The sequence below is a fragment of the Streptomyces sp. NPDC051561 genome (assembly GCF_044454195.1).
Lineage (GTDB): Bacteria > Actinomycetota > Actinomycetes > Streptomycetales > Streptomycetaceae > Streptomyces.
The window spans coordinates 303650-359813 of sequence record NZ_JBITDM010000001.1; the positions used below are offsets into that span (position 1 = coordinate 303650).

54 protein-coding genes (1 of these 54 only partly in view) are annotated in these 56164 nt (G+C 70.6%); 18 read left to right on the forward strand and 36 right to left on the reverse strand.

Annotated features, from left to right (window positions below; genetic code table 11):
* Nucleotides 1-132: 132 nt before the first annotated feature.
* A complete protein-coding gene (locus ACIA73_RS01315) occupies nucleotides 133-1410 on the reverse strand; it encodes a sensor histidine kinase (protein WP_399436149.1) in 1278 nt (425 codons plus the stop codon).
* Nucleotides 1411-1594: 184 nt separating this feature from the next.
* On the opposite strand from ACIA73_RS01315, the gene ACIA73_RS01320 reads away from it, so the two are divergent.
* Nucleotides 1595-1909, forward strand: coding sequence for a DUF6191 domain-containing protein (locus ACIA73_RS01320; RefSeq protein WP_399436150.1), 315 nt, complete (start codon nucleotides 1595-1597; stop codon nucleotides 1907-1909).
* A gap of 61 nt (nucleotides 1910-1970) precedes the next feature.
* Here ACIA73_RS01320 and ACIA73_RS01325 read toward each other — a convergent pair whose 3' ends face one another.
* Both ACIA73_RS01325 and ACIA73_RS01330 read right to left on the reverse strand, forming a co-directional pair.
* Nucleotides 1971-2834, reverse strand: coding sequence for a MerR family transcriptional regulator (locus ACIA73_RS01325; protein WP_399436151.1), 864 nt, complete (start codon nucleotides 2832-2834; stop codon nucleotides 1971-1973).
* 146 nt (nucleotides 2835-2980) lie between these two features.
* Nucleotides 2981-3883 (reverse strand): DUF2268 domain-containing protein, encoded by a 903-nt coding sequence (locus ACIA73_RS01330; RefSeq protein ID WP_399436152.1) that lies wholly within the window; start codon nucleotides 3881-3883, stop codon nucleotides 2981-2983.
* A 227-nt stretch (nucleotides 3884-4110) separates the two neighbouring features.
* On the opposite strand from ACIA73_RS01330, the gene ACIA73_RS01335 reads away from it, so the two are divergent.
* Nucleotides 4111-5439 (forward strand): phytase, encoded by a 1329-nt coding sequence (locus ACIA73_RS01335; protein ID WP_399436153.1) that lies wholly within the window; start codon nucleotides 4111-4113, stop codon nucleotides 5437-5439.
* 91 nt (nucleotides 5440-5530) lie between these two features.
* Entirely contained in the window at nucleotides 5531-6958 is a 1428-nt protein-coding gene (locus ACIA73_RS01340; protein ID WP_399436154.1) for a PP2C family protein-serine/threonine phosphatase, read from the forward strand.
* Nucleotides 6959-7076: 118 nt separating this feature from the next.
* Here ACIA73_RS01340 and ACIA73_RS01345 read toward each other — a convergent pair whose 3' ends face one another.
* Complete coding sequence (locus ACIA73_RS01345; RefSeq protein ID WP_399436155.1) at nucleotides 7077-8003, reverse strand: endonuclease/exonuclease/phosphatase family protein; 927 nt, start codon at nucleotides 8001-8003, stop codon at nucleotides 7077-7079.
* A 273-nt stretch (nucleotides 8004-8276) separates the two neighbouring features.
* A complete protein-coding gene (locus tag ACIA73_RS01350; protein WP_399436156.1) occupies nucleotides 8277-9155 on the reverse strand; it encodes a hypothetical protein in 879 nt (292 codons plus the stop codon).
* Nucleotides 9156-9319: 164 nt separating this feature from the next.
* Between ACIA73_RS01350 and ACIA73_RS01355 the strand changes: the two genes are divergently transcribed.
* The gene (locus tag ACIA73_RS01355) at nucleotides 9320-9922 is read left to right on the forward strand and encodes a TetR/AcrR family transcriptional regulator (RefSeq protein WP_399436157.1); all 603 of its coding nucleotides are present in this window, start codon (nucleotides 9320-9322) and stop codon (nucleotides 9920-9922) included.
* A gap of 38 nt (nucleotides 9923-9960) precedes the next feature.
* On the opposite strand, the gene ACIA73_RS01360 is transcribed toward ACIA73_RS01355, so the two are convergent.
* Nucleotides 9961-10530, reverse strand: coding sequence for a TetR/AcrR family transcriptional regulator (locus tag ACIA73_RS01360; RefSeq protein WP_399436158.1), 570 nt, complete (start codon nucleotides 10528-10530; stop codon nucleotides 9961-9963).
* Nucleotides 10531-10734: 204 nt separating this feature from the next.
* Here ACIA73_RS01360 and ACIA73_RS01365 point away from each other — a divergent pair, with 204 nt between their 5' ends.
* The 5 genes from ACIA73_RS01365 to ACIA73_RS01385 are packed head-to-tail and all read left to right on the forward strand — an operon-like array spanning nucleotide 10735 to nucleotide 16102.
* Nucleotides 10735-12501 (forward strand): CocE/NonD family hydrolase, encoded by a 1767-nt coding sequence (locus ACIA73_RS01365; RefSeq protein WP_399436159.1) that lies wholly within the window; start codon nucleotides 10735-10737, stop codon nucleotides 12499-12501.
* Nucleotides 12498-13454, forward strand: coding sequence for an ABC transporter permease (locus ACIA73_RS01370; protein WP_399436160.1), 957 nt, complete (start codon nucleotides 12498-12500; stop codon nucleotides 13452-13454). The genes ACIA73_RS01365 and ACIA73_RS01370 overlap by 4 nt, the downstream gene beginning before the upstream one ends.
* Nucleotides 13451-14311 carry an ABC transporter permease gene (locus tag ACIA73_RS01375; RefSeq protein ID WP_399436161.1) on the forward strand — a complete coding sequence of 287 codons (861 nt, stop codon included), beginning with the start codon at nucleotides 13451-13453 and terminating at the stop codon, nucleotides 14309-14311. The genes ACIA73_RS01370 and ACIA73_RS01375 overlap by 4 nt, the downstream gene beginning before the upstream one ends.
* Nucleotides 14308-15306, forward strand: a complete 999-nt coding sequence (locus ACIA73_RS01380; protein ID WP_399436162.1) for an ABC transporter ATP-binding protein — start codon at nucleotides 14308-14310, stop codon at nucleotides 15304-15306. The genes ACIA73_RS01375 and ACIA73_RS01380 overlap by 4 nt, the downstream gene beginning before the upstream one ends.
* The gene (locus ACIA73_RS01385; protein ID WP_399436163.1) at nucleotides 15299-16102 is read left to right on the forward strand and encodes an ABC transporter ATP-binding protein; all 804 of its coding nucleotides are present in this window, start codon (nucleotides 15299-15301) and stop codon (nucleotides 16100-16102) included. Before ACIA73_RS01380 ends, ACIA73_RS01385 begins: the two co-directional genes overlap by 8 nt.
* A gap of 43 nt (nucleotides 16103-16145) precedes the next feature.
* On the opposite strand, the gene ACIA73_RS01390 is transcribed toward ACIA73_RS01385, so the two are convergent.
* Both ACIA73_RS01390 and ACIA73_RS01395 read right to left on the reverse strand, forming a co-directional pair.
* Nucleotides 16146-16580, reverse strand: coding sequence for a glutaredoxin domain-containing protein (locus ACIA73_RS01390; RefSeq protein ID WP_399436164.1), 435 nt, complete (start codon nucleotides 16578-16580; stop codon nucleotides 16146-16148).
* An 11-nt stretch (nucleotides 16581-16591) separates the two neighbouring features.
* Entirely contained in the window at nucleotides 16592-17053 is a 462-nt protein-coding gene (locus tag ACIA73_RS01395) for a VOC family protein (protein WP_399436165.1), read from the reverse strand.
* A gap of 119 nt (nucleotides 17054-17172) precedes the next feature.
* On the opposite strand from ACIA73_RS01395, the gene ACIA73_RS01400 reads away from it, so the two are divergent.
* Nucleotides 17173-17766, forward strand: a complete 594-nt coding sequence (locus tag ACIA73_RS01400) for a TetR/AcrR family transcriptional regulator (RefSeq protein ID WP_399436166.1) — start codon at nucleotides 17173-17175, stop codon at nucleotides 17764-17766.
* Nucleotides 17767-17924: 158 nt separating this feature from the next.
* Here ACIA73_RS01400 and ACIA73_RS01405 read toward each other — a convergent pair whose 3' ends face one another.
* The 3 genes from ACIA73_RS01405 to ACIA73_RS01415 all read right to left on the reverse strand — a co-directional run bounded on the left by ACIA73_RS01405 (nucleotide 17925) and on the right by ACIA73_RS01415 (nucleotide 21536).
* A complete protein-coding gene (locus tag ACIA73_RS01405; RefSeq protein WP_399436167.1) occupies nucleotides 17925-18296 on the reverse strand; it encodes a VOC family protein in 372 nt (123 codons plus the stop codon).
* A 17-nt stretch (nucleotides 18297-18313) separates the two neighbouring features.
* Nucleotides 18314-19810, reverse strand: coding sequence for an amidase (locus tag ACIA73_RS01410; protein WP_399436168.1), 1497 nt, complete (start codon nucleotides 19808-19810; stop codon nucleotides 18314-18316).
* A gap of 70 nt (nucleotides 19811-19880) precedes the next feature.
* A complete protein-coding gene (locus tag ACIA73_RS01415) occupies nucleotides 19881-21536 on the reverse strand; it encodes an ABC transporter substrate-binding protein (protein WP_399436169.1) in 1656 nt (551 codons plus the stop codon).
* 509 nt (nucleotides 21537-22045) lie between these two features.
* Here ACIA73_RS01415 and ACIA73_RS01420 point away from each other — a divergent pair.
* The gene (locus ACIA73_RS01420; protein ID WP_399436170.1) at nucleotides 22046-22543 is read left to right on the forward strand and encodes a DUF3237 domain-containing protein; all 498 of its coding nucleotides are present in this window, start codon (nucleotides 22046-22048) and stop codon (nucleotides 22541-22543) included.
* 31 nt (nucleotides 22544-22574) lie between these two features.
* Here the strand turns inward: ACIA73_RS01420 and ACIA73_RS01425 are convergent, their stop codons facing one another.
* Nucleotides 22575-22979, reverse strand: coding sequence for a hypothetical protein (locus ACIA73_RS01425; protein ID WP_399436171.1), 405 nt, complete (start codon nucleotides 22977-22979; stop codon nucleotides 22575-22577).
* 111 nt (nucleotides 22980-23090) lie between these two features.
* Here ACIA73_RS01425 and ACIA73_RS01430 point away from each other — a divergent pair, with 111 nt between their 5' ends.
* Nucleotides 23091-23303, forward strand: coding sequence for a hypothetical protein (locus tag ACIA73_RS01430; protein ID WP_399436172.1), 213 nt, complete (start codon nucleotides 23091-23093; stop codon nucleotides 23301-23303).
* Between the two features lie 74 nt (nucleotides 23304-23377).
* Here ACIA73_RS01430 and ACIA73_RS01435 read toward each other — a convergent pair whose 3' ends face one another.
* From ACIA73_RS01435 to kdpF, 11 genes are all read right to left on the reverse strand, one after another.
* On the reverse strand, nucleotides 23378-23722 hold the full coding sequence (locus ACIA73_RS01435; RefSeq protein WP_399436173.1) for a hypothetical protein: 345 nt from the start codon (nucleotides 23720-23722) through the stop codon (nucleotides 23378-23380).
* A gap of 151 nt (nucleotides 23723-23873) precedes the next feature.
* On the reverse strand, nucleotides 23874-24470 hold the full coding sequence (locus tag ACIA73_RS01440) for a hypothetical protein (RefSeq protein ID WP_399436174.1): 597 nt from the start codon (nucleotides 24468-24470) through the stop codon (nucleotides 23874-23876).
* Nucleotides 24467-24934 (reverse strand): hypothetical protein, encoded by a 468-nt coding sequence (locus tag ACIA73_RS01445; protein WP_399436175.1) that lies wholly within the window; start codon nucleotides 24932-24934, stop codon nucleotides 24467-24469. The genes ACIA73_RS01440 and ACIA73_RS01445 overlap by 4 nt, the downstream gene beginning before the upstream one ends.
* 89 nt (nucleotides 24935-25023) lie before the next feature.
* Nucleotides 25024-25818 (reverse strand): hypothetical protein, encoded by a 795-nt coding sequence (locus tag ACIA73_RS01450; RefSeq protein WP_399436176.1) that lies wholly within the window; start codon nucleotides 25816-25818, stop codon nucleotides 25024-25026.
* A gap of 55 nt (nucleotides 25819-25873) precedes the next feature.
* Nucleotides 25874-26356, reverse strand: a complete 483-nt coding sequence (locus ACIA73_RS01455) for a hypothetical protein (RefSeq protein ID WP_399436177.1) — start codon at nucleotides 26354-26356, stop codon at nucleotides 25874-25876.
* A 113-nt stretch (nucleotides 26357-26469) separates the two neighbouring features.
* Nucleotides 26470-28035 carry a hypothetical protein gene (locus ACIA73_RS01460; protein ID WP_399436178.1) on the reverse strand — a complete coding sequence of 522 codons (1566 nt, stop codon included), beginning with the start codon at nucleotides 28033-28035 and terminating at the stop codon, nucleotides 26470-26472.
* 32 nt (nucleotides 28036-28067) lie between these two features.
* A complete protein-coding gene (locus ACIA73_RS01465) occupies nucleotides 28068-29645 on the reverse strand; it encodes a pyridoxal phosphate-dependent decarboxylase family protein (protein ID WP_399436179.1) in 1578 nt (525 codons plus the stop codon).
* A gap of 753 nt (nucleotides 29646-30398) precedes the next feature.
* Nucleotides 30399-31088, reverse strand: a complete 690-nt coding sequence (locus tag ACIA73_RS01470) for a potassium-transporting ATPase subunit C (protein WP_399436180.1) — start codon at nucleotides 31086-31088, stop codon at nucleotides 30399-30401.
* Nucleotides 31089-31093: 5 nt separating this feature from the next.
* A complete protein-coding gene (kdpB, locus tag ACIA73_RS01475) occupies nucleotides 31094-33274 on the reverse strand; it encodes a potassium-transporting ATPase subunit KdpB (protein ID WP_399436181.1) in 2181 nt (726 codons plus the stop codon).
* The gene (kdpA, locus tag ACIA73_RS01480; RefSeq protein ID WP_399436182.1) at nucleotides 33271-34935 is read right to left on the reverse strand and encodes a potassium-transporting ATPase subunit KdpA; all 1665 of its coding nucleotides are present in this window, start codon (nucleotides 34933-34935) and stop codon (nucleotides 33271-33273) included. Before kdpA ends, kdpB begins: the two co-directional genes overlap by 4 nt.
* Before the next feature lie 8 nt (nucleotides 34936-34943).
* Nucleotides 34944-35033, reverse strand: a complete 90-nt coding sequence (gene kdpF, locus ACIA73_RS01485) for a K(+)-transporting ATPase subunit F (protein WP_399436183.1) — start codon at nucleotides 35031-35033, stop codon at nucleotides 34944-34946.
* Between the two features lie 371 nt (nucleotides 35034-35404).
* Here kdpF and ACIA73_RS01490 point away from each other — a divergent pair, with 371 nt between their 5' ends.
* A complete protein-coding gene (locus ACIA73_RS01490; RefSeq protein ID WP_399436184.1) occupies nucleotides 35405-37351 on the forward strand; it encodes an amino acid transporter in 1947 nt (648 codons plus the stop codon).
* Between the two features lie 80 nt (nucleotides 37352-37431).
* Here the strand turns inward: ACIA73_RS01490 and ACIA73_RS01495 are convergent, their stop codons facing one another.
* On the reverse strand, nucleotides 37432-37521 hold the full coding sequence (locus ACIA73_RS01495) for a K(+)-transporting ATPase subunit F (RefSeq protein WP_399436185.1): 90 nt from the start codon (nucleotides 37519-37521) through the stop codon (nucleotides 37432-37434).
* A 220-nt stretch (nucleotides 37522-37741) separates the two neighbouring features.
* Between ACIA73_RS01495 and ACIA73_RS01500 the strand changes: the two genes are divergently transcribed.
* Complete coding sequence (locus ACIA73_RS01500; protein ID WP_399436186.1) at nucleotides 37742-39043, forward strand: ion channel protein; 1302 nt, start codon at nucleotides 37742-37744, stop codon at nucleotides 39041-39043.
* Nucleotides 39044-39109: 66 nt separating this feature from the next.
* On the opposite strand, the gene ACIA73_RS01505 is transcribed toward ACIA73_RS01500, so the two are convergent.
* From ACIA73_RS01505 to ACIA73_RS01530, 6 genes are all read right to left on the reverse strand, one after another.
* Nucleotides 39110-40186, reverse strand: coding sequence for an LCP family protein (locus ACIA73_RS01505; protein ID WP_399436187.1), 1077 nt, complete (start codon nucleotides 40184-40186; stop codon nucleotides 39110-39112).
* A gap of 404 nt (nucleotides 40187-40590) precedes the next feature.
* Entirely contained in the window at nucleotides 40591-41823 is a 1233-nt protein-coding gene (locus ACIA73_RS01510; RefSeq protein WP_399436188.1) for a VWA-like domain-containing protein, read from the reverse strand.
* On the reverse strand, nucleotides 41820-43148 hold the full coding sequence (locus ACIA73_RS01515; RefSeq protein WP_399436189.1) for an AAA family ATPase: 1329 nt from the start codon (nucleotides 43146-43148) through the stop codon (nucleotides 41820-41822). Before ACIA73_RS01515 ends, ACIA73_RS01510 begins: the two co-directional genes overlap by 4 nt.
* Before the next feature lie 206 nt (nucleotides 43149-43354).
* A complete protein-coding gene (locus ACIA73_RS01520) occupies nucleotides 43355-44833 on the reverse strand; it encodes a hypothetical protein (RefSeq protein ID WP_399436190.1) in 1479 nt (492 codons plus the stop codon).
* Between the two features lie 157 nt (nucleotides 44834-44990).
* Nucleotides 44991-45638 carry a LuxR C-terminal-related transcriptional regulator gene (locus tag ACIA73_RS01525; RefSeq protein ID WP_399436191.1) on the reverse strand — a complete coding sequence of 216 codons (648 nt, stop codon included), beginning with the start codon at nucleotides 45636-45638 and terminating at the stop codon, nucleotides 44991-44993.
* Nucleotides 45602-47083, reverse strand: a complete 1482-nt coding sequence (locus ACIA73_RS01530; RefSeq protein ID WP_399436192.1) for a histidine kinase — start codon at nucleotides 47081-47083, stop codon at nucleotides 45602-45604. The genes ACIA73_RS01525 and ACIA73_RS01530 overlap by 37 nt, the downstream gene beginning before the upstream one ends.
* Before the next feature lie 93 nt (nucleotides 47084-47176).
* Between ACIA73_RS01530 and ACIA73_RS01535 the strand changes: the two genes are divergently transcribed.
* The gene (locus ACIA73_RS01535; protein ID WP_399436194.1) at nucleotides 47177-48475 is read left to right on the forward strand and encodes a GDSL-type esterase/lipase family protein; all 1299 of its coding nucleotides are present in this window, start codon (nucleotides 47177-47179) and stop codon (nucleotides 48473-48475) included.
* Between the two features lie 13 nt (nucleotides 48476-48488).
* Here ACIA73_RS01535 and ACIA73_RS01540 read toward each other — a convergent pair whose 3' ends face one another.
* The 6 genes from ACIA73_RS01540 to ACIA73_RS01565 form a co-directional block, all read right to left on the reverse strand.
* Entirely contained in the window at nucleotides 48489-49067 is a 579-nt protein-coding gene (locus ACIA73_RS01540) for a Type-2Aa cytolytic delta-endotoxin (RefSeq protein WP_399436196.1), read from the reverse strand.
* Nucleotides 49068-49204: 137 nt separating this feature from the next.
* On the reverse strand, nucleotides 49205-50476 hold the full coding sequence (locus tag ACIA73_RS01545) for an APC family permease (protein WP_399436197.1): 1272 nt from the start codon (nucleotides 50474-50476) through the stop codon (nucleotides 49205-49207).
* A 104-nt stretch (nucleotides 50477-50580) separates the two neighbouring features.
* On the reverse strand, nucleotides 50581-52095 hold the full coding sequence (locus ACIA73_RS01550; protein WP_399436198.1) for a patatin-like phospholipase family protein: 1515 nt from the start codon (nucleotides 52093-52095) through the stop codon (nucleotides 50581-50583).
* Nucleotides 52092-53219: a hypothetical protein gene (locus tag ACIA73_RS01555; protein ID WP_399436199.1), complete on the reverse strand. Its 1128-nt coding sequence runs from the start codon at nucleotides 53217-53219 to the stop codon at nucleotides 52092-52094. Before ACIA73_RS01555 ends, ACIA73_RS01550 begins: the two co-directional genes overlap by 4 nt.
* Nucleotides 53216-54448, reverse strand: coding sequence for a beta-ketoacyl-[acyl-carrier-protein] synthase family protein (locus ACIA73_RS01560; protein ID WP_399436200.1), 1233 nt, complete (start codon nucleotides 54446-54448; stop codon nucleotides 53216-53218). The genes ACIA73_RS01555 and ACIA73_RS01560 overlap by 4 nt, the downstream gene beginning before the upstream one ends.
* On the reverse strand, nucleotides 54445-54672 hold the full coding sequence (locus ACIA73_RS01565; RefSeq protein WP_399436201.1) for an acyl carrier protein: 228 nt from the start codon (nucleotides 54670-54672) through the stop codon (nucleotides 54445-54447). The genes ACIA73_RS01560 and ACIA73_RS01565 overlap by 4 nt, the downstream gene beginning before the upstream one ends.
* 137 nt (nucleotides 54673-54809) lie before the next feature.
* On the opposite strand from ACIA73_RS01565, the gene ACIA73_RS01570 reads away from it, so the two are divergent.
* From ACIA73_RS01570 to ACIA73_RS01580, 3 genes are all read left to right on the forward strand, one after another.
* Nucleotides 54810-55454, forward strand: coding sequence for a 2'-5' RNA ligase family protein (locus ACIA73_RS01570; protein ID WP_399436202.1), 645 nt, complete (start codon nucleotides 54810-54812; stop codon nucleotides 55452-55454).
* A gap of 88 nt (nucleotides 55455-55542) precedes the next feature.
* On the forward strand, nucleotides 55543-55902 hold the full coding sequence (locus ACIA73_RS01575) for an ArsR/SmtB family transcription factor (RefSeq protein ID WP_399436203.1): 360 nt from the start codon (nucleotides 55543-55545) through the stop codon (nucleotides 55900-55902).
* Nucleotide 55903: 1 nt separating this feature from the next.
* Nucleotides 55904-56164 carry the 5' portion of an SRPBCC family protein gene (locus tag ACIA73_RS01580; RefSeq protein ID WP_399436204.1) on the forward strand. Its footprint extends 207 nt past the window's final position, so 261 of the gene's 468 nt are visible here — the first part of the coding sequence; it begins with the start codon at nucleotides 55904-55906; its stop codon lies beyond the right edge, outside the window.

The following is a 56164-nucleotide window of genomic DNA, read 5'->3' on the forward strand; positions in this document are numbered from 1 at the left end:
GGCGGGGCGGGGGGGGGGGGGCCGCGCCCGCCCCCCCCCCCCCGCCGCCCGCCCCCCCCCCCCCCCCCCCCCCCCCCCCCCCCCCCCCCCCCCCCGGCCCTCCGGCGGGCCCTGTGGCCGCGCCGGCCCCCGTCATCGCGGAACCTCCACGGCCAGTGTCGTCCCCTCGCCCGGTGCGCTGCTCAACTGCCTTTTCCCGCCGAGCTGTTCGACCCTCCGGATGATCCCCGACAGACCGTAGCCGCCCCGGGGGATCCTGGGGTCGAATCCCACCCCGTCGTCGCTGACCCGCACGGCCACGCACTCGCGCCCGTACTCCAGCGTGACGTGCACCGCCGTCGCCTTCGCGTGCCTGAGCGCGTTGGCGAGCGCTTCCTGCGCGGATCGCAGCAGCACCACCTCGACGGCCACCGGCAGTGGCTCCGGAGCGCCCCGTACGGCGAAGCCCACAGCGGGTCCCGCCCCCTCCGCCGCGCGGTCGGTGAGCCGGCGCAGTGCCTGGGGCAGCGAGCTGTCGTCGAGTGCGGTCGGCCGCAGGGCAGCGACCAGGGCACCCGCCTCGGCAAGGTTCTCCCTGGCGGTGTCTGTCACCAGGCCCAGCTGGTGACGGGCCCGGTCCAGCGAGGCGCGGTGCCCGGGCGGCAGTGCGGTCATTCTGTCCAGGGTCGTTGTGGCGGCCTGGGAGAGCATGACGATGCTGCTCAGGCCCTGGGCGATCGCGTCGTGGATCTCACCGGCGAGGCGTTCGCGTTCGGCGGCGGCTCCCGCCTGCCCCGCCGCTTCGGCCAGTTCGGCTCTGGTGGCGGCCAACTGCTGGATGAGCACGGCGCGTTCGCGGCTCTGGTCGATGATGCGGTGCACCCAGGTACCGAAGGCGGCGGAGAAGAGGATGACCGCCAGGGCGGTGGGGCCCTGGACGGTAAGACTGTCCGTCACCACCCCCGTTCGCAGCATCTCGGCGCCCACCGGCACCAGGGCGAAGAGCGTCATGACGCCGGTCGCGGACAGCGGCGGCAGCGCCCAGTACACCTGTGGAACCACGGCCACCAGGGACAGGGAGGCCGCCGAGGCCATCGTCACCGCGCCGGTGAACAGCACGAACAGCACTCCGAGGTGGAGCAGCCCGCGCCGGCCCGCCTCGTCCTCGCGGACGTACGCCCTGCCGTGGACGGCGTACCAGAGCCCGCAGCAGGCCAGCAGGACACTGGCGAGCGGGCGGCTGCCGGCCGTGCGGTCGTCGAGATTCAGGACGAAGGCGATGGTTCCGGCGTACGCGAAAAGGTAGTAGCAGTCCCAGCCGAGGTACCCGCGCAGCCACTCATGTCCGGCCTCGCCGGCGGGCGCTTCCGTCCCCCGCCCCGGCCGCCCTGTCCCACCCGCCGCACCCGAGCCGCCCACCCCGCCCCCCATCTTCCGGCCACCTCCTGGCAGGCCATCGAGTCGGTCAGGAACACCGAACGGGAGCCCTGCGCCCGGAACTTGAGCAGAACAGCACCCCGCGAACGCACTGTAGTACGACGCCCGGCGGCAGGATCACCGAGGAGCGGCGCCCCCGAGTAGGCCCGGCCGACGGATGCCGACGGATACTGGGGCCATGGAATTCGCCGTCTTCATGACCCTGCCCGGGCTGGTCATCCTGCTGACCGTCATGGCCCTCGTGGACCAGATGATGCTGCGCGCCGGACGTTCCTGGGTGCTGCCGTGGCGGAACAGCGCACGTCAGGGCCAGATATCGTCGACCGGTTTCGAGCAGCTGCACGCCTCCTTCTCGCCGGGCAAGCAGACCGAGCTCAAGGAACGGCAGTCGTCGCTGCTGCTGCGCGACGACGAGGAGGACGGGGCGCCGCCGAACCGCACCATGGTGGACCTGGACGGGGGGACCGCGGTGGTCCGGATGCCGGGGGTCTGAGGGGCGGGGCGGACCGGGGAGGCCGGCAGGCAGGGCGCGGCAGCCCCGTGCCCCGTACCCCTCACTCCCAGACCGCGGTCTCCGGGTCCACGCCACGCGCCCGCGCGTTGGCGAAGATCACGTCGCGCAGCCAGGCGGTGAGCCCGGGTTCGAGGGCGTCGAAGTGGTCGGTGTAGCCGGGTTCGGTGAGGTAGCTGCGGCCGATGCAGGCGTGCATGGTGTGGGTGCAGTCGAAGTACTGCGAGATCGAGGCGCGGTGCCGTTCGGCGAGGGTGTTGGCCTCGGGGGTGCCGGGAGTGAGGCCGGCGCGTTTCGCGGTGGCGAGGTCGGCGGTGAGGGCCTCGGTCTCGGCGGCGGTGGCCTTCCAGTCCTCGGGGGTCCGCTCGGCCGCGCGTTCCGCGTACTGCGCCCACTGTGCGCTGTCGCCCCAGCGCGCCTCGGCCTCCTCCACCCAAGCGGGCTGCCAGTCGGCGCCGAAGATCTCGACCTGTTCCTCGGGGGTCAGCCGCATCCCGCGCTTCGACGCGGCCATCATCCGGTCGACCGAGCCGACCATGTCCTGGAGGCGGGCGATCCGCTCCACCAGCTGGTCGCGCTGTCTGCGCAGGTGGTCGTGGGTGTCGACGTCCGGATCGTCGAGGATCCGGACGATCTCGGCAAGCGGGAAGCCGATCTCCTTGTAGACCAGTGCCCGGTGCAGCCTGGCGATGTCGTCGCCGGAGTACACCCGGTGCCCGGCCCAGGTGCGCCCGCCGGGGCGTACCAGGCCGATGGAGTCCCAGTGGTGCAGCGTCTTGACGGTGACGCCGACCAGGGCTGCCGTACGTCCGACGGTGAGAGCCGGCTCCTCCTCCGGGCCGGACGGCCAAAGACCGGCCTCCCCCTCCGGGCCGGACGGTTCCGTATCATCGGTGTCGCGCCTCATCCGGCCAGTCTCGCAGGACGCTCCTCGGTCCCAAGGCACCCCCGAGAGGCGCTGCTCTCATTTCGCCCCGGTGGTGGCGGTGCCCTCCAACGGCTCGACTTCCTACCCCCGGGTTCCCGCCCCCGGGGCCGAGCCCCTTGGATCTGCTACGCCGTCGAACCCGGCACCCCCGCGTGTGCCAGCACTTCTCCCGGGGGCAGCGCCACGCTCGCGGCGGCGCTCAGCCCGGAGGCCGCCGTGTGGGCGTCGGCGATGCGCAGGCCCACTCCGTATCCCGCGAAGTCGGCCAGTCCGACCGGCTGTTGCCCCATGAGTTCGGCGGTGGCGTCGCCGTGGACGTACGCGGTCAGGTTCTGCATTCCCGCCACGTCGATGCCGCCCACGATCTTCGCGTACGCCTCGTCAAGTCCCTTGCCCTTCAGCCCGGTTGTCCACGGTGCCATGGCGTGCTCGCCCGCCAGGTCCCGTACGAAGGCCTCGGCGAGCCCCTCGGCCACCACCTGCTCGCCGACCGTGACGGTCGCCGGGTTCCAGACCACATTGGCGTAGCGGACGTTGTGGTGGAGTTCGTGCGCGGCGGCGTGGCCGATCCGCTCCAGGCTGATGTCGGTGGGCCAGATGGTCAGGTGGATCGCGCCGGGGAAGCCGCCGAGGCCGAAGTAGCCGCTGCTGCGTACGGTGAGGTGGTGGTCGTCGGGGTTGCCGAGGACCGGCAGCACATGGACGGTGTCGGGGGTCCGGGTCCCGGCGGGGATCTCCGCGGCCAGCCGTTCGGCCGCCGTCGCCAGGCACTGCTCGATCCGCTCCCACACCCCGGCATCCCGCAGCTGCCGCACGGCCGCGGCCAGTCGGGGGTCCTCACCGTCCAGCGGGAATCCGCTGCCCGTCATGGTGTGCATCTGCACCACGTCCACCTCGCCCGCGCCGACGGCGGCCATCGCCTCCTGGAGCGGGGCGAGGAGGGTGCGCAGGGCCTCCGGCCTTTCCTGCGGGGGGAGTTGGAGGAGTTCGAGCATGGCGGTCGCGGTGTCGTGCACAACAATCTTCATGACCCGGACGGTAGGACCTCCTGTTACAGGAGGAGCAAACTGACAGCCTGTGTCCGGTGCGGTCTGTGTACGGCGCGGGCGGAGCCTGCCGAGGCCCCGGTGAGCCGTGCCCGGTCGCGGGAGCCGTGGCCGAACCGGGCGGCCATCCCGCGTTCACCGCCCCGTACGCCCACCGTCGCCGACTGCCCCTAACGTCTCGTCCGATCCCACCCCTATCGAGGAGCATCGTGAGCGCTTCCACCTTGTCCGCGCTGGCCGTCGCCGTCCTCACGGCGACCGGCATCTCCGCCGCTGCTCCGCCCGCTCCCCCGGTGTCGGCCACCGCCCGGGCGGAGACGCCCGCGGTGTACGACGACGAGGCGGGCGGCAACGCCGACGCCGACGACCCGGCCGTATGGGTCGACCCCGCTAACCCGGGCCGCAGCCTCGTCATCGGCACCCTCAAGGAGGCCGGTCTGGATGTCTACGGGCTCGACGGCCGCCGCCTCCAGCACCTCGCGGCCCCGGAGGCGCCCGGCGCGGAGGCGGCACCCGGTCGCTTCAACAACGTCGATGTCGTCTACGGCTTCGAACTGAACGGCAGGAAGACGGACTTGGCGCTGGTGAGCGACCGCGGCCGGGACCGCATCCGCGCCTACGCCATCGACCCGAAGGCCGTCGCGGCGGGCCGAGCGCCCCTCAGGGACGTCACGGCGCCGGGCGTCGCCCCCGTCTTCGCCGCCGACGAGTCCCAGGTGGACGACCAGCGCACGGCGTACGGCCTGACCGCCTTCACCGATGACGACGACGCCTATGTGGTCGCCTCGCAGCGGGAGGAGACCCGGCTGCGCCTGCTGAAGCTGGAGGACCGCGACGGCCGCGTCGGCTACCGCACCGAGGACACCCTCGACCTCCCGGACACCTTCCGCCTCCCCAACGGCACACAGTGGAAGCCGTGTGCCGACCCGGGCGAGCGGCCGCAGGTCGAGGGGATGGCCGTCGACCAGGAGGAGCAGGTGCTGTACGCCGCCCAGGAGGCCGTGGGCCTGTGGCGCGTACGCCTCGAAGGGTCGAAGTTCGCCAAGCCCCAACCGATGGACCGGGTACGGGAGTTCGGTACGCCGTGGACGTACGACACGGCGAACGAGGAGTGCGTGCTCGACACGGCCCACGACCCCGGGTACGGCGGCCGGCACCTGTCCGCCGACGCGGAGGGCGTCACCGTCTACCACGCCAAGGACGGCAAGGGCTATGTCCTCGCCTCCAGCCAGGGCGACAACACCTTCGCCGCCTACCGCCGCGAGGGCCGCAACGACTACCTCGGCTCCTTCGCGCTGACCGACGGCCCGGCCGCCGACGGCGTACAGCACTCCGACGGTTCCACCGTGGTCAACGTCCCCCTGGGCCCCGCCTTCCCGAAGGGCCTGCTCATCACCCACGACGGTGAGGCGACTCCGGCCGACGGCGACCGCGCGGGCACCAACTTCAAGCTGACCCGGTGGGACGAGGTGGCACGCGCCTTCCCCACCCCGCTGACGGTCGACACGAAGTCGTTCGACCCGCGCGACAGCGACTGAGAGCCGGTCCTGGTCCGCACTAAGGAAGGTGGCGCATCCGAACATCAGGGACCGCAAGGCGTAGTGGACGAGCCGCGCGGTCCTCGCGAGGGTGACCACCGGTGACAGCGGGCTCGGCATCGGCGACGAGGCGTACGGGGACCAGCCCGACCACCTGGCCGAGCACTGCGACCTGAAAGCACGGCCGGCCGGGTGGTCCTCACCCGCAACCCCGGCCCTCGCGCACGGCGGCACGCATTCCGGGGACCTGTCGGCGCGTGCGCCGTGTGATCGGCTCCCACGCTGCGAAACTGCCGCGGTGAACGACGCCGAGGCCAACGACGACAGAGCCGATGCCGACGGCTCACCAGGGCCGGACATCCGACTGGTGGAATTTCTCGCCGACCCCGCACACCTACCGATGGATCTGGCAACCTCGGTGCATCAGTGCGCCCAAGCCCTGGGGCTGCCGGACGTGCTGGTGTTCCTCGCCGACATCCAGCAGCGTCAGCTGACCGCCCTGAACCTGGCAGCGCCCACACAGGAAATCGACAGCTCCGTGGCCGGTGCCAGCTATCGAACCCAGATCCCGCAACTGGAACCCCAGCGGCAAGGGATCACGTTGTGGCAGCCCCTGGTCGACGGCGTGGAACGCCTCGGGGTGCTCTCGGTACACGTCACCACCGCCGACGAGCCCACCCGGCAACGCGCCTCGGCCCTGGCGGCGCTCTGCGCCATGATGATCACGTCCAAACGCGCGTACAAGGACACTTTCGTACGCCGCGCACGCACCCACTCCATGGACCTCGCGGCCGAGATGCTGCGCGCCTTCCTGCCTCCCCGTACCATCGGCACCCCTTCGGTGACGTCCACCGCGGTCCTGGAGCCCGCCTACGAGATCGGCGGCGACGCCTTCGACCACGCGTTGTCCGAGGACACCCTGCACGCCGCGGTGCTGGACGCCACCGGCCACAACCTCGCCTCCGGACTGACCACCGCGGTCGCTCTGGCGGCCTGCCGCAAGGCCCGGCGCACCGAGGCGGGCCTCCTGGACCTGGTCCACGAAGCAGACGAAGCCCTCATCACGTGGCTGCCCGACCTCTTCTGCACCGGTGTGCTCTGCCGCCTCCACCTGCCTACGGGAATGCTGCGCTGGGTCAACTGCGGCCACCCGCCGCCCTTGCTCATCCGTGACGGCCGACTGGTCGAGGGCGCCTTCAGACGCCGGGCCGACCTCCCCATGGGCACTCCCTCGAAACTGTCACGGCACCCGCGCTCCGTGCACCAGATCCAACTGCAGCCCGGAGACCGGGTCCTCGTGCACACCGACGGCATCACCGAGGCACGGAACGCTGACGGCAGCGAGTTGGGAGTCGAGCACCTCGCCCATGACGTCGCCGACTCCGGCACGCTCAGCGAGCTCGCCCCCGAAACCCTGCGTCGCCTCATTCACAGTTTCCTCGACGCCACCGGCCCCCGACTGAAGGACGACGCGACCATCCTGATGCTGGAATGGAAGCCCGCACAGACGATGACATAGGGCACGTGCGCGTGGGGGTCGCCCTGCGCCTGCAACAGCCGGTCGGCACGCGTCCCAGCCGGTCGGCACGGGTGCGTCCAGCCGGTCCCGCGCCTGCTCGACGGACCTGCCGTACGACCTACTTGGCGGAGCCGGCCTTGTCCCAGGTGGCGGTCGCGCGCAGCATGTGGTGGTCGGACACCTTGTGCTCGATCTTCCTCGCATCGGCCTTCACCCCGACGAAATCCCCTTCGCTCAGGAAGATGTAGTCGATTTTCTTGCGGCCGAAGGTGGGTTCGCCCGAGCGACAACGGCTGTGCTGCGCCGAAGCGCACGTCCGGTGGTCGAAGTACCGCTTGTCGCGCTCGTCGGCCTCGACGAAGCGGCCGTGTGCTCCGCCACCCGCGCCCCGACCGTAGAACTCGCCCATCTCACGGGTGAGCGGGCTGGCGTTGAAGTCTCCGGCAAGCACCACGGGCACCCCCTGGATACGCCACTTGGCTGCCTGCGTGGCCAGCTCGCGGGCCTGCTGCCTCCGGGGGCCCTGCTCCTGCGAGTACAGGTGCACCGAACAGGCCCAGTTGTCCCGGCCGCGCAGCGTGCTGCGAACGCACGGCACCTTGAACCGCTCCGGTTCCACGCCCTGCGTGACGTCCAGCACGACGGTGTCCCGGATCTTGGCCCGGACCAGGACCGCCGCCCCGTAGTCCTTCTTCTTGCAGGCGCCGATCTTGCCCTTGGTCGCGGTGAAGCGTCCCGTGAACCCGTGCGGTGCGAGGCGGGCGAGCACCTTGTCGTACTGTCCTCTGCACACCTCCTGCAGGTGTACCTGGTCGGCCTTCCACCTGCCGCCGACCGCCTGGCCGGCCACCACCTCCACGCGCCGACGGGTCTCGTACCCCTTGCTGTCCGGGCACGCAGATCCACAGATGTTGTACGTCATGATGCGTACGGTTCCCCGCTCGGCGGCCGGTGCCGGTGCCGGTGCACCGGAGGATCCGAGCAACGCGGGAAGGGCGAGGGAAGCGGCCACGGAAAAGGTCACGAACAGGGACGGACGGGGCATCAGACCTCCTGCGGACGAGGGAAGACAGCGGGCAGAGCGAATGACCCTCTGCACATATCCCTCGGCCTGCCTCCTCTACCGATCCGGCGCACACTCCATACGAATGCGCAGGGACAGCAGCCGCCCGCGAGCCGTGTCCGGGGCACACAGCCCGCTTCACCACCAGAGCCCGGGTCCGCGGAAGCCTGATGGGCCGACTCGGGCCGCCTCACCCTGGACGTACCGCAGCTGCCACGGAAAGCGGGCACCGTGGTGCGCCGAGCCGTGGCGCTCTCACTGGTGGTCGTACGTCATCCCGATGCCGAGGGTGCTCTGCGCCGGGAGCAGCCCGGTGGCGACGATGTCGAGCACCGGCGGCAGCAGCAGGTCGGCCAGGCGGGCCGTCTCCTCGGGGGTGAGTGCGTCCCAGGGGGCGGCGGCCAGTTCGTCGGTGAGCTTCTCGACCGCGTTACGGAGCCGCAGGCCCTCCTCCGTGGCCTTGCCACCGTCCTCCAACAGGCCCCGGACCACCAGCCGTTCACGGGCCGCGCACCACTCCTCCGCGCTCCACTGCCGGCTGCCGAACACCTCCTCGGGTGCCGCGCCGACGGCCGCGTGCGAGACCAGGGATTCGGCGGGGCCGAGCCCGTGGGCCTGAAGGGCGGCGAGGTGGCCGTCGCCACGGTGTTCGCGCAGGACGGTGGCGGCGTGCCAGAGCACGGCGTGCGGTTCCTCGGGCCAGGGCAGCGCGGCGTTGGCGGCGGCCATGGGGCGGCCCGCGGTGTCCGCCGCGAGGGCGGCACGGCGGGCCAGTTCTGCGGCCTCACGCAGCTCCGGCGAGGAGATCCGCTCCCCGAGCATCCGGCGCAGCGCACGGTCCGTCGCCGCGGTCCGGGCCGCCAGTACCAGCTCGGGCGCGGCGGTGCGCCAGGCCTGGGCGGCGTAACGCTCCACCATCCGCCGGCCGAAGCTGTAGAACAGGGAGTTCACCAGCTTGTGGCCCACCGGCCCGAGCGGCGCGGCACGGTAGGCGAAGTAGCTCGGCCAGCGCTCCTCGGTGGCGTAGCCGAGAGCGGCGGCGGCCTCGAACGCCTCCGGCGCGTAGTAGAGCGTGGCGTGCACGGGCTCCAGCAACTGCCACAACTGTCGGACCGTGCTCAGGCTGTGCGTCATGTCGCTTCCTTCGCTGGTTCTGGCTCCACTGCCTCTCCTGCGGGGCGCGTCGCACATCCCCACAGAACTTGACAGCGCCTAGATTGCGCCCGCCCCGCTATCTTGTCAATGCCTACTTGTCAGCGACTACTTGTCAGCGACTAGATGTCGGATACCCTTCCCCCATGGCTCCTCCCACGGCTTCCACCGGCGCATCGGCCTACCACCACGGAGATCTCCGCCGCTCCCTCCTCTCCACGGCCGTGGAGGTCATCCGGAGCGACGGTGTCGCCGCCATCAGCCTCCGCGACCTCGCCCGGCGCGCCGAGGTCTCGCACGCCGCGCCCGCCCACCACTTCAAGGACAAGGCCGGCCTGCTGACCGCGATCGCCACGGAGGGCTTCGAGCTGCTGGCCGCCGCCCTGGACGCCACCCCCACCGACAGCCCGCACCGACTGCGTGAACTGGGTGTCGGGTACGTGGAGTTCGCCCTCGCGCACCCCGCCCACTTCGAGGTGATGTTCCAGGCCCGGCTGCTGCACTCCGACGCGCCGGAACTCACCGCCGCCAAGGAGCGCGCCTCGCTCGCCCTGCGCTCCGGCGTCGAGAACCCCACCGACCGCACCAGCGCTTCCGACACCCGCCGCGCCGGCCTGGCGGCCTGGTCCCTCGCCCACGGCTTCGCCACCCTCCAGCTCAGCGGCAGCCTGCCCACCCTGGACGACGATCCCGCCGACACCTTCCGCACCCTCGTCGACCGGCGCCCCTTCCAAGGGCACCCCCACTGACGACCGGCCATACCCCCCACCCACCCCCGGACCTCCGCCTACCCCTCCCCCACCAGCGCGTCCACCACGAACCGCGCCACTCGCGAGGCCCGTTCCGTGGTCCAGAACGACGCGTCCTCGACCGTCGAGATGAAATAGCCACGGGTCACCAAGTACAGGAGATCCGCGGCCAGTTCGGGGTCCGGTACGCCGGCCGCCGCAGCCGCCTCGACGAACTCGGCGCGTGAGGACTCCGGTTCGCTGCGGTCGCCGCCCTGCGGGTCGGTGTGCAGGGTGGAGAGCATCTCGACCCACAGGCGACGGAGCAGCAGGTCGTCCGGGTCGGTGCTGAGGTTCCACTCGACGGTGGCGCGCAGCAGTTCGGTGCCGTCGCGCTCGCCGACTCGGGTGGTCAGTTCGGTGCGCCAGCGGGACTCGGCGGCGCGTACCGCCGAGATGATCAGTGCCATCCGGCTGGGCACGTAATTGGTGACCATCGCGGTGGATCCGCCCAGTTCCTTGGCGACCGCGCGGATGGTGAGTGCGCGGGCCCCGTCACGGGCGGCGACCGCGAGGGTGGCGCGGGCGATTTCCCTGCGGCGCTGTTCTTCGTCGACGTCGATCGGCATGGGGGAAACCTAACGCAGGAGGTTTTGAAGGGGGTTGACGCTGCTCACTTTCAGATGCAACGCTATTATATCACGTTGTTTTTTGAGTGCACCACCGTGCACCTCCCGCATGACCTTGCACCTCCCGCATGCCTCGCCTGCGTTTCCGCCGCGCCTTCGCGCGGCTCCTTCCCACCCCTTCCCCCGCCTCCCCATGGAGGGCTCATGAGCCTTGCCTTCGAGCGCGTCACCCCGCAGCCCGTCCCACCGAGCGCCCAGTCGCACATGGTGCGGATGCGCGACGGAATCCTGCTGGCCACGGATGTCTACGCCGCCCGCCCCGACCCCAAAAGCAGCACCAAAACCGGCGTCGGCACCGAAACCGACGCCGGAAAGCCCGCCGTCCTCGTCCGTCTCCCCTATGACAAGAACAGCCGCTACGTCTTCTTCGAGCAGGTCGCCCGCCGGTTCACCGCGCGCGGATATGTGATGGTCGTCCAGGACGTCCGGGGCAAGTTCCGCTCCCAGGGCGAGACGCTCGGCTGGACCGGCGAGGTCGACGACGGGTACGACACCCTGGAGTGGATCACTCATCAGCCGTGGTCCAACGGGATCGTCGGCATGTTCGGCGACTCGTACTACGGCTTCACCCAGTGGTCCGCCGTCGCCTCGCAGCATCCGGCCCTGCGCGCGATCGTCCCCCGGGTGACGACCACCAACAACGGCCCCGGAACCGCGAGTTACGACAGCGGGGGCGGACCGCAGCCGCCGTGGCTGGAGGGCGCCGACTACCAGGCGCACATCTGGATCGACCAGAACAGTTACGAGTACGCCCCCGACCTCACCCGCCGCCCCCTGCTCGCCGCCTACGAGGAGGCCTTCGCCGCGATCGGCAGGCGCTCCCGCGGCTTCGACCTGATGGTCGCGGGCGTCGCCCTGCCCCCGTACAACGGCCCGCACCCCTACGACGCACGGCCGGTGCCGGTGCTGCACTGCGTGGGCTGGTTCGACAATCTCGGCATCGCCCACATGCGGGACTACGAGGAGCTGAGCCGGCGGCCCGGCTGGGCGGCGGCGCAGTACCTCCACGCCGACACCACCGATCACGAGAACCACTTCCTGGAGCAGGCGCCGGTGACCCCGGAGTCCGACCACATGACCGACGATGCGGCTCTGGAGGCCCTGCTCGACACCTACACCGGACCGGCCCTCGACTTCTTCGACGTCTTCCTCAAGGGGGACGCGCCACCCGAATCCCTTCCGAGGGTGCGCTGGAAACTGGGGCACGCGGGCTGGCACACCGGGACGACGTGGCCGCCGCCACAGGCGGAAATGGTCGAACTGCTCCTGGCAGAGCCGGAGTTGGCCACCGGCCCGATTCCCGGCGGGCGGCTCACCCCGGGCGGCCCGGCCCCCCGGGGACGTGACGTCACCTGGCGCTACGACCCCGACGACCTCGTCCCGTCCGCGACCACCGACAGCTTCTCCGTGCTGCGCACCCACCCCGACGAACGCCCCACCGCCGACCGGGACGATGTGCTCGTCTTCACCTGCCCGGCTTCCGAAACCCCCCTCGACCTGGCCGGACCGGTGCACGCGGTGCTCCATGTGGAAAGCACAGCGCCCACCTTCGACGTCTTCGTACGTCTGCTGGACCTGGCTCCGGACGGCACGGCGCGGCTGGTGGTACGGGGGTCGGCACAGGCGGACGCGCCGGGCGAGGTGAGCGTGGCGCTCGGGCACACGGGGTACCGGGTACGGGCCGGGCACCGGCTGGTGCTCATGGTCGCGAGCAGTGACTTCCCGAATCATCTGCCCAACTCCGGTTCGGAAGAGGATCCCTGGCGGACCGTCACCCACAAGGCGAGCCTCCAGACCCTGCGGACCGGGTCGTCGCATCGGTCGCGGCTGACCCTGACGGTGCTGCCGCCGTGTGCGGTGCTGCCGACGGGTACGGTGCTGCCGCCGTGTACGGAAGGCCCGGACCAGTGACCGGCCGCTTCCTCACCACCCGCCTCGCCGGACTCCTGGTCACCGTCCTGGTCTCCAGCCTGGCGATCTACGGCGCGCTCTTCCTCTCCCCCGGCGACCCGGCGACCCTGCTGCTCGGCGGCAGCCGCAATCCGGACCCGTCCGTGCTGGCCCGCATCCGCCACGAGTACCACCTGGACGCCCCCTTCCTGGAGGGGTACTGGCACTGGCTGAGCGGCTACCTGCGCGGCGACTTCGGCCAGTCGCTGGTCTACCGCGAGTCGGTCGCCGACCTGATCGGGGCGCGGGCGGGCAGCACCGTCACGCTCGTCGGGTACGCCGCCGTGCTGGTCCTGACGCTCGGCACGGCCACCGGCACCCTCGCCGCGCTGCGCGGCGGCCGCGTCGAAACCCTCGCCACCACCCTCACGGCGGGCGCCATGGCGGTGCCCACCTTCCTGATGTCGGTGCTGCTGATCTGGGTGTTCGCCGTCCAGCTGCCGTGGTTCCCGGTGTTCGGCGCCGGAGAGGGCCTCGCCGGAACGTTCTCCCACCTCACCCTCCCGGCGGTCGCGCTCGCGGTGACCTGGATCGGTTACGTCGCCCAGGTCACCCGTACCGCCGTACGCGCCGAACTGCGCGCGGAGCACGTCGAGACGGCGCGCGGCCGGGGCGTACCGGAGCGGACGGTCATCCAGAGGCACGTCCTGCACAACGCGTCGGGCCCGGTTTTCGCGGTGTCGGGGGTGGCCGTCGCAGGGCTGCTCGCGACGGCCGCCGTGGCCGAACAGGCCTTTGGCACAGGCGGGTTGGGGGCGCTGATGATCGAGGCGGCGGCCAAGCAGGACCTGGCGGTGGTGCAGGCGGTGTCGCTGCTCTTCGTGGTGGCGTTCGTCGCACTGAACACCGTGGTCGACCTGGTGAGCGCGGCGTTGGATCCGCGTGCCGCACAGCAGCTGAAGGAGGCCCGATGAGCACGGTACTGACGGGACGGACGAGGGGGCCCGCCACTCGTGTCAACCCGCCGAGGGATGTGACCACCTGGGCAGCCGGTGGGGTGGTCGCGGTGTGCGTGCTGCTCGCGGTGGTGGGGCCGTTCGTCTCGCCGCAGGACCCCAATGCCGTCGATCCGCTGAATGTGTACGGCGGTCCTTCCGGGGCGCATCTGCTGGGGACGGACGACACCGGGCGCGACATTCTCTCCCGGCTGATCTCCGGGACCCGTTCGAGCCTGCTGGCACCGGCCGTCGTGATCCTCGTGTCCACCACCCTGGGCACGCTGCTCGCACTGACCGCCGCCTGGGCCGGCGGGTGGGTGGACCGGGTGGTGTCCGGGGCGCTGGATGTCGTCTTCGGATTCCCGGGGCTGATCATGGCGGTGCTCGCGGCTGCCGTCTTCGGGGCGGGGCTGACCGCACCGGTGGTGGCCCTGTCGGTGGCGTATCTGCCGCTGATCACCAGGGTGGTGCGGGCGGCAGCGGTGAAGGAGCGCCAACTCCCCTATGTGGCGGCGCTTCAGCTGCTCGGGGCGTCCACCGGGCGGGTGTGGTTCCGGCATCTGCTGCCGAACCTGCTGCCGTTGGTGCTGGTGCAGGCGACGATCGGGTTCGGGTACGCGCTGCTGGATGTGGCGGCGATCTCGTTCCTGGGGCTGGGGAGCCAGCCGCCGGATCCGGAGTGGGGGCTGATGGTGGCCAACGGGGCGCCGTCGATCCTGGCCGGGCAGCCGCAGCAGTCGCTGTATGCGGGGCTGGTGATTCTGGTCGTGGTGGTCGCGTTCAATCTGCTGGGGTCCGGGCTGTCCCGGCGGGTGCTGGGAGAGGGCCGATGAGCGCCTTGTTGAGGATGGCGGGGCTGCGGCTCGAACTGCCCGTGGGCGGGGAGCCGAGGACGGTGGTGCACCGTGCGGATGTGACCATCGAGGAGGGGCGGGCGGTCGCGCTGGTCGGTGAGTCCGGGTCGGGAAAGTCGTTGACCGCGCGTGCGGTGCTGCGGCTGCTGCCGCCCGGGGCGCGGACGTACGGGACGCTGGAGTTCGACGGCGAGTCGGTGCCGGACATGTCCCGGGAGCGGCTGCGGGCGTACCGGGCCGCAGATGTGGCGATGGTGTTCCAGGACCCTCGCGCGCACGTCAACCCGGCGCGCAGTGTGGGCGACTTCCTGGTGGAGGGCTTGACCACGGCACGCGGGATGCCCGCCGCCGACGCCACCGCCAGGGTCATCCGGATCCTGCGCGAGGTGGGCATCGGCGACGCCGAACGCCGGATGCGCCGGCGCCCGCACGAACTGTCCGGCGGCCTGCTGCAACGCGTCATGATCGCCGCCGCACTGGCCGCCGAACCACGGTTGCTGCTGGCGGACGAGCCCAGCACCGCCCTCGATGTCACCACCCAGGAGGAGGTGATGGCGATCATCGGCGAGGCCCGGCAGGCACGCGGGCTGGCCCTGTTGTTCATCACCCACGACCTGGAACTGGCGGCGGCGGTCTGCGACCGGGTGCTGGTGATGTACGCGGGTTCGACGGTCGAGGAGCTGCCCGCCACCGGCCTGCGTGAGCGCGCCGCGCACCCCTACACCCGGGCGCTCCTCGCCTCCCGTCCCGCGGTCGGCGACGCGACGGCGGGGCTCCGGGCCATCGCGGGCCGGCCGCTGTCGGGCTTCGAAGTACCGGAAGGGTGCGCGTTCGCGGACCGGTGTACGGGGGTGCGGGACCGGTGCCGTACGGAACGCCCCGAGCCACGGCCGACCGACGTCGGCGCTGCGGCCTGCCACTTCCCCCTTCCCTTTCTCCCGAAAGACCCGAAAGAGGTGGCCCCCCGTGCCTGACATCCTCGAAGTGCGTCAACTCCGCAAGACGTACGGGGAGTTCGTCGCCGTGGACGACGTCGGCTTCGCCCTCCCCGAGCGCGGCTCGCTCGCGGTGGTCGGCGAGTCCGGCTCCGGCAAGACGACCACCGCACGCATGATCGCCGGACTGGAGCGGCCGACCGGTGGCAGGATCTTCGTGGCAGGCGAGGAACGCCGGCCGGGGCGCGCACGGGCGGGGCAGCGGCGGGCGCGCGGCCGCCAGGTGCAACTGGTCTTCCAGGACCCGTACTCCTCACTCGACCGACGCCAGCGGGTCGGTGACGCGCTCGCGGAGGCGGTGGCCCTGCACCGACCGCTGCGCGGCCAGGAGCTGGGAGAGCGGGTGGCCGAACTCCTCGACATGGTCGGACTGGACGAACGCCAGGCGGCCGCCCTGCCGAAGGCCCTCTCCGGCGGGCAGCGTCAACGGGTCGCACTGGCACGGGCGTTGGCGGCGGAGCCGCGGGTGCTGATCCTGGACGAGGCGGTCGCCGCACTGGATGTGTCCATCCAGGCACAGATCCTGGGACTGCTGGCCGACATCCGGGCGAGCACCGGGACCGCCCTGCTGTTCATCACGCACGACCTCGGTGCGGTACGCCATGTCAGCGACGAGGTACTGGTGATGCGGGGCGGGAAGGTGGTGGAGCAGGGGGCGGTCACCGAGGTGTTGGGGCGGCCACGACACCCGTACACCCAAAGGTTGTTGGACTCGATCCCCAAGCCCGGGTGGAGTCCGAGGCGCCGGGCGCGGGACATGGACGGGGCTGCCTGAGGCTCTGAGAGCCTGGGGCGGGCCACTGCGGACACGCATCGCGTCAGGCCCGGCGAAGCTGCTCGCGCACCCATTCCGGATCGGGGTTGGTGTGCGGGCGGCCCGCCACGAAGACGGTCGGCACGGTCTCGTTGCCGTCGTTGACGGCCCGCACCACGGCCGCACCCTCCGGGTCGCGCCAGATGTCGACCCAGTACACCTGCCGGGCGCCACGCCCCAGCCGGATGCGCAGCCGCTGACAGAACTGGCAGCCCGGCCGCCAGTACACGACCGGCCGCCCGTCGGCCGCGCTGCGCCGCTGCGCCTCCAGCGCACCGATCGGCTTCGGGAACATCAGCGGTGAGTTCATGCCCGCGATCAGCACGAACACCAGCAGGACCGCACCCGCGATCAGGAGGCTCCCGCCGATCCCCAACCCGGTCGCGACGGCCGCGCCGCACACCACGAAAATCGCCGGCACAATCCAACCACGTGTCATGGTCACGCAGGCTACCCGGCGGACGGCGCACCCTGTTCCCGCGGTGCGTGCCCCTCGGCGTACTGCTCCGCGTACTCCCCGGTCGGCGCGACGGGCGTGATGACGTCAATCAGTACGCCGTCCGGTGCCGCGACGATGAAGTGGCGCTGGCCGAACTCCTCGGTGCGCAGGCTGAGGAGTTCGGCCAGACCCGCGCCGCCGACCAGCCGCTGGTGTTCGGCGTCGACGTCGTCGACCTCGAAGTTGAGGAGGAGGCCGCCCCGGAGCGCGGTGCGGTGGTCCCCGGGGAGGGTCGGGTGGGTGTGGTCGAGCAGGGCGAGTTCGTACTGCGGGGCGTCCGGGCGGTGCAGGCTGACGTACCAGTCGGCCTCGAAGGTCACCTCGAAGCCGAGGTGACGGACATAGAAGTCGCGTGAGGCCGCCACGTCACCGGTGGCGATGACCGGGTAGAAACCGTTGAGCCGGGTCTTCATGGGGTGCCTCCGCAGGTGTGCTCTCGACTTCACATACCTTGGGTATGTGAATTTGGGCGTTAGCATACCTGGGGTATGTGAAATGGGAAGGGCGAGGGTGAAGGAATGGGTGAACGCCGATGGCCGTGGTGAGGGCGGAGCAACGGGCGGCAACGCGGCGTGCGTTGCTGGCCGAGGGGCGGTCCCGGTTCGCCGCCGATGGCTACCACGGGGTGGTTCTCGCCGAGGTGGCCAGGGCCGCGGGGGTCACCAAGGGGGCGGCGTACCACCACTTCGAGAGCAAGGCGGGGCTGTTCCGGGCGGTCGTCGCCGAGGTGCAGCAGGAACTCGGCGGGCGGGTCGCGCGGGCGGCGGACCGGCACACGGATCCGTGGGAGCAACTAAGGGCGGGCTGCCGGGAGTTCCTCGCGGCCGGGTCCGACCCGACGGTGCGCAGGATCGTACTGCTCGACGCCCCGACCGTCCTCGGATGGGACGAGTGGCGGGCCATGGACGAGGACTCCTCGGCCCGGCATCTCGCCGAGGCACTGGGCACGCTGGTGGATGCCGGGGTCATCGAGGACCAGCCGGTGGAGCCGCTGGTCCGCCTGCTGTCGGGCGCGATGAACGAGGCCGCACTGTGGCTGGCCCGCTCGGCGAGGCCGGACGAACTGGCGGACACCGAGCGGGCGTTGGACCGGATGCTGGGCGGGCTTCGGGTACGCAGGGACTGAGGCGGGCTTCGGATACGCAGGGACCGAGGCGGGCTTCGGGTACGCAGGGACCGAGGCGGGCCGGGGGCGCCTTTCGAGCCTGCGCCTCGAACCCCGGGGAGGGCCCGCCGGAAGCCCTCCCTTTCAGCGCTCCCCGCACGCCCTCCCCGCAGCCCGTGCTACCCGATCAGCGTCGCCTTGGGCCGCACCACGCAGAACTCGTTCCCCTCGGGATCGGCCAGCACCGTCCATGTCTCCTCGCCGGTCTGTCCGACGTCCACCCGCCGGGCACCGAGCGCCAGTACGCGCTCGATCTCGGCCTCCCGGTCCTCGGCGGCGGAGGTCAGATCCAGGTGCAGCCGGTTCTTGACGGCCTTCCGGTCCGTCACCGGCATGAAGCAGATACCCACCGGCGCGGTCTTGTCCGGCCCGATCACGACCTCCCGCTCCCGCTCGGACAGCACCTCCCAGCGCAGCACCTCGGCCCAGAAGCGGGCCAGAGCGGGCAGGTCGTGGGCGTCGATGACGAGGTGATGCAGAGACAGGGGCATGCCGGCCAGTGTGCCCGCTATCGGCCCGGACGGGTCCCGGTCGGCACGGCCCGATTCCCCGCCGCATCCAGGGAGAGAGCAGGCCGCACCCGTGCCGTCCGCGCCTCGATCTCGGTTGCGGCCGCGAGCAGCAGATTCTCCCGGAACCGGCCACCGATCAGCTGCACACCCGACGGCAGCCCGCCCCGGACGCCCGTCGGGACCGAGATCGCCGGGAAGCCGAGCACCGGCACCGCCTGCATCGGCCACTGCGCCGCCAGGAGTTCCCGCACCCGCTCCACACCCGCCAGGTCCGCGTCCTGTTCGAACGGCGGTTCCGCGCACACCGGCGTGAGCAGCAGCCGGTCGTCCCCGAGGTACCGCTGGAGCCGGGAGATGAGCGTGCCCCGGCGGGCGTACCCCTTGATGTACGTCTCCAGGGTCGGCTGCTCGCCCCAGATGTCGGCGGCGGCCGTGAAGGAGTCGGCGAGCGAGGTCTTGACCGCGTCGTCGCCGAAGAGCCCCACCTCCGGCAGGGTCTTCAACTCCTGGTAGAGCAGGAGCGACCAGAGCCGGGCGGCCTCCCCGAGCAGCGGCAGCTCGACCTCCTCCACCTCGTATCCGGCCTCGGCGAGGCGCTGTGCCGCGTCGTCGAGCGAGGCGGAGACGGTCGGGTGCAGGGCGGTCGGGCCCGCGTCCCGTACGACCGCGATCCTGACCGGGCGGGCCCCCGGCTCCCCGAGCCGAGGCAGTTCCGGCAGTCCGACCGGGTCGGTCAGGTCCGCCGACATCATGGCTTCCAGCCCCAGGCGTACGTCGTCGACCGTCCACCCCAGCGGTCCGTGCACCGCCATCGTCTGGAACGACAGCGGGGCGTCGAACCCCTCCCCGGACCCGTCAGGCCCCGGTTCCGTGGCCGAGACCAGCCCGACGGTGGGGCGCAGGCCCACCGCACCGCAGCAGAAGGCGGGGAACCGGATCGAGCCCCCGATGTCGTTGCCCTGGGCGATCGGCACCATTCCCGAGGCGACCGCGGCGGCGGCCCCGCCGGAGGAGCCGCCGGGTGTGTGCCCGGCGTCCCACGGGTTGAGGGTGGTGCCGTACAGGTCGTTGGCGGTGAACCAACGAACCGCGAACGCAGGGCTGTTGCTGCGTCCCATGAGGTTCGCGCCGGCCGTCCGCAGCCCCGCGAGGCACTCGGCGTCCGCCGGGGCGATGGCGTCCGCCCAGGCCGGTACGCCGTGCGAGCTGGCGTATCCGCGCAGCGAGGTGTTGATCTTGGTGGCGACGGGGACGCCGTGCAGCGGCGGCAGCGGTTCGCCCGCGACCGTCCTGCGGTCCGCTTGGGCGGCCTGGGCCAGGGCTTCCTCGGGGCGGAGGTCGACGAGGGCGTTGACGGAGGGGTTGACCTCGTCGATACGTCCGAGGAAGGCCTGTGCGACCTCGGTCGCGGAGAAGTCCTTGTCCCGTATCCCGGCGGCCAGGTCGGCGGCCGAACGGTCCCAGAGGGGCTTTTCGGTGGGGGTGGTGTTCATGGTGTTGCCTCCTGGGGTACGAAGTTCGGCTGTACGGAATGCTGCACGGAGTGCGGCTCGCGGGCCGGGATCACCGCCCGGTGCCGCCGAGGTACGCCGCCCACGGCATCCCCATGTAGGCGAAGGACGTCGGCGCCCCACTGATCCGCTTGTTGAGGAACATCCGCTCGTGCGTCGCGGCCAGGAAGACCGCCGGAACGGTCGGCGTGAACGAGGCCTGGGCGTCCGCGTACGCCTTGGCGGATGCGGCCGGGTCCTGGGCGGTGCGCGCCTGCCCGAGCAGCCGGGTCGCCTCCGGGTTCCGATAGCCGGTCCAGTTGAACAGCCCACGCGGCGCGACCATTTGCTCCACGTACGACGCGGGGTCGGGCATCGAGACGTATCCGAAGGTCAGCACCAGGTCGAGGCCCTCGCGGATCGACGGGTCGTAGAAGAGCGAGGACATCTCGGTGGGCTGGAGCTGCCGGATCGTGAGGTCGACGCCGATCTTCTTGGCCGATGCCTGGAGGAAGGTGAGGACCTGGAGGCCCTTCTGGTCACCGGCCGGAATCGCGGCCACCAGCGGCCGGCCCACCGGGCGCGCCTGCGCGAGGAGCTGCTTGGCCTTCGCCAGGTCGGGCTTCTCCGGCACGGCGGGCAGCGCCTGGTAGGCGGCGTCGAGCTGGGTGGCGGCCGGGTCTCCGCGCCACGTGAGGGGTGGCACGAGGGACTTGAGGGTGGTGGCGTCGCCGTGGAAGACGTTCTTGATGAGCGCGGTGCGGTCGAGGGTGAGGGAGAGGGCGTCCAGCAGGCGGCGGTCGGCGGCGGGTGAGGCGGCGTTGCCGGGGATGAGCAGGACGTTCTGGGTGGACGGGCCGAGGTGGAGGGCACCGGTGCCCGCGCGGGCGAGCGCGGTGGCGCCGCTGGGCGGCAGTTCGTAGCTGCCGTCGACCTCGCCCGAGAGCAGGGCGCTGGTGAGGGTGTTGCTGTTGGTGAGGAACTTGAAGACGACCTCCGCCGCCTTGGGCCTCAACTCCCGGTCCCAATAGGCGTCGTTGCGGGTCATCGTGATGCTGTCGCCGGACTTCCAGGCCCCGAGTTTGAAGGGGCCGGTGCACATGAGCCCACCCTTCGCGGTGCCGTAGCCGCCGCCGGCCCTGCGGACGTACGACTGCTGACTGACCGCGCCGAAGGAGGTGGAGAGGGCCTTGGGCAGGCTCTGGTCGTAGACCTTGGTGCGGAGGGTGACCTGGTGGGGTCCGGTGGCCCGGATCGTCGCGACCGTGGAGAGGTAATTCCCGTACAGCGCCTGGGTCTTGGGGTCCTTCTGACGTTCCAGACTGTGGATGACGTCCTGCGGGGTCATCGGCGATCCGTCCCAGAACTTCACGTCCGGGCGGAGGTCGAGAACGAGGGTGCGGGGGCCCTTCCAGGCGACCTTGGTGGCCAGACCGGGGGCAAGGGTGAAGTCGGCGTTCATCCGGGTGAGGGTGTCGCAGAGGTTCGCCTCGACGGTCTGGGGCGAGTAGTCGCCGACCTTGGCCGGGTCGAGAGTGGTGGGTTCGCCGTACGGGAGGGCCCAGGTGATCCGGTCGACGGGGGCGGTGCCGCGGGGCGTGGTGGTGGTGAGGCGGGGAGAGGCGGGTCCGCCCGCGCCCGGGGCGGGGGAGGAGGTACAGGCGGATGTGGTGAGCAGTCCCAGCAGTCCTGCGCAGGCGAGCGCGGCGTGCGTTGCTCTTGGCGGCATGGTCGGGGCTCCTTGACGGAGGGGCGGGGTGAGGGTGAGGGGGGAGCGCGGCGCTGACCGGGGCGGTGTTCGGGGGGCCGAACCAGCGGTGCGACGAGGAGTGCGATGAAGATGCGACGTAATGAACGAGCGTCATATAACACTGTTGCATGACACGCTTGCATCTCCCGGCCGTACCCGTCAAGACCTGACGGGGTCCGGCCGGGAGGCGCGAAATCCGGGGGTGGCGCGGGGGCCCGGCTGCGGGTAGCTTCGGCGTCCAACCCGGTCCGATCGGCCCGGCGTTCACCCTGAGAGCCTGTGCCCACACCCCGGCCGGGCGCCTGCCACCTGCCCACGCTTCCGTGGGGGCCGGACGTGGGCCCGTGCCGCACGACCTCACTTCGCTGCGTCCGCTACGCCGTTACGCCGTTACGTCACCCAGGGACGGGACGGCGCCACGCCGTGCGCCCACTCCCCGACGTACCGGCAGATGCCCCAACCCAATCGCCACCGAACGGAGTTCACCCATGCCCGACACTCCCCCCTCCCCCACCTCCTCCGGCTTCTCCCCCGCCCTCACCTTCGCCTTCGAGATACGCGCCCAGGTCAGCGAAACCCTGCACATCGGCCACGGGGACGGCGAGGTCACCGAGTTCACACCCATCACCGGCGGCACCGTGGAGGGCCCACTGCTGCGCGGCACGGTGCTCTCCGGCGGCGGCGACTGGAGCAGCACCCGGGGCGAGGTCTGCGAACTGGACGCCCGCTATCTGATCCGCGCCGAGGACGGCGCGGTGATCGACATCGCGAACCGTGGCTTCTACCGGCCGAAGGCGGACAGCCCCGACCAGTTCGAGGGTGACCTCCAGGTCACCGAGGCCGGCCACTACTACCGCACGTCCCCGGTCTTCCGCACGGACGCGCCCGCCCATCGCTGGCTGGCCGAGACGGTGTTCGTGGGGCTGGCGCGGCCGGAGGGGAAGGAGCAGGACGTGGTGGCGATCCGGATGTACGCGGTCCGGTAGTGCGGTCTGCACAGGCCCGGCCGGGGAGACGCTAGTCGGCGCCGGCCGCCGCACCCGGAACATCGATCCAGCGGGCGGCCGCGTCAAAGAGGTCCGTCGGGTTGCTGTTGAACGCGATCGCCGCGTCGGGAGCGTGCCGCCGTACCAGATTGATCACCGTCTCGAACAGCTCCACCTGGTCCTCGGCCTTGCGCACCCCGCCGCCCACCACGACGCACTCCCACGTCTGGGCGCGCAGGGCGGTGACGACGCTCTCCGGTACGTCGTCGCCGGTGAGGCCGAACAGACAGAGCTCCGCACCCACCCCGTGGGCGGCGAATCGGGCCATGCTCACTTCGATGGCGTCGGCGACCGGCCTGGGGTCCCAGGGCCCGGGGACCCGGTACGGATCGAGGCCGATCACGAGAACGCGCGGCGTCGGAACGCTGGAGTTCATCCCATGGACCCTACGGCGCGCGGGCCACGGCGGACAGGGGGCGGCGGGTGCTCCTTGCGGGCGCGGGACGAACCGGGGTAGGCATCCACCATGAATCGATGGTGGAAACCCGTGTCTCTGGCGGTGGGGGTCGCGGTCGCGGCATCCGCCCTCGGCACTCTGCTGACCGACCGGGAATGGGGCTGGGGCTTCGTCATCCGCTGCATCGGCCTTGCGGTGACGTACCTGCTGCTGGGGGTGGTGATGGCGCGCTCCCGACGCCGCGCCGAGGCGCGGGACGCACAGCACATGCGGGAGATACGGGAGGCGCGGCGGCGAGGCTGAACCGCCGGACGGGGCGCGAGTGCCGGGGGCGCGACAGACCTCTGCCGTGCGGAGGTTGCCTCGGACGCGGGCTCTCAGTCCGCCTCCAACTCCTCCGCCCTGCGCTTCATCCCCTCCGCACGGGCGTCCCAGTCGGGGCCGTGGAGCCAGAGGGAGTCGGCTGCCTCGCGGAGCAGAGCCGGGTCGTCGGGGCGCTGGAGGAGAGCCAGCCGGTAGGACAGGTTGAGGATCCACACCGGCAGGTTGCCGTCGGCGAGGTTCGGGGCGAGCGCGTGCAGCATGGCGAGGATGGAGTCCGCGTCGGCGAAGGTGAGTTCCTCGACGAAGAAGTGCTCGTGGTGCTGGGCCTCGCACGGTGGGGTGGGGCCGAACTCGTCCCCGTAGATGCAGCGGGCGTGCTCCGTCAGGGTCCTGTGCATGTCAGGGAGGGTATGCCGTCACGGCCCCGGGCACACCGCACGCCCGGAGGCCCGACCCCGCCGACTGCTCGGCGGAATCCGGCCCCGGGCGTGTGGCGCCCCTGCCCAGGGGATCCTTCACGAGTGACCCTGCCTGGACCCCGGTGGTCGCCTAGACCCCGATGATCCGGATCGACGGGTCTTCCTCCGTGTGCAGGTAGAGCCTCTCCCGCGAGTTCTCCTTCTCCAGTTCCAGCACCAGCCGGTACCGGTGGACTCCGGGCTTGGCGGTGCTCAGGACGGTGCCGGCCCAGTAGTAGTAGACGGGGGTGAGCGGCGAGCGCATCTTGTCGGGCATGCCGTAGATCTTCAGCTCGGTGAAGATCTTCCGTTCCGCCACGTCCTCCTCGTCACCCAGCTCGGTGTCCAGGAACACGATGTTGTTGATCTTCGGCATGGGCGGCCAGGTGCCGTCGAGGCGCTTCTCCATGTCGAGCGGCCGGATGATCCAGTTGATCACCTGGCCCTGCTTGCAGACGGTCTCCAGGTGCTGAGTGCCCTGGCCGGAGCCGCCGACGCTGTTGTCCATCATGAACAGGGCGTCGTCGAGCGAGTTGTTCTCGGTCGCCTTCTCCAGGTCGATCAGGATGACGATGTTGAGCTGTACGGAGTTGAGCTGTCCGGGGTTCTGCTTGGACACCTCCGTGTCGGTCGAGGTGTCCCTGGTCTCGCGTGCGAGGGTGCCTTCGGTACGGGCTCGGGGGGTCATCGCTTCTCCTTCCGGGTGGTCGCGGCGGCGCGCGCACCGACCAGGGACGGGGTCAGGGAGGTGGTGACGGGCTCGGTCCTGGTACCCACCCGGAAGTTGAGCCGGTAGGTGAGCGACTCGACGTCGTCGGTCTTGACGGTGCCGATCCAGTACGCGACATCGGTGCCCGGGTAGACCTTGCGGACCGGCTCGCAGATCTCCGGGTCGATCACGACGTCGTCGATGGCGACGAACGCCTCGCACTCCAACGCCAGTACGTTCCACAGCAGTTGGTCACCGCGCCGGACCGAGGTACGCAGCTCCTCGGTGCCGAATCCGGTGGAGCCGCCCGCCAGGTTGGTGTCGTACAGGTAGAGGTGGCCCTGCGCGCTGTTGGACGCGAGGGCGCCCACGACGTCCACCACCGCGGTGATGGAGATGGGCCGCCGTACCCCGTTCTCGCGCAGTATCGCCTTGCCTGCCATCGGTTCCTCCTTCTTGGTACGTCGTCGGGTCGCCGGAACCGGCGCCTGGGCCGACGCCGGGACTGGGAACGGGTCGGGGCCGGTGGCCGTCATCCGCGTGCGGTCGGGATCGGGAGCACGCCGAGCCCCGCCTTGGTGAAGGCGTTGCGCTTGGGTTCGGTGGTGATCCTCAGGGCGGAGTCGACGGTCAGGTTCACCGGCTCCCAGAGGGTCTCGCCGGCCTGCTGGACCAGCTTGTGGAGCTGGATGCGCATCGTGTACGCGTAGGTGCCGGGGCGGGAGCTGTCGACGGTGGCCGACCAGTACCAGCCGTCGGTGACCAGGTCCGGGGAGCCGTACTCGGCCGGGTACATGATCTTCTCGTCGACCGCTTCGCCGTAGATGTCCGTGATCACCGGCGCCGGGTAGCTGTGCGCTCCGGCGTCGTCACTGACGACCTTGCCGGTCACATCCAGGACCTTCTGCCCGGACAGCCGTCCCTTGGTGCGGCGGGTGGTCTTGATCCGGGTGCCCGCGGTCCTGCGGATCCGGGCCAGTTCGGCGGCGGACTCCTCGCTGCCGGCGGGGCCCGAGCCGGCCAGCCGGTCCAGCTGTTCGAGTGCGTCCTCGTCACTCTGCCGGGCGCGGTCGGCCTCGTAACCGCGCGGGACGGTCGGCGGGATCGAACCGAGGCTGTACGGCAGCCAGTTGAGCACCTGCTCGCTGGCCTGCGATCCGTCGCTCCAGTACGAGCCGTTGATCGCGGTGACCAGCCCGTTGGTGCCCTGGCCGTCGGAGCCGTGCAGCTTCATGTTGTCGAAGAGATAGGTGTGGTCCTGCAGGGACTTGGACTCCAGCGCGCTGCCGACGTCCACGAGCACGATGATCGCTAACTGCTGGGGCATGGTTCCTCCGGTCGGGACGATGAACGGGTCCTGCGGGTGGTGCGCACGGTCGGCCCTAGACGCACATCAGTGCGGGCGAGTCGATGTACAGGGTGCTGAACTCGCCCTCGTACATCTGGAGTTCGAGGCGGTACTTGTGCGCGACGCCGGACGGCAGCTGCGGGACGATGCCGGTCCACACGTCGAGGTCGAGCTTGTCGCCGTCGCCCTCGGGAACCTCGTCGGCGTGCGCGGGCCCGCGTCCCGCACCCTGGGCGCCGCCGTGACCGTTCTCGCCCGCGCTCGCGGGCTTGCCGTCCTCGCCCAGGAAGGTGATGTTCTTGATCTCGACGGGGGTCTGGAGGTCGAGCGCCAGGACGGTCCACTGCACGATCTGGCCGGGCCTGACGAGGGTGACCAGGTCCGGGGTGCCCTGCGACCTGCTCTGGTGGTCGCCGTTGTCGACGAGGGAGAGGTTGCCGTGCAACAGCGACCTGTCCGAGAGGGCGCCGATGACGTCGACCACGGCGATGATGTTGACCTGCTGTTTCATGCTCACTGCTCACTCCATCCGGTCGTTACGGGTACGGGTTCGGGTACGGAGTCGGTTCGGGTGCGGGGTTGATTCGGGTGCGTCGTCGGTACGGCCACGGGGCCAGGGCCCCTTGGGCGTCACCCCCGGTCGCGTACCAGCGGCACCTTGCCGACCGCGGTCCGCTCGATCTCGGGCGCGTGCCGGGGCACGAACACCAGCTGGAACTGGTAGCCGGTCTTCTCGATCGAGACGGCGTTCGCCTCGCCGTGGTTGAAGAGCGACAGCGAGCGCGGCAGCGCCCTCAGCCAGGCCTCCCGCATCCCGTACGGGCCGAGCGCCGACTCCGTACGGAAGCTCATGGAGATCACGTCGTCCACCGAGGCGTACAGCGTGAGCATCTTGCTCTCGCGGTGGTTGGCGAACTGGAACTCGTGGGCGACCTCGTCGAGATCGACCGCGCCCACCGCCCTGAGCTCGTCGCGCAGCGCCTCGTAGGCACGGGCGGCCGAGTACTGGCTGTCGTTGAGGTGCAGGACCTCCCCGGTGCGGCCCGCGAACTCGAACTGGTGGGTTTTCAGGTCGGGTTGGTCGATCCGCGGCCTGCGGATCATCCGGTCGCCCAGCTTCAGCCGCAGCAGGGGTGCCTCGTGGGCGTGCAACCGGGTGACGACGAGTTCGCCCTCCTCGCCCTCCTTCACCCAGCGCCCGTTCTCGTCCACGATCTCGACCAGATGCAGACCGGGCACGGAGGCCAAGTACGGCGAGTTCGCGTCGAGTTGGAGACCGAGGGTCTCGGCCTGGGTGGCGGCGAAGTAGCTGAGGATGGACAGGTTCGGGTACATCGCCAGGAGTTCGGTGCGCTTGCGCTGCGGCAGCACTCCGCTGCCGTACAGGGCGACCCGGAAACTCTCCTTGGCCTCCTGGCTCATGCCGGCGCCGAGCTCGGCGAGGATCGCGATGCCCGCCGTGATGCCCATCAGCGCCTTGGGGCCCCGGTAGGAGAACATGTGCTCAAGGACGGGCGCGGTGACCGGCCCGGCTCCTATGTAGTTGACGCCCGGCACGCTCTGGAGCACCCCGCCGACCATGGTGCCGCTGCTCCACATCTGGTAGTCGGCGAGGGTGGTGAGCAGCCACTTCGGGTCGCTTCCCTGGAGGTAGCGGCCGAGTTGGTGGACGCCCATGAAGCGGCCGGCGATCTCGTACGTGTCCTGGAGTTCGCGCAGCGAGTAGACGACTTCCAGCGGGCTGCCGCCACTGGTGCCACCACTGGCGACGACCTCGAAGCCGCCGCGGCCGAGCGGCACCACCATGCCGGGGCGCGCGCCCATCAGGAAGTCGCGCTGGACGTCCTTGTCGGAGAGCGGGATGTCCTGCCACTGCGCGTACGAGGCGGGGGCGCCGAGTATCCCCGCGCCGGCCAGGCGCTCGCGCCACAGCGGGTTGAGCTGCACGGTGTGGATCATCTGCTGGAGCCTGCGCAGCACCAGGGCGTCCTGGATCTCGTGCGACAGCTCGCTGTACGTCGCCCCGCAGGCCCGTTCGGCCTCGTGCATCTTGCTGGCGAAGGACGGCAGAACGGCGACGGCGTCGATGGACGCGGGTCGCCATTCATGGTCCGGAATAAGCCACTCGGCCAATTGGCGGGCCTTGACGGGATTCTGGGTGTGTTGCGGGACGTGCGGGGCGTTCACAGTGCTCACTCTTGTGTCCCTTCGTGATGCCGGTCGTCTTCCTACTGGGCGTCGCGCTGGTCTTCGTAGTGGGCCATCAGCTCTTGTCCCGATTTCCGGACCTCACTGAGCAGCATCCGGAAGTTCTCCACCGTGATGCGGTGATTCATCATCACCACGCGCAGGGCGGCGACACCGTCCACGTTCACCTTGGAGATGAAGAAGTTTCCCTGGAACTTCACCTTGTTCCGGATGTCCTCCTGGAGGCGGTGGATGTTTTCCGGGGCGAGGGTTCCGGGAACGTACCGGAAGCACAGAATGTTCGCCTCCGGCCGGTGCACGGTTTGGAAATCGCTTTCTTCCGCAACGACGTCGTACGCGTCCTGCGTCAGCTGACAGAGGTACTCGATCTTTTCGGCGAACAACGCCCGGCCGTACATGGACCACAGCACCCAGAGCGGCATGATCATGGGGCGTTTGGTGCATTCGAAGTTCTTGTCGCCGCTGTCGAGCGCGGTGTAGATGTCCTGCTGCTCGTCGAAAACATAACTTGCCTTCTGGCGGAAAGCCCCGCGACTGTGTTCTTTGTTGCGGTAGAAGAGCAGTGTGCAGGGAGCGGGCACGAACATCATTTTGTGCGCGTCCCAGGCCAGCGAATCCACTTTCTCGATTCCGTGCAGCTTCTTTCGGAGCCGCTCCGAGACGAGCAGGCTGGCGCCGTGCGCCCCGTCCACATGGAGCCAGATGTTCCGCTCGTGTGCGAGGTCGGCGAGTGCGTCGAGCGGGTCGAAGGCACCGACCGAGGTGGTGCCCGCGGAGGCGACCAGGCAGAACACCTCCAGGCCGCGTTCCTCGGCGGCCGCCAGTGCCGGACCGGCCTGTTCCACGCAGATCTGCTGCTCGGCGTTGAGCGGCAGCCTGACCAGCTGGTCCTCGCCGATCCCCATGACACCGGCTGCCCGGGAGACGCTGTAGTGCACATCGGCACCGACGGCGACGGCCGGCCTGCCCCGCCCCTGGAGGGCGGCGCCGCCCTTGGTCCAGTACTCGGGAAAGCGCCGGTTGCGGGCGGCCAGCAGGGCGGTGAGGTTGGCCAGCGAGCCGCCCGACGTGGTCACCATGTCGAAGCTGCCGCACTCCCAGCCGATGAACCTGTTGAGCTCGTCGGCCATGATCCGCTCGGCCACATTGGGCAGTTGGCCGGCCTCGTAGAACGACGAGGGCTGGTTGACCACCGAGCTGACGAAGTCGACGACGCCGCCGAGCGGCACCACTCCGGAGAACTGCCGCCCCATGTAGCCGGGCGAGTGGACCGGGATGCCGGTCCTGACGTACAGGTCGACGATCGCTGCCAGCTTCTCCTCGTCGAAGGCGGCGATGCGCGTGCTCTCGTCGGTCATCAGGGACCGCGCCGCTTCGGTGAGCCGTGCCGGGTCGACGAGTTCGAGCCCCTTGATCGCCTGGTCCGCGAGATGCTTCTCCAGTTTGGCGAGCACCGACTCCGAGCTCTCGCGGAACACCTGCGCGTCAAACGCTTCGAGCAGTAGCTCTCCTTGCGCTCCGGACGGTAACTCCCCTTGCCCCCCGGCCAGTAATTCGCCCTGGCCCCCCGCGTCCTTCACCGAACTGGATTCCGTCACCGGATCTCCCTGAAGTCATTCGGAAATTCCTGTGGTGCGTACGCCGCGTACGACGACGTCGAGCGGCGCATTGGCACCCCTGAAAGAGTGTTCGGCAGCCCGAAGCAGCCCGCGAGGCGGACGATTGGTGAACAGTGAATTACCCCCTCCTGGCAATCCTCTGCTTTTCCCCCAAGCACAGCGGTCAACCTGAGTGGTTGTCAGCTCCCTGCGCTCGGACCACGTTAGGGCCTTTCCATTCACTGGCCAGTCATCACGGAATGTATGTCCGAAACCCTGTCAGGAACGCCGGCCGGGTCATCCGCGGAGCCGCCCCTCCGGCAAACCACATCCGCCACACCAGGCAAACCGCTTTCCGAGGTTTCCGGACAATGTATTCCTGGATCACATTCCGGATGACGGAACTCCGCAGGAAGTGGGCCGGACAGGGAGAGATACCGCCCGGTTGGTACAGACCGAGAGGGCCGGTTTCCCGCCATCGACAAGAATGTCAATAACGGGACTGCGTCTGGCAGTTGCCGGACGCCCATTCCTCGGAACGAATCTCTGTTCGGAAGGGTGTTCCGGCCAGAAGCGCCCCTTTGATACTCCGGTGCGAGTCGGCCGCGCCCGCTCACTCGCCGAACAGGGGTACCACCGGTGCCGCGCATGGCCGCAGGCGGGCCCGGTGTGCTGCTGGGCCCGCCTGCGGCGGCGTACGGTTCGGATCGATTCAGATCGAATCAGATCGGTTAGAGCCCGTTTCTCAACCCGTCAGTGCGCGGGCTTCGCCTTCAGCAGGTCCCTGAGCGCGGTGTTCAGCTCCAGTACGTTCACCCGCGGCTCACCCATGAAGCCGAGGATCCGGCCGTCGGTGTGCTGCGCCACGAGCCGCTCGACCGCCGCGACATCGAGCTTGTTCCGCTCTGCGACCCGGTGGGTCTGGATCTCCGCGTACCGGGGGGAGATGTGCGGGTCCAGGCCGGAGGCCGAGGAGGTGACGGCCTCCGCCGGGATCTCGGCCGGGCTGACCTGGTAGGTCGCGGTGGCGTTGTCCTTGACGACCGCCGCCTTGGCATCGTTGACGGCCTTGAGGAGGTCCTCGTTGTCACCGGACTTGTTGGTGGCGCCGGAGAGGATCAGCGAGTACTGGGTGTTCACGCTGTTGCTGCCCAGGCCGCCGGAGGGACGCGGCTGGAACCACTTGAGGTCGGGGACCGGCGCTTCCCCCGCGTCGTCCGGGTTCTTCTTCGGGAGGTTGTAGCTCTGGCCGATCAGCGAGGAGCCGACGACCGTGCCCTGCGCGTCCTTGATCTCCGAGCCGTTGGCCCGGTCGGAGAACGCGGCCTGGGCGACGCCGGTGAGGGCCAGCGGGTAGATCACTCCGCAGAGCACCGTCAGTACGAGGAGGGCGCGCAGACCCGCGCCGAGCAGGCGGGCGCTGTTGCCGAGGGAGTTGTTCATGGTCGTCACCCAATGCCGGGGATGAGGGAGAGAAGCATGTCAATGATCTTGATGCCGATGAACGGGGCGATCAGACCGCCGAGACCGTAGATCCCGAGGTTGCGGCGGAGCATCCGGTCGGCGCTGGTCGGCCGGTAGCGCACGCCCTTCAGGGCGAGCGGCACCAGGGCGATGATGATCAGCGCGTTGAAGATGACGGCCGACAGGATCGCGGACTCCGGCGAGGTCAGGCCCATGATGTTGAGCTTGTCCAGCGACGGGTAGGCGACCGCGAACATCGCGGGGATGATCGCGAAGTACTTCGCGACGTCGTTGGCGATCGAGAAGGTCGTCAACGCGCCCCGGGTGATGAGGAGTTGCTTGCCGATCTCGACGATCTCGATCAGCTTGGTGGGGTTGGAGTCGAGGTCCACCATGTTCCCGGCCTCCTTGGCGGCCGAGGTTCCGGTGTTCATGGCCACGCCGACGTCCGCCTGGGCCAGCGCGGGCGCGTCGTTCGTACCGTCACCGGTCATCGCGACCAGCTTTCCGCCGGCCTGCTCGCGCTTGATGAGCGCCATCTTGTCCTCGGGCGTGGCCTCCGCGAGGAAGTCGTCGACGCCCGCCTCCTCGGCGATAGCCTTGGCGGTCAGCGGGTTGTCACCCGTGATCATGACCGTCTTGATGCCCATCCGGCGCAGCTCGTCGAACCGCTCGCGCATGCCGTCCTTGACGACGTCCTTCAGGTGGATCACACCGAGCACCCGTGCCCCGTGCTCCGCGTCCTCGCGGGCCACCAGCAGGGGCGTTCCGCCGGCCTGGGAGATCAGAGCGGTGAGCGTCTGCGCGTCGGGGGCGACGGCTCCGCCACGCTCCTCGACCCACGCGACCACCGAACCGGCCGCCCCCTTGCGGACCTTGTGCCCGTCCACGTCCACACCCGACATCCGGGTCTGGGCGGTGAACTCGACCCACTCGGCGCCGGTCAGCTCGCCCTGGTGGCGCTCGCGCAGCCCGTACTTCTCCTTCGCCAGTACGACGATGGAGCGGCCCTCAGGAGTCTCGTCCGCGAGGGAGGACAGCTGGGCGGCGTCAGCGAGTTCGGCCTCCGTGGTGCCCTTGACCGGGACGAATTCGGCGGCCTGACGGTTGCCGAGGGTGATGGTGCCGGTCTTGTCGAGCAGCAGCGTCGATACGTCGCCGGCGGCTTCCACCGCGCGGCCCGACATGGCCAGCACATTGCGCTGGACCAGGCGGTCCATGCCCGCGATGCCGATCGCGGAGAGCAGCGCGCCGATCGTGGTGGGGATCAGGCAGACCAGGAGTGCGGTGAGCACGATCATCGAGGTCTGTTCGTCGGCGCCCGCGTAGATCGCGAAGGGCTTCAGGGTGACGACGGCGAGCAGGAAGACGATGGTCAGCGAGGCGAGCAGGATGTTCAGCGCGATCTCGTTGGGCGTCTTCTGCCGGGCGGCGCCCTCGACCAGGCTGATCATGCGGTCGATAAAGGTCTCGCCGGGCTTCGTCGTGATCTTGATGACGATGCGGTCGGACAGCACCTTGGTACCGCCGGTGACGGCCGAACGGTCGCCGCCGGACTCGCGGATGACCGGCGCGGACTCGCCGGTGATGGCGGACTCGTCGACGGAGGCGACGCCCGCGACGACGTCACCGTCGCCGGGGACGATGTCGCCGGCCTCGCAGACCACCAGGTCACCGATGCGCAGCTCGGTGCCGGGCACCTGCTCCTCGTCCCGGCCGACCGGGTCCTTGCCGACCAGGCGGCGGGCGACGGTGTCGGTCTTGGCCTTGCGCAGGGTGTCGGCCTGCGCCTTGCCGCGGCCCTCGGCGACCGCCTCCGCCAGGTTGGCGAAGAGGGTCGTGAGCCACAGCCAGACGGTGATCGCCCAGCCGAACCAGTCGTCCGGGTTCAGGATCGCCAGGACGGTGGTGACCACCGACCCGATCAGCACCACGAACATCACGGGGGACTTGACCATCACTCGCGGATGCAGCTTGCGGACCGCGTCCGGCAGCGACTTGAGCAGCTGCCCCGGGTCGAACAGTCCCGCGCCCACCCGGCCCGCCTCGCCGTGGTGCCCGGTGGGGGCATCGCTGTGCGGGGCGAGAGCCGGGGCAGAGGTGGAGGTGGACGTGGAGGTGGGCATGGCGCCGGACTCCTCATGCTTCTTCGTGTCGGTGGTCATGACGCCAGCCCTTCGGCCAGCGGTCCGAGGGAGAGCGCCGGGAAGTACGTCAGACCGGTGATGATCATGATGGTGGCGACCAACAGGCCTGTGAACAGCGGCTTTTCGGTACGGAGCGTGCCGACCGTCTTCGGTACCGGTGTCTGCTCCGCGAGCGAACCCGCCAGCGCCAGCACGAACACCATGGGCAGGAAGCGGCCGAGCAGCATCGCCAGACCGATGGTGGTGTTGAACCAGTCGGTGTCGGCGTTGAGCCCCGCGAAGGCGGAACCGTTGTTGTTGGCGCCCGAGCTGTAGGCGTACAGGATCTCGGAGAAGCCGTGCGCACCGGAGTTCGTCATGGAGTCGGCCGGGGTGTCCAGCGCCATCGCGGCGGCGGTGAAGCAGAGCACCAGCGCCGGGGTGACCAGGATGTAGCACGCGGCGAACTTGATCTCGCGGGTACCGATCTTCTTGCCCAGGTACTCGGGCGTGCGTCCGACCATCAGCCCGGCGATGAACACCGCGATGATCGCCATGACCAGCATGCCGTAGAGACCGGAACCGACCCCGCCGGGCGCGATCTCGCCGAGCTGCATGCCCAGCATGGTGATGCCGCCGCCGAAGCCGGTGTAGGAGGAGTGGAAGGAGTCGACGGCGCCGGTGGAGGTCAGCGTGGTGGTGACCGCGAAGATCGAGGAGGCGGCGATGCCGAACCGGGTCTCCTTGCCCTCCATCGCGCCGCCCGCGGCTTCGAAGGCGGGGCCCTTGCCGGCGAACTCGGTGGCCCACATCAGCAGGATGAAGCCGAGCCAGATGACCGCCATGGTGGCGAGGATCGCGTAGCCCTGCCTGATCGAGCCGACCATCCGGCCGAAGGTCCGCGTCAGCGAGAACGGGATGACCAGGATCAGGAAGATCTCGAAGAGGTTGGTGAACGCGTTGGGGTTCTCGAAGGGGTGGGCCGAGTTGGCGTTGAAGTAACCGCCGCCGTTGGTACCCAGCTCCTTGATGACCTCCTGCGAGGCGACCGCGCCGCCGTTCCACTGCTGCGCGTTCCCGGCGAACTGGCCGACCTCGTGGATGCCGGAGAAGTTCTGGATGGCGCCGGAGGCGACCAGCACGAGCGCGCCGACGACGGACAGCGGGAGGAGGATGCGGACGCATCCGCGTACCAGGTCCGCCCAGAAGTTGCCCAGTTCACCGGTGCGGGAGCGGGCGAAGCCCCGTACCAGCGCGGCCGCGACGGCCATGCCGACGGCGGCGGAGACGAAGTTCTGCACCGCGAGGCCACCGGTCTGTACGACGTGGCCCATGGCCTGCTCGCCGTAGTACGACTGCCAGTTGGTGTTGGAGACGAACGAGGCCGCGGTGTTGAAGGCCTGGTCAGGGTCGATCGAGGCGAACCCGAGCGAGCCGGGCAGCGAACCCTGGAGCCGCTGCATCACGTACAGGAAGAGGACACTCACCAGCGAGAAGGCGAGGACGCCGCGCAGATAGGCGGGCCAGCGCATCTCGGTGTCCGGGTTCGCCCCGACCGCCTTGTACATCCACTTCTCGACCCGCAGGTGCTTGGTGGAGGAGTAGACCCCGGCCATGTAGTCGCCCAGCGGGCGGTAGACGAGGGCGAGCGCCGCTATCAGCGCGAGGAGCTGGAGGACGCCAGCGAGTTGAGGACTCATGTCCGTGCTCAGAACCTCTCCGGGCGTACGAGGGCGAGGATCAGATATCCCAGCAGGGCGACGGCCACGATCAGGCCGACGATGTTCTCGGCAGTCACAGCTTCGTCACCCCCTTGGCGACGAGTGCCACCAGCGAGAAGACCGCGATCGTGGTGACGACGAAGGCCAGGTCGGCCATCGGGGAGCTCCTGAGGAAGAGGTGGGGTGGAGACACAGGCGCTGAGCGTTTGTGCTCGGACTTGATGAGCAAAGCGCCTTCCCCGGCCACTTCGGTTTCCCTTGACGCCTCCCATACGAGGCGGGGGTGCCTCTTTACGGATCCCGTACGCGTGGCCGCCCCGGGGGTATCGGGCGAGGATGAGCGGGCGTGCGCGAGGGGCCGTACCGGGGGACCTCGCGGCCGTCGCGCGAACTCCACGCGTGGGAACCAGCCAGCACCAGCCAGCACGAGCCGGACGGGAAGTGCCCCATGACCAGCACGAAAGCCACCGCCCGCCGTTGGCGGGCCTGGCTGCTGGAAGGGCTGAGCGAGCAGTCCGCCCGGCATCCGGGACCGCACGCCACCCCGCCCGCCGAACACAAGGGCCACTCCTGGTGGCGGGTGATGTGCCTGACCGGCGTCGACTACTTCTCCACGCTCGGCTATCAGCCCGGCATCGCCGCCCTCGCCGCCGGGCTCCTCTCCCCGATGGCGACCCTGGTCCTGATCGCGCTCACCCTGCTCGGCGCACTGCCGGTCTACCGCCGGGTGGCGAAGGAGTCCCCGCACGGCGAGGGGTCCATCGCGATGCTGGAGCGGCTGCTGCCCTGGTGGGCGGGGAAACTGCTGGTCCTGGTGCTGCTGGGGTTCGCCGCCACCGACTTCATGATCACCATCACGCTGTCGGCGGCGGACGCCTCCGCCCACGTCGTGGAGAACCCCTTCGCCCCGACCTGGCTGCACGGCGAGAACGTCGTGATCACCCTGGTCCTGGTGGCGCTGCTCGGTGCGGTCTTCCTCAAGGGCTTCCGCGACGCGATCCGGGTGGCGGTGGTCCTGGTGGGCGTGTTCCTGACACTCAATGTGGTCGTGCTCGCCGTGTCCGCCTGGCAGGTGATCAGCCACCCGGTGGTGGTCGGCGACTGGTGGCAAGCGCTGACCGTCTCGCACTCCTCACCGCTGGCGATGGTCGGGGTGGCGTTGCTGGTGTTCCCCAAGCTGGCGCTCGGGATGTCCGGTTTCGAGACGGGTGTAGCGGTGATGCCGCAGGTCAAGGGCGATCCCACGGATACGTACGAGAAACCGGCCGGCCGCGTCCACGGCACCCGCAAGCTGCTCACCACCGCCGCGGTGATCATGAGCTGCTTCCTGCTCCTCTCCAGCCTGGCCACGACCTTCCTGATCCCCCAGGAGGAGTTCAGGAGCGGCGGCAAGGCGAACGGGCGGGCGCTGGCCTTCCTCGCTCATGAACACCTCGGCGAGGTCTTCGGCACCGTCTACGACATCTCCACCATCTGCATCCTGTGGTTCGCGGGAGCCTCCGCGCTGGCCGGGCTGCTCAACCTGGTACCGCGCTATCTGCCGCGCTACGGGATGGCCCCCGAATGGACCGGGGCGGTACGCCCGCTGGTCCTGCTCTTCATGGCGATCGCGGTCTTCATCACCCTGTGGTTCAACGCGGACGTCGACGACCAGAGCGGGGCGTACGCCACCGGGGTACTGGTCCTGATGCTCTCCGCGTCCTTCGCCTCGACCGTCGCGGTACGCAGCCGTGGCCACCGGGCCGCCACCCTCGGGTTCGGGACGATCACCCTGGTCTTCGCGTACACGCTGGTGACCAATGTGATCGAGCGGCCGGACGGCATCAAGATCGCCACTCTGTTCATCGTCGGCATCCTGCTGACCTCCTTCGCGTCCCGGCTGCACCGCTCCTTCGAGCTGCGCGCCGCCGAGGTCGTCTTCGACGAGGAGGCGCTGCGGATCATCGACGAGGTCGCCGCGGACGGTCCGCTGCGGATCATCGCCAACGAGCCGAACGAGCACACCACCGCCGAGTACCGCGCCAAGGAGTACTCCCTGCGCGAGGCCACCCACCTCCCCGACGGCCGACCGGTCCTCTTCCTGGAGGTGTTCGTCGGTGACTCCTCCGACTTCACCGCCGACCTGACCGTGCACGGCGACGAGAAGCACGGGGCGCGGCGGCTGCGGGTGCGCAGCGCGGTGGTGCCCAACACCATCGCGGCCGTACTGATGGTGCTGCGCGACCGCACCGGCCAGGTCCCGCACGCCTACTTCAACTGGACCGAGGGCCACCCCCTCGGCCACCTGCTGCGCTTCCTGGTCTTCGGCGACGGCGAGGTCGCGCCGGTCACCCGGGAGGTGCTGCGCAGGGCGGAGCCGGACCCGGCGACGCGGCCACGGGTGCACGTGGGCTGAGACAGGGGTCGGCCGACGGCTGAGAGCCTGTGTCTGATCCGAGACACAGGCTCTCAGCTTGTGCGTACCTGCTCCACCGGTCAGAACTTCTCCGGGTAGGCGCGTGCCAGCAGCAGGTAGCCGATCAGACCGGCGGCGATCAGCAGCCCGACGATGTTTCCCGCGTTCATGGCGACGCCACTCCCCTTCAGTCGGTTCGGGCCGGTCCCCGGAGCGGTCCGCTGCGGGTGACGTGTCCACCGAAACGCCTGCGGGACCCCGCGTGGAACCCTCTTGACGCGCCCCTGGCACCACGCCCCCGAACGTTGACGCCGTCCTGGCGGGAGGCGCCTCCCGAGGCGCGCGCCATTTGTATCCGAATACACCGAATTGGTGGCTTAGTGTGACGCCGTGAGCACTCCAGCCGACGTCGCGCCGCCCGCGCCCGCCGCCCCGCCTTCCGCGTCCGCTCGCGCACTGCTGCCGATCGTCGCGCCGGCCCTCGCGGTGGGCGTCGGGTGCAGCCTGCTGTTCCTCGGGGTGAGCATCCTCGCCGAAAAGCTTCAGGAGGTGCTCTGGACGGACCTGCCCGACGCGCTCGGCATCGGCGGCTACTCCTCGCTCTGGATGATCGTGATGCTCACCCTCACGGGTGTACTGGTGGGGCTGGTGGTGTGGAAGGCCCCCGGGCACGCCGGTCCCGATCCGGCCACGCTCGGGCTCGGCGGGGAGGAGCCGCTGCGGCTCTACGTGGTGCCGGGGCTGCTGGTCGCCAACGCCCTGATGCTCGCCGGCGGGCCCAGCCTCGGTCCGGAGAACCCGATCATCGCGGCCAATGTCGCGCTCGCGTTCTGGCTCGGCAGCAAGGCACTTCCGAAGGCGCCGGGGGAGATGTGGGTGTCGCTCGCCACGGCGGCGACGCTCGGCGCACTGTTCGGTACGCCGGTCGCCGCCGCGCTGGTGGTCTCCGAGGCGCTGGCGGGGCGGCCCATGCCGATGAAGGGGTCGCTGTGGGACAACCTCTTCGGGCCGCTGCTGGCCGCCGCGGCGGGCGCGCTGACGACTACGCTGGTCGCCTCGCCCTCCTTCGACCTGGGGCTGCCGTCGTTCGGCCGGCCCGGGTGGGCCGATCTGCTGGCTTCCGTGGTGGTCGCCTGCGCGGCCGCGGCACTCGGCATGGTCGCGGTGTGGGCCTTCCCGTATGTGTACCGCGCCTTCCGGAGCCTGAGGCATCCGATGCTGATGCTGCCGCTCGGCGGGCTGGTGCTCGGGCTGCTCGGTGCGCTGGGCGGACATCTGACGCTGTTCAAGGGGCTGCACGAGGTCGGCGAACTGGCCGCGGACCCGGACGGCTGGACGGCCGGGCAGTTCGCGGTGCTGACCGTGGTGAAGCTGGCGGCGCTGCTGGTCGCCGCGTCGTGCGGGTTCCGCGGCGGCCGGATCTTCCCCGCGGTGTTCATCGGTGCCGCGTTCGGGCTGTGCGCGCATGCGCTGGTGCCGGGCGTGAACGTCTCGGTCGGTGTCGCGGCGGGTGTGCTCGGGGTGCTGCTCGCCGTCACCCGGCAGGGCTGGATCAGCCTGTTCACCGCTGCCGTGCTCGTGTCGTCGCCGGGGATCCTGGCCCTGATGTGCATCGCGTCGCTGCCCGCCTGGCTCCTGGTGACGGGCCGGCCGCAGATGCAACTGAAGGAGGACGGGACGCCGTTGCGTTGAGCCGCCCCCGGCGACGTACGCCCTCGGAGCCTGTGTCCGAACCCCCGGCACAGGCCCCCTCAGAGCTCAGCCGCCCGAAATGATCTTCCCCGCGTCGACCTGGTCGCCCGCCGAGTTCTCGGTGACCGAGGGCGGTATCGGCTTGTCCATGCGCAGGGCGAGCCAGAGCAGTTCGGACTGGTCCTTGAGCGGAATCACCCGCTCCTTGTCGATGGCGTCGTAGTCGATGGGCAGCGTGATGACCTTCATGTCCTTCGAGCCGATGCCGCTGAGGCTGTTGCCGAAGGAGAGCAGGGAGCCTACCGAGTTGAGCTTGGAGTCGGTGGTGATGGTCTTGGTGGCGGCGTCCGCGAGGTTGAACATCTTCTTCGGGCTGGTGATACCGATGTCCTTGATCTGCTCCATCAGGGCCTTCATGAAGGCCTGCTGGAGCTGGATCCGGCCGAGGTCGCTGCCGTCACCGACGGTCTTGCGGGTACGCACCAGGCCGAGGGACTGCTCACCGGTCAGCTGGTGGGTGCCGGGCGGGAGATCGAGGTGGCTCTTGGGGTCCTTGATCGCCTTGTTGGTGGTCATACTGACCCCGCCGAGCGAGTCGATCAGGCCCTTGAAGCCCGAGAAGTCGACCTCAAGGTAGTTGTCCATGCGGATGCCGGAGAGCTTCTCCGCCGTCTTCACCGCGCAGACCGGGCCGCCGATCTCGTACGCCGTGTTGAACATCTGGCGCTTCGCCTCGGGTCTGATCTTGGTGCGCCCCACGCACTGGGGGCGGGTGACCAGGGTGTCGCGGGGTATCGAGACGATGCTCGCCTTGTCGCCGCCCTTGTGGACATGGACGATCATCGCGACGTCGGAGCGGGCGCTGCCCACGTCCTCGCCGTACTTCTTGTTCTCTCCCCCGCGGGAGTCCGAACCCAGCACGAGGATGTCCCGGGAGCCGTTGTCGACCTCCGGCGGACGGTCACCGCCGATCTCACCGTCTATGTCGACGGCCCTGAGGTTGCCGTCGAACTTGAAGTACAGCCAGGTCGCGCCGGTACCGGCCAGCAGGAGCACAGGAAGCAGTACAAAAAGCAGAAAAATGGACTTCTTGCTGCGCGGCCGACGCTGCTTGCGCCTGTTCGCGGCCCGCCCGCCGCTCACCTGCTGCTGGTCCTCCTGCTCCTCGGTGCGACCCCTCCCCCTGGACGGCTGTGCCCTGCGCCCCCGACTCTGCTGCTGCCGCCGGCTCCCCGCGGACCGCGAAGGCCCACCCCTGCCACGGTTCCCCATGTACTACTCAGCTCCTCGTAAATCCCCGTGTACCCCCTGTCGCCGTGGATCGGGGATGGAAACTTGTCGACAATTTCCCACATCCTCCATGGGACATTGAGTGTTTAGACGCTCGAACACATGGAAGGGTTGTACGGGGCTTTGTTGCTTCTTTGTGTCCACAAGAGGTACACGAGGCGAACCTCTTGCTCAAGAGGATTCACAAATCGCCAAATTAGGGCATCCAGTCGTTGCAGATACGAACAGGACGCGACCTGGGCTCCACGCCTCCGGCGCTATCCCAGCTCCACGACCCGCGCCCACTCCGGCGGCCTGTCCGGTACGTAGTCGGGGTCGTCCTCGTCCACGAAGCCCGATTCGTGGGGGCGGGGGAAAAGGCCCACCACCGTCCGGCACGACGGGCGCGACGAGGGCCAGGGGGTCTGGCCGTCCGTCAGGACCACGATCACATCGGGGCGGTACTGACCCCGCAGCGCCGTGGTGAAACCGGAGCGGAGGTCGGTGCCGCCACCGCCCACAAGCGGAATCCCCTCCGCGCGGCACAGCGGGTGGGCGACCCGGGCGGCCGCGTCGCACGAAACCACCGAAACCAGGTCGCGGCGGCCGCCCACCGCGCGGGCGATCGCGGCCACTTCGAGGAGTGCGGTGCCCAGTTCGGTGTCGCTGACCGAGCCCGAGGTGTCGATGACCACGGAGACCCTGGGAGGGGTACGCCGCAGGTTGGGCAGCACCACTCCGGGCAGCGAGGCGGCGCGGCGGGCCGGGCGGCCGTAGGTGTAGTCGTCGCCCGAACCTGCCGCCGAGGCGGCGGCACGGATCGCCGCGCCGAGGAGTTCGCGCCAGGGCTGCGGCGGGTGGAAGGCCTCCTTCGCCCAGCGCCGCCACCCCTCGGGGGCGTCCCCCGGCCGCCCCTTGATGCCCTGGGCCACCCGGAAACGGACCGCGTCGCTCTGCTGGGGTGTCAGCCCGTCGGCCCCGTCCGGACCCAGGTCCCAGGGGCGGGCGCTGCCGTCCGCGCCACTGCCGCAGTCCAGCCATTCCATCCCCTGAGTGGTCCGGCCGAGCCGGAACTGACGCAGATAGTCTTCCATCAACTGGCCGCTGCCCAGGCCTAGTTGACTGGGATGGATCGCGCCTTCCGGGAAGACCAGGCCGTCCCCGAACGCGTCGTCGTTGATCTCGCAGTCCGAGGCTATGTTCATCCGCAGCCGCTCCCCCGGGCCGGTCAGTCCGCGCTCGCGGGCAACCCGGTCGCTGCGTGTGTGGTGGTCGCGCAGCAGGTGCGAGACCTCGTGCACCCAGACGCTGGCGAGGTCCTCCTCCGGCATCCTGTCGACGAAGGCGGGCGAGACGTACATCCGCCAGTAGGCGTCCACCCCCATCGTCGGCACCGACCTGTCCTCGATCACATGGAGGGCGAACAGCGCCGAGGCCAGATAGGGCCGGGCCCGGGCGGCGTGCAGACGGGCCGCGAAGAGCTTGTCGTGGTCCAACCCGGATGAGGTCATCGGCGCGCACCGGCCTTGACCGCCACCCGCAGCGCCGACTTGTCCGCCCGGCGCGACAGGCCCACGACTCCGGCCAGCCGCTCGATGGTTTCCGGGACGTCCCAGTTCTCCTGGCGCAGGGTGGCGAGTGTGGTCGCCGGTACGACGATGAGGTCCGGCGCCCCGGTCTCCATGGCCCGTACCAGGAGCTGCCAGGCGGCGTCCCAGCGTTCCCTGTCCAGGCGGTTGCGTACCGCGGCGACCACTCCGTCCAGGGTGGCCTGGCGCAGATCACCACGTGTGGGGAGTTCCGCGGCCATCGGGTCGGCGAGCAGGGTTTCGGGGTCCGGCAGGTCCATCCGGTCCAGGTGGGCCAGCATCTCCAGGCCGGGGCCGTCCCCGACCGTGCCCCTGACCAGCTGGGACAGCACTTCCCTGCTGGATCCCGCGGCGGTGGCGAAGGCGATCAGGCACAGCGCCATGTCCCAGCTCCGCGGCGAGGGCCACGCGCCGCCGCGCCGGGTCTCGCTGCTGGGGAGCTGGTGCACCAGCTTGGGACGGGCGGCGAGCATGCCGCACACCGCTCGCCGTGCGAAGGCCACCGCGTCGGGCAGTTGGTCCGCGTCGAGACGCGGCAGGGTGGCGCGCGGCCAGACACCGCCGAGACCGCGTACCACCACCTCGTGGTCGTGCGCCCAGTGGAGGTGGACGAAACGGTTGGCCAGCGGCGGGCTCAGTTCCCAGCCGTCGGCGGCCGAGCCGCGCGGGTTGGCGGCGGCCACGATCCTTACGCCGGGCGGGAGTTGCAGGGTTCCGATACGTCGCTCCAGCACCAGCCGGAGCAGGGCGGCCTGCACGGCGGGCGGCGCCGTGGACAGCTCGTCCAGGAACAGCAGCCCCCGGCCTGCCCGCACCAGCTTCACCGCCCAGTCCGGCGGCGCCATCGGCACGCCCTGTTCCGCCGGGTCCTCACCGATGACCGGCAGCCCGGAGAAGTCGGACGGTTCGTGGACGCTGGCGATCACCGTGGTCAACGGCAGGTCCAGCGACTCGGCGAGCTGGGTGAGCGCCGCGGTCTTGCCGATGCCCGGCTCGCCCCAGAGCAGCACCGGCAGGTCGGCCGCGACGGCCAGGGTGAGGGCTTCGAGCTGGGTGTCGGGGCGGGGTTCGGTGGTGGTGTCGCGCAGCAGGGACAGCAGCTCACCGGCTACGTCGAGTTCGGGGCGGGACGAGGCCTGCGGGGTCGCGGCGATCGGAGGGGCCGGACTGGCCGGGGCCTCCGGAGCGGCCGAGAAGGTCGGGAGGGAAGGGGCGAAAGGGGCAGCGGGCAGGGTGCTGAGAGTCATGTGGGATCACCATGGGGTGTGAGGTGGGACAGGGAGGGGACACGGATGACGTGCGGGTGAGCGCGCGAACGGAAGCGGAGGCGTGCGGGGCAGGGGGGTGCGGGGCAGGGAGATGCGGTATCAGTGGGTGGGTGACCGGAAGATGCGTGGCCGGTGAGTACGTGGCCCGTGAGTACGTCGCCGGACTGCGTGACCCGTAAGCGCGTTTACCGGCGGTTGCCGGCGGTCGGCACTCGGCCGTCGGTTTTGCCCCGCCGCCTGACGCCTGGGTGGCGCAGCGCCAGCCCCGCCCTGAACAGTCCGTACTCGACCTTCCGGCGCGCCACTTCCTCCAGTTCGTCCCGCAGGGCGCCGTCGCGCAGCAGCGCTTCGGGGCCGAGCAGTCCTTCGACGATGGCGAGTGCGCCGGTGAGGTCGCCGTGCAGGAGGCGTTCGCGGACGCCGGTGAGGCATTCGGGGCTGCGGTGCGCCTCGTCGATGGCGCGCAGACAGGGCAGTGGGGGTCCGTCGAGGGCGACCAGGAGTTCTTCGCGGCGGAGTTCGGCCGGGTCGTGGTCGAGGGCGACCAGCACGCCGTCGACCAGGCCGATGCGGTGCCGGGAGCCCCGGCAGTCGACCGGGCGGGGCTCGTCGGGACGGAAGGGGGCGGGTGCCCCGCCGCTGCCGGCTGCGGGTGCGTCCGGTACGAGTGCGGCGGCGACCAGCGGGTGCAGTCGGTCGGCCGTGATCTCTCCGCTGCGGAGCAGTTGGAGGTCGGGGAGCACCCAGGTCGACGCGTCGGGCAGTACCGGAAGCGCGGGTTTGTTGTCCGCGGACAACACCAGGACGCTTTCCGCCCTGTTGTCCGCCGAGCCGTCGGCCGGTGTGTTGTCCGCGGACAACACCGTGAGCCGCAACCCGCCTTCGCCGTCCGCCTGTTCGAGCAGCAGCCGGTGCCGCTGCCCAAGTCGTACGGCGACCGGGCCCGGGCCCCGGCCCTCGGCCCGCAGCAGGATCTCCACCTCGGCCGCCCAGCGGTCGACGGCGCACAAGTAGCCCTGCGGCACCCACTCCGTGTCCGCGTCAGGCATGAACGCGGCACTGGACAGCGGGAGTTCGACGCCGGAACGGGTCCGGAGTTCGTCGGCTCTGCCGGCGTCCCACAGATGGCGGTGCAGGTCGAGGCGGAAACGCCGGTCGGGGCGGGGGTGCGGGTAGGCGGCCCGGGACACGGCGTGCGTGGTGGCGCGGGAGCCGTCCCAGAGGGCCAGGCTGACCCGTTGTACCGCGTCCGCCCTGGCGGGCGGGGTCCTGGCCACCAGGTGCAGGGTGCCCGGGCCGTCGGGCCTCTCGGCTCCGTACCGTGCCAGGCTCATGGTCAGGCCCGGGCGCAGCAGCCCGTCCGGGGCGATCCTGGGCATGTGCCAGCGCAGCAGGTCGGGTGCCAGCCGGCGGAGGTCGTCGCGGAGTCGGGCCGCGATGTCACGGCCCCACGTGTGTTTCACCGTACGGAGATCGAAGTCGACGTCGAAACCGGCGGCGGCACAGGCCCCGGCCCAGTCGCCGGTGAGGCGGCGGGCGGTCGCGGTTTCGATCATGGTGGGCGGTACGGCGTATTCGCGTACCCGCAGCCAGAAGGAGGCGCGACGGGGAACGGGGCGCCGCAGGAAGGATGTGAAGTTCTCGTGCGCGGTCTCAGTGAGCATCAGCACTCACCTTGAGCGGACGAGACCCCCGATCCGTAAGAAGGAGAAGTAGTCATCGGCGGGAGCATAACCAGGTCCGCTCCCGGCCCGCCAGACCTTTTCCCGAACCAGGTTTCCCGGGCCCGGTCTCCGGTGGGCGCCCGAGATCACCGGTCGGTCACCGGTTGAGGTAGGCCAGCACCGCCAGCACCCTGCGGTTCGCGGTGTCGGTCTGGGCCAGACCGAGTTTGCTGAAGATGTTGCCGATGTGTTTGGCGACGGCCTTCTCGGTGACCACCAGGGCGGCCGCGATGCCCGCGTTGGAGCGGCCCTCGGCGAGGTGCGCGAGGACTTCGCGTTCGCGCGGGGTGAGGTGGGACATCGCGCTGTCGCGTGCCTTGCGGGCCATCAGCTTGGAGATGACCTCGGGGTCCATCGCGGTGCCGCCGGCCGCCACCCGGTCGAGGGTCTCCAGGAACTGGTCGCCGTTGGAGACGCGCTCCTTGAGGACGTAGCCGACGCCCTGCGAGCCGGTGGCCAGCAACTCGTGGGCGTACAGCGGCTCCACGTACTGGGAGAGCAGCAGGACCGGCAGCCCGGGGACGAGCGTGCGGGCGGCGACGGCGGCGCGCAGGCCCTCGTCGCTGAAGTCCGGGGGAAGGCGGACGTCGACGATGGCGAGGTCGGGGGAAGGCGTGGCGATGAGGGCACGGTGGAGTTCGGGGCCGTTGTCCACCGCCGCGACCACTTCATGGCCGTACGACTGGAGCAGCCGGGTCATGCCGTCCCTCAGGAGGAAGTGGTCTTCGGCGAGGACAACGCGCACGGGATCTCCAGGGAGGCGAGGGTGGGGCCGCCGGCCGGGCTGGTCACGGTCAGGCCTCCGTCGAAGGCTGCCAGACGGTGTGCGATGCCTTGCAGGCCGGTGCCCTTGGCGGGGTCGGCGCCGCCGTGGCCGTTGTCGGTGACGGTCAGGTGGAGGGTGCCGCGCGCGGGGTCGTGGCGGAGGTGCAGGTCGACGCGGGTGGCGCCGGAGTGCTTGGCGGCGTTGGCGAGGAGTTCGGAGACGGCGAAGTACGCGGCGGACTCGACGGGCGGTTCGGGGCGGGCCGGGAGGTCGACGGTTACCTGGGTGTCGAGGGGGCTGAGCAGGGCCAACGACCGTACGGCGTCCGGGAGTCCACGGTCCGCGAGGATCGGCGGGTGGATGCCCCGGACCAGGTTGCGGAGTTCGGCGAGGGCCTGGTTGGAGGACTCGCGGGCCTCGGAGAGGAGCGCCGGGACGGCGTCCGGGTTGGTCTTCAGGAGGCGTTCGGCGGCGTTCAGCGTCATACCCATGGCGACGAGGCGGACCTGGGCGCCGTCGTGGAGGTCGCGTTCGATGCGGCGGATCTCGGACATCTGGGTGTCGAGGGCCTGGCTGCGGGTGGCGGTCAAGTGGTCGATGCGGTGGGCGAGTTGCTCGTTCCCGGGAGGGGCGAGCATGACCCGCAGGTAGCGGGCGTGGTGGTGCACGACCCGGGGTGCGGTCCACCGCAGGGCGAACGGGAACTGGGCGAGGGCGAGCACCCCGGCGAGGGTGGCGGTGAGGGGGTCGCCGACCGGCACGAAGAAGTACCAGACGTTGTCCCAGCTCTCCGAGAGCCGCACGCCGAACGCGGCGACGAACAGCCCCCAGACACCACTGAGCAGGAACGCGGTCGGCGCGAAGGCGATGAGGCCGCCGATGACGGGGTGGAGGACGGCCCAGCGCCAGTCGCGCCAGGTCTGGTTGCGCTTGTCGAGGAGCTGGGCGCGCAGGGCCCGGCCGTGCTCGGCAGGGGTGGCCGACGGGAGCTCCGGGTAGGGAGCGGGTATGACCTCGCCGGACCAGTCGTTCGCCAACTCCCTTTGCCTGTCGGTGAGTTGGCGAACCCGGCGGACGGTGCCGGGCAGGAGTCGCGGGCCGAGGGGCGTGGCGAGGACGACGTACACCACGGAGAGCCACAGCGACAGCGGGAGGGCGCGCAGGGACAGCAGCCAGAGCCTGAAGGAGCGACCGAAGGCCGCCTGCCCGCGAAGGCGCCGGGCGGTCCTCCTGGTGTCCGCCGGGACGGTTGCCGCGTGGGCGCCCGACACCGCTTGCGTGGCCCGGCCGGTCGCCCGGGCGGGTGTCGGGACGGTCGTCGGCGCAGGTGCCCGGACGGTCGCCGAAGCGAGTGTCGGACCGGTCGCCGAAGCAGGTGCGGGGACGGTCGTCGTGTCGGTGCCGGGGAGGCCTTCGGTGGTCATGGGTTGGGCCTTTCGTGTGGGGCGGCCCTCAGTATCGGCTCCTAAAGGGGGCCAGGTCGGTGGTACTAACTCCCCTCTTGGCAGGCTGGGGGCATGAACACCCCGCACCGCGATCCCAGCGACAACGCCCGCGATCTGATCAGCACCCCCCTCACCGCCGGCCTCCTGCGCGGCGCCCTCGACCTGGAGCGCACCGAGCAGGGTCTGCTGCCGCACCGGCTGCCCGCCTGGGCCCGCAAGCAGATCCCCGACGGGCAGCTGGCCATGGCGGAGGCCCAGCCCTCGGGCGTACGGCTGGCGTTCCGCACCCGGGCGACGGTCGTCGAACTGGACACGCTGCGCACCAAGATGGCGTACGTGGGCGCCCCCGACCGCCCGGACGGGACGTACGACCTGCTCGTGGACGGCACCCTGGCCGGTCAGTCGGCGGTGACCGGCGGCCACACCCTGCGGGTGGACATGACGACCGGATCCGCCGAGAACATTCCCGGCCCGGTCGGCACCGTCCGCTTCGACAGGCTTCCCGGCCACGACAAGCAGATCGAGATCTGGCTGCCGTTCAACGAGACGACCCAGCTGGTCGCCCTGCGCACCGACGCCCCCGTCGAGCCGGTACCCGTCCACGGCCGTCCGGTGTGGCTGCACCACGGCAGCTCGGTCAGCCACGGCTCGGACGCCGCGAGCCCCACCACCACCTGGCCCGCGCTGGCGGCCTCGCTCGGCGGGGTCGAACTGATCAATCTGGGCTTCGGCGGCAGCGCCCTGCTCGACCCGTTCACGGCACGCGCCATGCGGGACACCCCCGCCGACCTGATCAGCGTCAAGCTGGGCATCAACCTGGTGAACACCGACCTGATGCGGCTGCGCGCGCTGGGCCCGGCGGTCCACGGCTTCCTGGACACCCTTCGCGAGGGCCACCGGACCACGCCGCTGCTGGTCGTCTCGTCCGTGCTGTGTCCGATCCACGAGGAGACTCCCGGGCCCTCGATGCCCGACTTCAGCGATCTCAGTGCGGGCCGCCTCCAGTTCAAGGCCACCGGCGACCCCGGGGACCCGACCCGGCTGACCCTCACCCGTATCCGCGCCGAACTCGCCAAGATCGTCGCCCAGCGCGCGGCCGACGACCCGCACCTCCACTATCTGGACGGCCGCGAGCTGTACGGCGAGAAGGACTTCGCCGAACTCCCGCTGCCCGACCAGATCCACCCGGACGCCGCCACCCACCGCCGCATCGGCGAGCGCTTCGCCGCCCTCGCCTTCTGCGCGGAAGGCCCGCTCACCACAGGCCCGCACACCACGGGACCGCACAGCACAGGACCGCACAGCACCGGCCCGCTCACCACAGGACCACTCACCACCGACCCGGGACGGCGGGCCGACGGCGAGGCGTAGAGCCCGCGCCCCATCAGGCCGCGAGCCTCAACTCCTGCCGTACCACGATGGCGTTGAGCCGGATCCGGTACGGCGCGATGTCGGTCAGTTCCAGGGCGTCGGCCCGGTCCCGCCCCAGCCCGACGCTCACATCGATGCAGAAGGCGATCGCGTACATGTGGCCACCGGTCTCCTCCCCCTGGAGGGCGAAGAAGAGGTCGCGGTAATAGCCGGTCCGGTCCGGACTCTCCTCGTAGTACGAGAGCCCGGGCCCGCCTCGCTGCGCACCGAGCCCGGTGAACGCCTCGACCAGCTCCTGCTCGACCGTCCCCCAGAACGACGCGTCCGCGAACTCCCCCGGCAGCGCCTGCCGTACCGCCTCCTTCAGCGACAGCGCCATCACTGCGACCGGCGCGGTCTCCTGGAGCCCCCAGCCGCGCACCATCCGGACGATGCTGCTGTCCGGAATGGCTGCGGCGGCCTCGCGGATGTTCCCGAAGTCGAAGTTGACGGTGGCCGGGGCGATGGCCCGCTGGAACACCTGGTCCATGGCGCGGGCCTGGTCGAGGTGTTCGGGGTGCACTTCCATGACGGACCTGAAGGTGGCGGACATGGTTCTCCTGTGGTTCGGCGGTGGGCCGCCCGCTCGCACGGGCGGTCTGTTCGGTCGCTGATCCGGACGGAGATCATGCGGGGCCATTATGTCGAGGCGCCCCGGCGCGGGCCGAGCAGGGTCGGCCGACCCTCTCCTCAACGCGCCTTCCGCACCCCGTGGATCACCGCCCCCACCGCCAGCACTGCCGCGCCCCACACCACCGATGCGAGCGGCAGCGTGCAGGCCAGCACCAGGCACCCCATCAGCCCCAGCGCCGGGATCGCGCGCGGTGGGCGGCCCTCGGAGCGGGTCAGGGTGAGGGCGGAGGCGTTGGCGACGGCGTAGTACACCAGCACGCCGAAGGACGAGAAGCCGATCGCGCCACGTACGTCGACGGTGGCGGCGAGCACCGCGACGACGGCGCCGACGGCGAGTTGGGCGCGGTGCGGGACCTGGAAGCGTGGGTGGACGGCGGCCAGGGCGGGCGGCAGGTGGTGGTCGCGGGCCATCGCGAGGGCGGTGCGGGAGACGCCGAGGATCAGGGCGAGCAGCGAGCCGAGTGCGGCGACGGCCGCTCCGACACGGACGACCGGGGCCAGCCAGCCCGCGCCGACGGCGTGGGCCGCGTCCACCAGGGGTGCGGTGGCGTGTGCGAGGCGTTGCGGGCCGAGGACCGCGAGTACGGCGACCGCCACGGCGACGTACACCACCAGGGTGAGACCGAGGGCGAGCGGGATGGCGCGGGGGATGGTGCGGGCCGGGTCGCGGACCTCTTCACCGAGGGTGGCGATGCGGGCGTATCCCGCGAAGGCGAAGAAGAGCAGTCCGGCGGCTTGCAGCAGGCCGGTCCAGGTGGCGTCGGTGCCCCATTCCAGCCGGGTGGCCTGGGCGTCGCCGCTGCTCAGACAGGCGACGACGACGGTGGCGAGGACGGCCAGGACCACGGCGACGATCACCCGGGTGAGCCGGGCGGCCTTCTGGATCCCCAGGTAGTTGACGGCGGTCAGGGCGAGGACCGCGGCGACCGCGACGGCGTGCGCCTGCTCGGGCCAGGCGTACGTCCCGACGGTCAGCGCCATGGCGGCGCAGGAGGCGGTCTTGCCGATGACGAACGCCCAGCCCGCCAAGTAGCCCCAGAACGGGCCGAGTTGTTCGCGCCCATAGACATAGGTGCCGCCTGAGGCGGGGTGGCGGGCGGCCAGCCGGGCGGAGGAGGTGGCATTGCAGTACGCGACGAAGGCGGCGACCCCGAGCGCGATCAGCAGACCGGAGCCGGCCGCTCCGGCCGCCGGCGCGAGTGCGACGAAGATCCCGGCGCCGATCATCGAGCCGAGGCCGATGACGACGGCGTCGGCGACACCCAGGCGCCGTCTCAGCTCGCCCTGACCACCGTCCGGTGTGTCCTGGCCCGTGGGCGACCTGCTCATGGAGCACCACTCCTCATCACCGCACGCTCGACTGGCGGCACGGTAGCGGATGCGGGCGTCGCGGCAGGGGCCGGGGATGACGCTTCCGGCGGGGGCGGTGCCGGTCAGCGGCCGCCTGGCTTCCCTCCATTCCGGCTTCTGCTGCTGCTTCTGCTGCTGCTCCTGCGCTCCGATCCGGCGTTCCCGCCGAACAGCAGGTTGCCCACGCAGCCCGGTTCGCTGCTGGTGTAGTAGTCGTGGAAGGCCTCGCCGAGTTCGTCGAGGCTGGTGACGCCGTCGCCGTTGGTGTCCAACCGCCCTGCGACCAGGTCGCTTTCGGATTCGGGGACACCGAGGGCGTGCAGCAGGCGGCGGGTCTCGGCGGGGTTGAGGAAGCCGTCGTTGTCGTGGTCGGCGGCGTTGAGGATCGCCGTCACGACGGGCAGCAGATGGGTGGCGTACGAGGCGGAGTTGGCGGTGAGCATGGCGAGGGACTTGCCGAAGGTGTCACGGTCCAGGGTCGCCGTGGCGGCCTCTTCCCCTGCCAGGCGCTGCCAGTACGTGTCGAACGCGCCGTTCAGGCCTGCCGCGTGCGCGCTGCCGTCCTGGTGGCCGAAGGCCTCGGCGATACGCCGGGCGGTGCGGCGGAAGTCCTCGGCTCCGACCACGGAGTCCGCGTCGGCGTCGTACACGTCGAAGTGTGCGCGCAGTTTGTCCTTGACGAACGGGGTCAGCGGGCGCGTCGCCCGCGAAGGGGCGGGGGTGCTGTGGCGTGGGGTGGTGGGGCGGCGCTCGGCGAGGTCGTCGAGGTAGCGGACGGTGGCGTGGTACCCGCTGTCCACCCGGGCGTGGATGGTGGCGAGTTCCTCGCGCAGGGAGGTACGGGCCCCGTTGTCCGGCGGCTCCATCAGGTCTTCGCCGCTGGGCAGGATGTGCACCGTCACGCCGTCGGGTCTGCTGTTGAGGGCCTGGTGGAGGTGGTGGCGGCGGCTCAACTCGAAGATGGTGGAGCCGAGTTGCCAAGGGAAGCGGGCGGGCTTGAGCGCCTTCTCCTTCTGCCGCATCCGCAGCACGTAGACCGTCGTCGCGCCACTGCGGATGGCGCGGGTGAGGGGGACGGACTCGGCGACTCCGCCGTCGACGTAGTGCTCGTCGCCGATCCGGATCGGCGGCCACAGCCCGGGAATGGCGGCGGACGCCAGCACGGCGGGGACCAGCGGGCCCGAGTCGAAGTAGCGGACGGTGGCGCGTTCGATGGAGGCGGCGGTGGCCTGGTAGGGGACGGCCAGGTCCTCGATGCGTGTGGTGGCGCCGAGGTGGTCGGTGAGGACCCTGCGGACGATGTCGTTGTTGTTGACGGAGGGGCGCAGCGAGAGGGCGTTGAGGACGCTGCGGGCGTTGAGCCGCATGGCCTTGCTGGAGACGAAGTCCCGCCAGAACTGCTCCATCTGGTCGCAGACGGAGGCGGTGGGGTTCCCCGCGACCATGGCTCCCTGGACGGAGCCGATGGAGGTGCCGATGACGAGTTGCGGCGTGATGCCGCGTTCGAACAGGGCGCGGACCATGCCCGCCTGGTAGCCGCCGAGGGCTCCGCCACCGCCCAGGACGAAGGCGACCTTGGACTCGGTGTGGTCGGTCATGACTGAGGGCTCCTGCTCGGGTGAGGTTTCGGGGGTACGGGGGTGAGGGTCGCGGCAGCGACGGGGGGCCCGGGGTGCGCGGATCCGGGGCGGGGAGCGGCATCGGGACCGGCATCGGTATCGGGACCGGGACCGGCATCGGCGCCCGCTTGGCGTTTGTGGGCGATCCACGTGTCCATCACCGTCCACTGGCCGTCGAGCCATGCGGCGGCGGCCCCGGGGGTGCGGGGCACGTCCTCGGCGGGGGTGTGCCACCAGGTGAGGTGGACCCGGTGGTCGTGGCCGTCGGCGCGCGGCGGGTAGCCGATGTCGACGGTGCCGGCGAGGAGGTCCTCCAGGCCGGTGTGCCCGACGACCAGGACATCGGCGTCCTTCGCCTCACCGAGAACGCGGGCGGCACCGGCCGATACCGGAGGCAGGACGTACCTCAACTGCCTTGCCCAGCGCGCACGCTGGGGATCCGCGTGGTCCAGGGCGGCGAGGGCGCGGTGGCGGCCGGCCGAGGTCATGTTCACGCCCTCGGGGAAGTAGGCGAGGACCTCGTGGGGGGTCAGGTCGCGGGAATGGCGGATCAGCAGCCGCATGGCACGGACCGGACCGCTCTCCTCCCAGCGGATCAGGTCCACCTTCAGGGGGCGCAGCAGCAGACCGACCGCCGGGTCCCGGCCGGGCAGCGAGCGGCCCACGCTGAGCAGGCTGCGTTCCAGGAGGTGGCAGACGAGCAGCGCGCCGAGCTGGAAATTGAGCGGCCCGGAGTGCCTGAGGAACATCACGACGGGCCGCCCGGGTGCGGGCATCGGCAGCCCGTCCGAGGTGTCCAGGGTGATGCCCGCGCGCCGGAATCCGTCGGTGAACAGGCGGTGGGCGAGCCGGGTCAGCAAGCGTTCGCTCTCCGGCGCGGTCAGGTCCCTTCTGCCGAGGGCCCGGGCCCGGAGTGCGGCCAGCAGCACCGGAATCTCGAACTGGGCGACGTACACCCCGAGCAGCCTCAGCCCCCGGACGGCGGCACGCGGGCGGAACCGGCGCAGACGGTCGGGCGGGAGCCGCCGGGGACGCGCGCGACGGGCCGGGCGGGCCGACCTCACCGACCACCCCGACCACGGCACCCGCCGCCGTCCGCTCACGAAGCGGTCACCACCAGCGCCGCGTTCTGCCCCCCGAACCCGACCGAGGTGGTGACGACCGCGTCCACCTTGCGGCGTACGACGCTGCGGGCGATGTCGAGGTCGTTCTCGGGGTCCGTGGCGGTCAGGTTGGCGGTGGGCGGGACGGTGCCGTGGGCGACGGAGAGCACCGAGCAGATCGCCTCGATCGCACCCGCCGCGCCCAGGGTGTGCCCGACTACGCCCTTGACGGAGGTGACCAGCGGGCGGTGCGGCAGCACCCGGGAGAGCACCTTCGCCTCGACGGCGTCGCCCCGTGGGGTGCCGGTGGCGTGCGCGTTGACGTGGTCCACGTCGGCGGCGGAGACTCCCGCGTCGGCGAGCGCGCCGCGTACCGCAGCGCTGAGTCCGGCGCCCTCGGGGTGCGGGGCGACGGGGTGGTGGGCGTCGGCGGCGGCTCCGTAGCCGGCCAGCCGGGCGTGTACGCGGGCGCCGCGTGCCCGGGCGTGGGCCTGGCGTTCCAGGATCATGATCCCGGCGCCCTCGGCCATCACGAAGCCGTCGCGTGCGGTGTCGAACGGGCGGGAGGCGGCGGCCGGTTCGCCGCCCGTCCCGGCGAGCGCGCCGAGCTGGGCGAAGCCGGACAGCAGTACGGGGGTCAGCGCGGCCTCCGTACCGCCGGTGACGACGATGTCGCAGCGGTCGGCGAGCAGCAGGTCGCGTGCGGTGCCGATGGCGGTGGCCCCGGAGGCGCAGGCGGTGTTGACCACCAGGCAGGGGCCGGTGGCGTCGAAGGCGATGGCGGCCTGCCCGGCCACCATGTTGGAGAGGTAGAGCGGCAGCGTCAGCGGGGAGACGGAGTGCGGTCCCGTGCTGTCGTGGGTCTGCTGGGCGAGGGTGTACGCGTGGACGCCGCCGGACGAGTTGCCGATGACCACGCCGACGCGGGTGCCGTCCCAGCTGGCGGTGGACAGCCCGGCGTCGGCGAGGGCTTCGGTGGCGGCGACGAGGGCGAACTGGGTGAACCGCTCCAGGCGGTGCGCCCGTTGGGCCCCGAGGAGGGCGTCGGCGTCGAAGCCGGGGACGCGGCACGTGACGTATCTGCCGGTCTGTCCGGGGCGGGTCGCCGGGTCGCCCTCCAGGACCCCGGTGCCGCGCCCCCGGCAGATCGCCTCCCAGGCGGCCGGTACGCCGATGCCCGCCGGCGTCACCAGGCCGAGCCCGGTGACGGCCACGGCCCGGTCGTTCACCGGCCGACCCCGGCCTCGACGAGCGTCACCAGCTCGTCGACGGTCCTGGCCTGCGCCAGCCGGTCCCCGTCCACCTTGCCGCCGTACTTGCTCTCCAGTACGACGCAGAGTTCCGCCATGGCGAGCGAATCCATCTCCAGGTCGGTCAGCGATCCCTGGGGGTGGATGTCGGCTGCCGGAATCCTCAGCGTTTCCGCCATCAGCACCTGGACTTCAGCGAACACGGGCCGTCTCCTTGCATTCCATATATACGGAATGCCGGACATTATCCTATTTGTATGACGAACTCTCAGATATCGACGAACGGGCCCGGAGTGTCCCCCGGGGCCGGTGCACCCGGCCCCGGCCCCGGGATGCGAGCATGACCCGCGAAAACCCGTACGCGCACACGACGGCCCCGTACGAGCACACGACGGTGCAACGGCAGAACCGAGAAGGCGAGGGCGGACAAGTGACGGACGGGTGGCCCGACATACCGGGCGACACAGCCCTCACCCTCAAGATCCCCGAGGCCGATCCCCTGGTACGGACCGGGTTCCCCGCCCATGTCACCCTCCTCTACCCCTTCCTCCACACCAGCCGTATCGACACCTCCTGTCACCGCGAGCTGGCCGCCCTCTTCGCCTCCCACGACGCCTTCACCCTCACCTTCGCCGAGTTCGGCCGCTGGCCGGGCGTGCTGTATCTCGACCCGTGGCCGCACTCCCCGGTCCTGGCCCTCACCAAGGCGCTCACCCACCGCTGGCCCGAGGCCGTCCCGTACCGAGGCGTCTTCGACCCCGCCCCCGCCCCGCATCTGACGCTCGCCCACCACGAGGGCCCCGCCACCCAGGACGCGGCGTACGACGCCCTGGAGACGGAGCTCGCCCCCGCCCTCCCGCTGACCTGCGAGGTCCGCAGGGTCCACCTGATCACCTGGGACGGCGGGCGCTGGCGCGACCGAGCGGCGTTCGGGCTCGGGGGCGAGGCCACCGGGGGTGGGGCCGGCGGCCCGACGGACCGCTGACGGCCTCCCTGGGGCGGCGCCCCCGACCGTCTGTTTCCGGCCACCCGTCGGCACTCCGTACCTCCCCCTCCTGTGCGATTCTGGGGAGGTGCGCCATTACTTCCACCCGGAGATCGAGAGCATCTGCCTGCCGGACGTCCTGTTCGCGCTGAGCGACCCCACCCGTCTGGGCATCGCGGTCGCGCTCGGCGACGGCCAGGAGCGCACGGTGGGCGAACTGGGCGGCAGCATCGCCAAGTCGACGATGACCCACCACCTCAAGATCCTCCGCGAGGCGGGCACCCTGCGGGTGCGCTCCGAGGGCACCCGCTGCTACAACTCGCTGCGCCTGGAGGAGTTGCAGGCCCGCTTTCCCGGCCTGCTCGACCAGCTCCTCGGTTACGCCGTCACCTGCGGCTACACCTCGGCCGACGCGCACCCCGCGCGCCCCTCCCGATTGGCGCCCTGACATGACGCACTCGACCCGGGTCGCCCAGCACGTGAACGCCCCGCGCGCCGCCGTCTACCGGGCCCTGCTGGATCCGGACGCCCTCGCGCAGTGGCGCGTTCCGGACGACATGAGCAGCCACATCCACGAGTTCGACGCCCGCGAGGGCGGCCGCTTCCGCATCTCGCTGACCTACGATTCGCCGTCCGCCACCGGCAAGTCGGCCGCCCACACGGACACCTACCACGGCCACTTCGCCCGCCTCGTCCCCGGTGAATCAGTC

Coding starts and splice junctions, on each gene's coding strand:
- ACIA73_RS01315 (WP_399436149.1), bottom strand. CDS start 1,410: ATGGGGGGCGGGGTGGGCGGCTCGGGTGCGGCGGGTGGGACAGGGCGG.
- ACIA73_RS01380 (WP_399436162.1), top strand. CDS start 14,308: ATGAGCGCCTTGTTGAGGATGGCGGGGCTGCGGCTCGAACTGCCCGTG.
- ACIA73_RS01540 (WP_399436196.1), bottom strand. CDS start 49,067: ATGTCCGCCACCTTCAGGTCCGTCATGGAAGTGCACCCCGAACACCTC.
- ACIA73_RS01330 (WP_399436152.1), bottom strand. CDS start 3,883: ATGAAGATTGTTGTGCACGACACCGCGACCGCCATGCTCGAACTCCTC.
- ACIA73_RS01530 (WP_399436192.1), bottom strand. CDS start 47,083: ATGACCACCGAAGGCCTCCCCGGCACCGACACGACGACCGTCCCCGCA.
- ACIA73_RS01470 (WP_399436180.1), bottom strand. CDS start 31,088: ATGAACAACTCCCTCGGCAACAGCGCCCGCCTGCTCGGCGCGGGTCTG.
- ACIA73_RS01365 (WP_399436159.1), top strand. CDS start 10,735: ATGAGCCTTGCCTTCGAGCGCGTCACCCCGCAGCCCGTCCCACCGAGC.
- ACIA73_RS01520 (WP_399436190.1), bottom strand. CDS start 44,833: ATGCTCACTGAGACCGCGCACGAGAACTTCACATCCTTCCTGCGGCGC.
- kdpB (WP_399436181.1), bottom strand. CDS start 33,274: ATGACCACCGACACGAAGAAGCATGAGGAGTCCGGCGCCATGCCCACC.
- ACIA73_RS01445 (WP_399436175.1), bottom strand. CDS start 24,934: ATGGCAGGCAAGGCGATACTGCGCGAGAACGGGGTACGGCGGCCCATC.
- ACIA73_RS01420 (WP_399436170.1), top strand. CDS start 22,046: ATGCCCGACACTCCCCCCTCCCCCACCTCCTCCGGCTTCTCCCCCGCC.
- ACIA73_RS01450 (WP_399436176.1), bottom strand. CDS start 25,818: ATGCCCCAGCAGTTAGCGATCATCGTGCTCGTGGACGTCGGCAGCGCG.
- ACIA73_RS01405 (WP_399436167.1), bottom strand. CDS start 18,296: ATGCCCCTGTCTCTGCATCACCTCGTCATCGACGCCCACGACCTGCCC.
- ACIA73_RS01390 (WP_399436164.1), bottom strand. CDS start 16,580: ATGACACGTGGTTGGATTGTGCCGGCGATTTTCGTGGTGTGCGGCGCG.
- ACIA73_RS01425 (WP_399436171.1), bottom strand. CDS start 22,979: ATGAACTCCAGCGTTCCGACGCCGCGCGTTCTCGTGATCGGCCTCGAT.
- ACIA73_RS01440 (WP_399436174.1), bottom strand. CDS start 24,470: ATGACCCCCCGAGCCCGTACCGAAGGCACCCTCGCACGCGAGACCAGG.
- ACIA73_RS01545 (WP_399436197.1), bottom strand. CDS start 50,476: ATGAGCAGGTCGCCCACGGGCCAGGACACACCGGACGGTGGTCAGGGC.
- ACIA73_RS01570 (WP_399436202.1), top strand. CDS start 54,810: ATGACCCGCGAAAACCCGTACGCGCACACGACGGCCCCGTACGAGCAC.
- ACIA73_RS01550 (WP_399436198.1), bottom strand. CDS start 52,095: ATGACCGACCACACCGAGTCCAAGGTCGCCTTCGTCCTGGGCGGTGGC.
- ACIA73_RS01395 (WP_399436165.1), bottom strand. CDS start 17,053: ATGAAGACCCGGCTCAACGGTTTCTACCCGGTCATCGCCACCGGTGAC.
- ACIA73_RS01345 (WP_399436155.1), bottom strand. CDS start 8,003: ATGCCCCGTCCGTCCCTGTTCGTGACCTTTTCCGTGGCCGCTTCCCTC.
- ACIA73_RS01320 (WP_399436150.1), top strand. CDS start 1,595: ATGGAATTCGCCGTCTTCATGACCCTGCCCGGGCTGGTCATCCTGCTG.
- ACIA73_RS01400 (WP_399436166.1), top strand. CDS start 17,173: ATGGCCGTGGTGAGGGCGGAGCAACGGGCGGCAACGCGGCGTGCGTTG.
- ACIA73_RS01510 (WP_399436188.1), bottom strand. CDS start 41,823: ATGACCTCATCCGGGTTGGACCACGACAAGCTCTTCGCGGCCCGTCTG.
- ACIA73_RS01360 (WP_399436158.1), bottom strand. CDS start 10,530: ATGCCGATCGACGTCGACGAAGAACAGCGCCGCAGGGAAATCGCCCGC.
- ACIA73_RS01415 (WP_399436169.1), bottom strand. CDS start 21,536: ATGCCGCCAAGAGCAACGCACGCCGCGCTCGCCTGCGCAGGACTGCTG.
- ACIA73_RS01495 (WP_399436185.1), bottom strand. CDS start 37,521: ATGAACGCGGGAAACATCGTCGGGCTGCTGATCGCCGCCGGTCTGATC.
- ACIA73_RS01535 (WP_399436194.1), top strand. CDS start 47,177: ATGAACACCCCGCACCGCGATCCCAGCGACAACGCCCGCGATCTGATC.
- ACIA73_RS01350 (WP_399436156.1), bottom strand. CDS start 9,155: ATGACGCACAGCCTGAGCACGGTCCGACAGTTGTGGCAGTTGCTGGAG.
- ACIA73_RS01515 (WP_399436189.1), bottom strand. CDS start 43,148: ATGACTCTCAGCACCCTGCCCGCTGCCCCTTTCGCCCCTTCCCTCCCG.
- ACIA73_RS01410 (WP_399436168.1), bottom strand. CDS start 19,810: ATGAACACCACCCCCACCGAAAAGCCCCTCTGGGACCGTTCGGCCGCC.
- ACIA73_RS01490 (WP_399436184.1), top strand. CDS start 35,405: ATGACCAGCACGAAAGCCACCGCCCGCCGTTGGCGGGCCTGGCTGCTG.
- ACIA73_RS01325 (WP_399436151.1), bottom strand. CDS start 2,834: ATGAGGCGCGACACCGATGATACGGAACCGTCCGGCCCGGAGGGGGAG.
- ACIA73_RS01435 (WP_399436173.1), bottom strand. CDS start 23,722: ATGCACAGGACCCTGACGGAGCACGCCCGCTGCATCTACGGGGACGAG.
- kdpA (WP_399436182.1), bottom strand. CDS start 34,935: ATGAGTCCTCAACTCGCTGGCGTCCTCCAGCTCCTCGCGCTGATAGCG.
- ACIA73_RS01375 (WP_399436161.1), top strand. CDS start 13,451: ATGAGCACGGTACTGACGGGACGGACGAGGGGGCCCGCCACTCGTGTC.
- ACIA73_RS01355 (WP_399436157.1), top strand. CDS start 9,320: ATGGCTCCTCCCACGGCTTCCACCGGCGCATCGGCCTACCACCACGGA.